Origin of the sequence: Rhodococcus sp. SJ-3 (assembly GCF_051918125.1) — a bacterium.
GTDB lineage: Bacteria > Actinomycetota > Actinomycetes > Mycobacteriales > Mycobacteriaceae > Rhodococcus.
In genome coordinates this window covers 3,206,321-3,263,847 of the sequence record NZ_CM123306.1, presented here as the reverse complement: position 1 = coordinate 3,263,847, position 57,527 = coordinate 3,206,321, and the positions used below count along the sequence as shown (strand labels likewise).

Genomic DNA, 57,527 nt, shown 5'->3' with positions numbered 1-57,527 from the left:
CGTCTCTGTGCACGAATATTTCACCGGCACAACATGAACCGGGACTCACGTGCAGAACCTGGACACGCCCTGTAGACACAACCCTCCCCTCGACCGGTATCAGTAATGGGAGCCTAACCTACCTAAGGTCGATCGGTACAGAGGTAGGTCCGGCGCGGCACGTCGAGCGGCCGGAGAACGGACGATGCCCTCCGGGTGCGCGCCTTGGAGGGCGTACATCCGGAGGGCATCGTGGGTGCCTAGTCGGTGTTCTACCGAAACGGTGTCACCTGCAGCTCGGTCGCAGGAACCTCCTCACGCGCGAAGGGCGCCGGAGGTATCGAGCACCCATGCGAACTCGAATGCGACCTCACGCCACTTCTCGTACCGGCCCGACACACCACCGTGGCCGGCGCTCATCTCGGTCTTGAGCAGCAACGGCGACTCGCCCGTCTTCGTCGCGCGCAGCTTCGCGACCCACTTGGCGGGTTCGACGTACAGCACGCGGGTGTCGTTGATGCTCGTGATCGCGAGGATCGCCGGGTAATCCTTCGCTTCGACGTTCTCATACGGGCTGTACGAGCGCATGTACTCGTACACCTCAGGATTCGCGAGAGGGTTGCCCCACTCGTCCCATTCGATCACCGTCAGCGGCAGTGACGGATCGAGGATCGAGGTCAGCGGATCGACGAAGGGCACATTCGCGAGGATGCCCTCGAAGAGCTCGGGTGCGATGTTTGCGACCGCACCCATCAGCAATCCGCCCGCACTGCCGCCGTCCGCGACGAGCCGATCGGGGCTCGTGACACCCGTGTCGACGAGATGTCGCGCGCACGCGACGAAATCGGTGAAGGTGTTCTTCTTGGTGAGCGACTTACCGTGCTCGTACCAGTGCCTGCCCATCTCGCCGCCGCCGCGCACATGCGCGACCGCGAAGACCATGCCGCGGTCGAGCAGCGACAGTCGCGCGACCGAGAACCCCGGGTCGATGCTGGCCTCGTACGAGCCGTACCCGTACAGCAGGGCCGGAGCGTTCGCGGGTGTGCCCTTCTTCGCGACGATCGAGATCGGGATCTTCGTTCCGTCGTCGGCCGTCGCCCACTCACGTCGCTGTTCGTAGCGCGACGGATCGAAGTCGCCGAGCACGGGCTGCGACTTGCGTAGCAACAACTCCCCTGTGCCCACGGCGTACTCGTAGACACGGGTCGGAGTGATGAACGAGGTGAATCCGAGTCGGAGCAACGGCTGCTTCCACTCGGGGTTTCCGCCCGGACCGACGGCGAACAGTTCTTCGTCGAATTCGAGTTCGTGGAGGTCGCCGTATCCGTCGGCGTTGAGCGGCCATACCGCGAGCCGGGTGAGCGCTTCGCGGCGGTAACTCAGCACGATGTGTCCTTCGAACGCCTCGACATCTTCGAGCCGCACGTCCTTGCGGTGCTCGATCAGCGTGCGCAGCGCCGAGGGGTCGTCGACGGGGGCTTCCGCGAGGACGAAGTTCTCCGCCTTCTCGCCGGTGCGGGGGTCGACGTCGTTGTGCAGCACCAGGAACCGATCCTGGCCTCCGACGACGGCATGCTCGGCGCCGTACTCGACACCTTCACGTCGCGGCAGCAGTACGCGGAACTGACCTGTGGGATTGTCGGATTCGAGAACCCAGCCCTCGGTGGTGATCTTCGATCCCACCCAGATCATGAGGTACTTCTCGCTGCGCGTGGCGCCGATCGACACCCAGTACCGCTCGTCGGGCTCGTGGAAGACTTTCACATCATCGTCGACGGCGGTTCCGAGCCGATGCCGCCACACGGTGTCGGGGCGCCAGGACTCGTCGACCGTCTGATAGAAGATGTGACTGTGGTCGAGTGCCCACGTGGCGCCGGGCGCGGTGCCGGGGATCTCGTCGGGGAGGAGTTCGCCGGTGGTGAGGTCCTTGAATTTGAGCGTGTACCGCTCGTCGCCCACCACATCGGTCGAGTACGCGAGCAGCGTGCCGTCATGGCTGAGCGAGAACGCGCCGACCGAGAAGAAGTCGTGCCCCTCGGACTCCACGTTGCCGTCGAGCAGCACCTGTTCGCCGGGCAGTTCGGTGCCCGCTGCGACCTCCGGCGGCGTCCAGTCGTCCGGGTCGGTGATGGGGCACCGGCACTGGATTCCGTACTGCTTGCCCTCGACCGTGCGGGCGTAGTACCACCACTCGCCCATGCGGGTGGGGACCGACATGTCGGTCTCCTGTGTCCGCGACTTGATCTCCTCGAAGATCGACTCCCGCACCGGTGCCAGATGCGCGGTCTGCGCCGAGGTGTACGCGTTCTCGGCTTCGAGGTACGCGATCACCTCGGGGTTGTCCTTGTCGCGCAGCCACTCGTAGTCGTCGACGAACGTGTGACCGTGATGGGTGCGCTCTTGCGGAACTTTCGCGGCAACGGGCGGGGTCGGGGAGGTCATCGTGGTCAGCCGATCCAATCGTCGAAGGACAGTCCGGAAATGCGTTCGTAGGCCTCGATGTAGCGCGCACGGGTCTTGTCGACGATGTGCTGCGGCAGTGCGGGGGGCGGCGTGTCCGATGCGCGATCCCATCCGGATTCGTCACTGGTGAGCCAGTTACGGACGATCTGCTTGTCGAAGCTCGGCTGAACTTTGCCCACCTCGTACTCGGCCAGATCCCAGTACCGGGACGAATCGGGGGTGAGCACCTCGTCGGCCAGCACGAGATTGCCTGCTTTGTCGAGACCGAACTCGAACTTGGTGTCGGCGAGCATGATGCCGCGCTCGTAGGCATAGATCGAGGCGCGGTCGTAGATGTCCAGGGTGTCCTGGCGCAGCTGCATCGCCAGGTTCAGTCCGATCTTCTCTGCGACCTGTTCGAAGCTGACGTTCTCGTCGTGATCGCCGAGGTCGGCCTTCGTCGCGGGCGTGAAGATCGGTTCGGGAAGCCTGGATGCCTCGACCAGCCCCTCAGGTAGTTCGACGCCGCATACCGATCCGGTGGCGTTGTAGTCGGCGAGACCGGACCCGGTGAGGTATCCGCGGGCCACGCACTCCACCGGCACCATCTCGAGACGCTTGACGATCAGCGCGCGTCCGAGAACCTCGGCGGGAATCCGCTCGTCGTCGGGCTCGCCTGCGAGGTGATTGTTCGCGTCGAGAAGGTCGAAGAAGAACACGCTCATCGCGGTGAGGACGCGACCCTTGTCGGGGATCGAGGTCTCCAGGATGTGGTCGTAGGCCGAGATCCGGTCGCTGGCTACGAGCAGCAGGTGCTCGTCGTCGACGATGTAGAGGTCGCGGACCTTGCCGCCTGCCAGGTGTGAGTAGGACTCGAGTGAAGGACGCACGATGACACCCTAGTGGTCGACACCGACTCGTACCGCACGCCGTGGCGTATGTCCCATCGACCACAATTGCGAGAAGAGGCCACGAAGATCGCTCCCCCGGACGACGACGCGGCAGAACAAAGGAAGGTGTGATGGCCGTGTCGGACCGTGTGGACGTCGGCTTCCGGTCGGAGCGAGGGCCGATCCTGATCGCTCTGATGCTCGCCACCGCGCTGGTGGCACTCGAAAGCACGATCCTGGCAACCGCGGTACCCACGATCGTCGACGACCTGGGCGGATTCACCCAGTTCCCGTGGCTGTTCTCGAGTTATCTGCTCGCTCAGGCCGTCCTCGTACCCGTGTACGGGAAGCTGTCCGATATCTTCGGGCGCACACCGGTCCTGTTGTTCGGTATCGGTGTGTTCGCTGCAGGTTCGGTGCTGTGCGCGGTGGCGTGGAGCATGCCTGCGCTGATCGCCTTCCGCGCCTTGCAGGGGATCGGGGCGGGCGCGGTGCTACCGATGGCGCAGACCATCGCGGGTGACATCTATACGGTGGCGGAGCGCGCAAAGGCCCAGGGTTACCTGGCCAGCGTGTGGGGAATGTCGTCGATCGTCGGCCCCACGGTCGGTGGAGTGTTCTCCGATTTTCTGTCGTGGCGGTGGATCTTCTGGGTGAACGTGCCGCTGTGTGCGGTCGCGGCGTGGGTGCTCGTGCGCAGTTTCCACGAGTCGAAACCCGATGGACCGCGACGCTCCGTGGACTGGGCAGGCGCCACCACGCTGGCCGTCGGAGCGGCGCTGGTGATCCTCGGGCTACTCGAGGGCGGGCAGTCGTGGGCATGGGCGTCGACGACGAGCATTGCGATCTTCACGGCCGGTGCGGTCCTGCTCGTGTCGTTCGTCGTGATCGAGACGCGGGTGCCCGAGCCGATCCTGCCGGTGTGGGTGCTGACCCGCCGGGTTCTGATCACCACCAGCGCGGTGTCGTGCCTGGTCGGCGCAGTGGTGTTGGGCCTGACGTCGTACGTGCCGTCGTTCGTACAGGGTTCGCTGGGCACCACCGCTCTGGTCGCCGGGTTCACACTTGCCGCGATGACGCTCGGCTGGCCGATAGCAGCCGCGCAGTCGGGACGCCTGTACCTGCGTCTCGGATTCCGCACCACAGGCCTCATCGGTGCGGTCCCGCTCCTTACCGGTACCACCCTCCTGACACAGACGGGTCCGGATTCGGCACCGTGGCAGGTCGCGGGCTGCTGTGTCGTCATCGGCCTGGGCATGGGTCTGATCGCGAGTCCATCACTCATCGCAGCCCAGTCCAGCGTGAAATGGAATGAGCGCGGCGTCGTCACCGGCGCGAACGCCTTCGCCCGTTCGATCGGCAGTGCTGTGGGCGTTGCCGTGTTCGGCGCTCTCGCGAACGCCGCGCTGGCTCGCTCCGGCGCGATCGAGGGCTCCGCACCCGGCGCAGAGCAGCTCGCCGCGTCCGTCTCTCCCGTGTTCACGGCCGTTCTGGTGTGCGCGCTCGCGCTCGCCGTCTGTGTAGCGTCGATTCCGAACCGTCCCGGCAGAGAAACCCAGCGCACCTGAATTCGGTCAGGTTCACCTGATGCGGCGGGGCATGACGAATCAGGATGAGCCGCTCCCTCTTCATCGAAATTCGGGTAGGTACCGGCCGAGACGAAAACCGAACTGGCCATGCGTAAGTGGTCGCGGCACGATGCAGAGTCCGACCACAGGTCCACTCCGGCGATCGGATATCGGCGGCGTGGCCTGCCCGAGACCGGGTACGGCAACACCACCGACCGTGATCGCGCTGACGACGAGTCCGATGTCGAATCGCACCATCACCAGGGACTTGCCCACACTCACCGACCGGGTGCGCGACCGTTCTGGAACCGCGTGTTCCGTTCTGCCTCGCAATCAGGCACCATCTCTGCGGTGAGGACCAGACGCGGCGACAACAGATCCATCGACGACATCACGTACATCCCGCTCGGCTCGTCCGGCCACGCGTCGAGCCAGCTCCGGCATGCGACGGCGATGCAGGAGACGACGGACTACGAATCATTGCGCGCAGCGATGGACGCGGAGTACTACTGGCGCGGGGTGACGGAGACGTTCATGATCGCGGACGACTCGTTCACCTCGGTATCACGGGAGACCCGCGATCGCCTCGACATCTCCGCCGCCGTCATGGCGCGTGCCTCCCACTGGGTCAGCACGATCGAGCTGGCAACCGAAGGAGCGCACCTGTACGGGGCCCTCGTGGCCTACACACAGGGCGTCGGCGACAGCTACTCTGCGATCGAGTCTTGGGCACGCACCACGAAGAACGCTCTGCGCCCCTGAGGCATGACCGGCTCGTTCAGGCACGCAAACGGCCCCCGGGGGCCGGGGGCCGTTCAGGCGTGCGTTGCCGCGGGGCCACACCCGCAACGAAGTACTACTGCTGCGACTGGTTGGCGGGCAGCTTCTCGAGTGCCGCATCGATGGAATCGAGTGCGAGGAGAGCGGTTTGGTAGGTCGCCGCGTTGGCGTGCTCGACGGCGACGAGGTTACCCGCCTTCACTGCGGGCAGTTCCTTCCACAGCGGTGAATCGAACAGTTCCTGCAAGGCCGGAGTGACTGATCCGTCCGCTTCGATGCCGTAGACGATCACGTCCGCGTCACCGAGGTTCTCCGGCAGCTGCTCGAACGAGAGGTACTCGCCGTGAGTGATTGCGGGGTCGGCCGGCGTGCCGGGGAAGTCGAAGCCGAGGTCGTCGAACAGGTTCGTGGTGTAGGACGACTTGTATTCGCGCATGTATTCGCCGGGGTTCGTGCCACATTCACTGCACACACCCGCGAACTTCAGGCTGCCGAGAGTACCGGCGTATTTCTCGGCGAGTTCCGCAGCGCGCGCGTCGTACTCGTCCTTGAACTCACCGTACGAATCGCTCACGTTGGCTGCATCGGCGAACTGTTCGCCGAGTTCACGCCATTCACCCGGAATACTGGGGCCGAGGAACACCACCGGCGCAAGCGTTTCCAGTGTGGCCATGTCGAGCTGCTCTTGGACCATCGCCGGAACACCCATGATGATGAGGTCGGGCTCGGCCATGGTGACGGCCTCGTAGTTCAGGTCGGCGACCGACATGTCGGGAGCGACCTTCGGCAGCTCCTCGTATGCGGCGAGGGTTTCCTCGTCCATGTTCTCGGTCTCACGTGCCCACTCGCACACAGCAGCAAGGTTGGCGTTCGACTGGATCAGAGGGAGCACCGCGTAGCCACAGGCGACGATGCGCTGCGGGTCGGCCGGGATCTCGATGGAACCGTTCTGCGCCTCGAATGTCCGCGTCTCCGAGGATGCCGAGGTGCCGGCACCCCCATCTGCAGTGTCGCTGTCACCGTCGCTCGAGCATCCGACCAGTCCGACAGCCAACAAGGCCGCCGCGCCGAGCACTACGGCGGCGCGCCCCCGGCTCCGTTCCAGAACCCGCATCGTGTGTCTCCCACATGTCACTACGCCGCGGCACGTCGCCCCGGTCACAATTGGTTAGGCTAACCGACATCGACGACGAGGCCAAGCGCCCGGTTCACCCTGTTTCGACCGAAATTTCGGCCACCTCGGATCCAGGCTGCCGCACGACACGACCCGTAGCGCTAGCAAAGGTAAGGCTATCCGTATATCTTCGTCACCGGTCGCGCGCAGCCGCCGCGGCCGACCAGCCGCAACCGAAAGGTGTGAGCATGCAGGCACCGGTCGCCGCCGCTACCGCAACCGACCGGGCAGCACGGACCGCACCACCCCCATTCGTGCTGTCCCGCCCTCACGGCACCGTGCTCGCCCACGGTGTTCACGACCGCTTCGATTCCGCCCTCGACGCCGCATCCGCACTGCGCGCCGGCCGGATCCGCGCGGTGGCCGGCGCCCTGCCCTTCGCCCCCGACCACCCCGCAGCGCTGACCGTCCCCGAGGCCCTCGACCACATCGCCACCTCCTACACGACGGAAACTCCTGCGCTACCGACTATTCGGCTCACCGGTGTCACCCCCGACGAGGATGAACACGTCGACCGCGTGACCACGGCGCTGGGACTGCTCCGCGCCGACGACCACGCGCTGGAGAAAGTCGTTCTCGCCCGCGCTCTCACGCTCGAGTCCGAGAGCCGCCTCGCTCCCGAAATGCTTCTTGCCGCTCTGATTTCCCGCGACACCGTCGGCAACGGATTCGCCGTCGATCTCAGCGCGGCCGGTACGCAGTGGTCCCGGTGTCACCTGGTAGGTGCAAGCCCCGAGGTACTCGTCCGGCGCCGGGGCGACCTCGTCACGGCCCACCCGCTCGCCGGCTCTGCGCCCCGCAGTTCGGACCCCGACGTCGACCGCGCCACCGGCGAGACGCTTCGGGCCTCCGCGAAGAATCTGCGCGAGCACGCCCACGTCATCGATTCACTGCGGGCCTCACTCGAGCCGCTGTGCTCGGAGCTCGACATTCCGGATAGCCCGTCCCTCACGAACACTCGGCAGTTGTGGCATCTCGGCACGCCCGTATCCGGTCGGCTGCGCGACCGTTCCCTCACCGCGCTCGACCTTGCGCTCGCCGTCCATCCGACGCCCGCGATCTGCGGCACCCCGACCGGCCTGGCACGCGAGGTGATCCAGGAACTCGAAGGCGACCGGGGATTCTACGCCGGCGCACTCGGCTGGTGCGACGAGAACGGCGACGGCGAGTGGATGGTCACCATCCGGTGCGCCGTCCTCCACCCCGACCGCACGACACTGACCGCTCACGCAGGCGGAGGCATCGTCGCCGACTCCGATCCGTCCGACGAATTAGCCGAGACCACAGTGAAATTCGGAACAGTGCTCGATGCCTTCGGAGTTCGCCGATGACCCGGCCGGTCACTCTCGTCGTCGGCGCGGCCCAGGGCATCGGGCGGGCGACCGCCCTGACGCTCGCGGCCTCGGGGCATCGCCTCGTCCTCGCCGATCGCGATCTCGACGGAGTGCGCGAGACAGCAGCGATGCTGGACGATCCTGCGCCCTCGTATCAACTCGATATCCGCGACCGCGACGCCGTGGACACTGTGATCGCCCACATCGAGGGCACCCACGGCCCGATCGAGGGCCTCGCCCACGTCGCAGGCGTGTTCTCCGTCGCCTCGGTCCTCGACTGCGACCCGGACGAATGGCAACGCATCCACGACATCAACGTCACCGGGCTCCTCTCCGTGCTGCGAGCCGTCGGGCGGGCGATGCGCGACCGCAAGTCCGGATCGATCGTCGTGGTCGGTTCGAATTCCGCGGGCGTGCCCCGCATGGGCATGGGGGCGTACGGGTCCTCGAAGGCAGCCGCGACGATGCTCGTGCGAATTCTCGGCCTCGAGCTCGCGCAGTACGGGATTCGCGCCAACGTCGTCGCGCCCGGTTCCACCGACACGGCGATGCAACGCACGCTGTGGGCCGACCCCGACGACGACACCGGAGCGCAGGGCGCCATCGCGGGTGATCTCGCGCAGTTCAAGGTCGGTATCCCACTGGGACGCATCGCAGAACCCGTGGATATCGCCGAGTCGATAGAGTTCCTGCTCTCACCGCGTGCCCGGCACATCACCATGCAGACCCTGTACGTCGACGGTGGTGCCACCCTCAGAGCGTGATCCGTTCCGACGTGCGGCTCACACTGCGACGGGTTGCTCGACGCGAGCCTCCAGCGCAGCATACCGACCGCCGAGCGCGACAAGCGCGTCGTGAGATCCCTGTTCGGCGATCCTGCCGTGGTCCAGGACGACGATCTCGTCCGCGTCGCGAACCGTCGAGAGCCGGTGCGCGATGGTGATGGTGGTGCGTCCGTGTCGCGCGGTGTCGATCGCCTGCTGCACCAGACGCTCGGTTTCGTTGTCGAGCGCGCTGGTCGCTTCGTCGAGCACGAGAATCCGCGGATCGCGGAGCAACGTGCGGGCAATGGCGAGGCGCTGCTTCTCGCCTCCCGAGAAACGGTGGCCGCGGGCCCCGACGACGGTGTCGTACCCGTCGGGCAGCGACACGATCAGATCGTGGATGCGCGCGGCGCGGGCAGCGTCCTCGATCTCCGCGTCGCTGGCGTCTTCCTTCGCGTAGCGCAGATTCTCACGCACGGTGGCGTGCAGCAGGTAGGTCTCCTGCGAGACCATCCCGACGAGATCTGCGACGTCGGCCAGCGCCATGTCGCGCAGGTCCACACCGTCGATGGTCACCCGCCCGGATTCCGGGTCGTAGAGCCGCGCGACGAGCGATCCGAGCGTGGTCTTACCCGAGCCGGTCTCGCCGACCAGCGCAACCTGCGAGCCCGCAGGTACGTCGAGGGAGATGCCGTCGAGGGCGAGGCGGTGCGCGCCGTCGTACCGGAAGTCGACGTTCTCGAACCGGACCGATCCCGTGGGCCGATCGAGACGGACCGGTTTCTCCGGGTCGTCGATCTCGACAGCCAGGTCCAGGTATTCGAAGATGCGGCTGAACAGAGCAAGCGAGCTGACGATGGAAATTCCGACGTCGAGCAGGCTCATCAGTGGCCGGAACAGAGCTGCCTGCAGGCCGGTGAACGCAACGAGGGTACCGATGGTCATGCCACCGGACGTCGCGGGCAATCCGGCCACGAGGTACAGCATCGCGGGGAGCGCCGAGAACACGATGTTCATGGTGGCCATGCGCCAACGACCGGAGAGCTGCGCGTGCAGTTCGAGGTCGGCGAGTTCATCGGAGGCCCGGGCGAACTTCTCGGACAGCGCAGGACCGGTGCCGAGCGTCTTGACCAGGAGCACACCGCTGACGGACAGGCCCTCTTCGATCTGGGTCTGCATGTCGGCCATGCGTCGCTGCTGACGAGTGGTGATCGCGCGTCGCATCATCGCGACGCGGCGGGTGAGCCAGATGGCCGGCGGCAGCACGATCAGCGACAGCAACGCCAGCCGCCAGCTGAGGATCGTCATGGCGACGGCGGTGCCGACCACGGTGGTGATGTTGGACGCGATGGATGTCGCGGTGGAGGTCACCACCGACTGCATTCCGCCGATGTCGTTGGTCAGCCGCGACTGGATCTCGCCGCCGCGGGTGCGGGTGAAGAAGCTCAGTGACTGCCGCTGCAGGTGGGAGAACACGTGGGTGCGCAGATCGTGCATGATCCGCTGTCCGACGGTCGTGGAGATCCAGGTCTGGGCGACGCCGAGCAGCGAGCCGACCACGGTGACGGCGAGCATGCCGCCCACCGCCCACAGCAGCAAGCTCACGTTCTGGTGCGGGATCGCGTCGTCGATGACGGCGCGGACAAGGAAGGGATTCGCGAGCGCGATGACCGACGACGCGACGATGAGCGCGACGACGACGGTGATCTGCCAGCTGTAGGGGGCGAACAGGGCGCCGATGCGCCGGAGACTGACGGGTGATTCCTTCAGCTGTTCGATATCTTTCGGGTCGACCTTGGCTCCACGGCCTCTGCCGCCGCCCTGGCCCGGTGGGGGCTGCATCATGCACACCACCCCGATTCATGATTCGTTCGTACTTAGTGAGGTTGCCTCATTAAGAGGCAGCCGTCAACTGAGGTATGGTGAACGTCATGTCGGACTCCCCCGCGACGCTCCGCGACCTCCTCATGGCGACCACTCGTACGCTGCGGAAACGCTGGCACGAGAGGATTCACCCCTGGGGTCTGACGCCGCACGAACACCGGGCGCTGCGGGTGATCGGGAGCGCCGACGAGCCGGTTCGGCTGGGAGTCGTCGCAAAGTCGCTGCGCATCGTGCCGCGGTCCGCCACCGAGGTCGTCGACCGTCTCGAATCGCGCGGGCTGACCGAGAGACTTCCCGATCCCGCCGACCGCCGGGCAGTGTGTGTACAGCTCACTTCTGACGGGCAACGCCTGCTCACCGAGCTGGACACAGCGCGCGACGCCGACGCCGCCGAGGTGTTCACCCGCCTCGATACTGCCGAACGCGCCGAGCTTGCACGGCTGCTCCGCAAGCTCACCGACGAGCACTTCGGCGAGGCGCACGTCGGAAAATCCGTTGCTCAGGCGAACGAGTGTCCGTAACCTCGGCGGGCGTCCCACTCTTCGCCGAAGGAGCCAGAAGCATGCTGCCCGTCACCGAACGAGACATCCGATCGTCGTTCATCAACTGCTCGAAGGGTGACGCCAAGCGCCTGTCCGTCCCCGCGGATCTCGACAACCTGCCCTGGGACGACCTCGATTTCCTCGGCTGGACCGATCCGTCGTATCCCGGCCGGTGCTACGTGGTGACCGAGCAGGGCGACCGCCTCGTCGGTGTCGCCCTGCGGCACGAATCCGGCGGCAGGCGGCCCGCACAGATGTGCTCGATCTGCCAGACCACCCACCCCAACGGCGGGGTGCATCTCATGGCCGCACGCAAGACAGGCGACGCGGGGCGCCGAGGCAATACGATCGGCACCTACATGTGCGCCGACCTCGACTGCTCGCTCTACGCTCGCCGCAAGAAGACGCCGAGCGGGGGCCGCCTCTACCGCGACGACTCCCCGCTCGACGACCGGATCGAGCGCGTCCGGTCGAATCTCGACGCCTTCATCGCCCGCGTCGGCCCCTACTGAACGCCGATCACATCGTCCGCGAACCGGCGGATCGCGTCGAGTCGGGCCTGCGAGTCGGACGGATCGGCGCCGTACATACGCCAGGGCGCCACGCGCACCCGGGTGACCCCGATGTCGGTCAATCGCCGGTACCCATCTATGTCGGAGACATCGGTGGGGGACACATCGATCTCGAACGGAACATCGGCGCGGCCGAATTCGGTACGCAGCTCGGTCAGCCGCTCGATCGCCGATGTCAGCTGTGCGACATCGGTATTGACCGAGATCCAGCCGTCGCCCAGTCGCGCCGCACGGCGCAGTGCTGCCTCACTGTGCCCGCCGCCGTAGATCGGAACAGGCCGACCGGGTGAGGGGCTGATCATGAGGCGGTCGAATTCGTAGTGCTCACCATGGAATTCGACCCACTGCGGCCCCTCCCCCGCACACACCGCCTTGATGATCGCGACGGCCTCGTCGGTGCGGACACCGCGAGTACGCATCTCGGTGCCGGTGAACACGAATTCTTCGGGTAGCCAGGACAACCCGACACCGACGGCGACACGGTTCTCCGACATCACCGCCATCGTCGCGATCTGCTTCGCGGTCAGCAGCGGATCGCGCAACGGCAACTTGAGCACGTTCGTGTAGAACCGCACGCGCTGCGTGACGGCAGCCATTGCGGTCATCGCGATGAACGGATCCGGCATCGGCGTCTCCGGAGCCCACATCCGCTTGCCGTCGGGTGAATACGGGTAGTCGGCAGACACCGTCTCGGGGTAGAACACTGAGTCGGGCAACGCAATCGCGTCGTAGCCGCATTCGTCGGCAACACGTGCCAATGCGGGCAGGTGCGCGGTGTCGATCATCGCCACCGGCAGTGCCCACTTCATCGCGGACACTGTCACAGTTTCACGACGCGCGACGTCGGGATCGGATGAGAATCCGCCTTGATCCAGCGCATCGCCCATGTGCCCTCGGCGTGCGAGTCGGTATCGATCCAGTTTCCGTAGCCGGGATCCTTCGCGGCGACGACGATGGTCAGCGTGCCGTCGTCATTCAGTTTCGCGGTGTGGTTGTTGATGTACACGTTCGTCCGGTCGTAGTCGAGCGACTCGACCCAGAAGTTCTGCAGCACAAAGTTGTAGTACTCGCAGTTCGGCACTTCGGTCTCGATGACCCAAGCTTCGTCCTCGGCAAGCTTCCAATACCCGTGCAGGTAGAAGATCGTCGGATCGCCACCGGCGTTCTGGAACTGTTCCTGACCCCGATCGAAGATCTCGTTGGGCTCCGGCTGGAACCTTCGGGACCACTCGAGGAAGGTTTCCGCCATACCCTTCACGATCCCGACCGCCCCGGTCAGTCGCTCACCCATCTTCTCCGGGCTCAACGGCTCGAAATCCCCGTCCGGATCGAGGCACTCGATCGACAGCTCACAGACGACCTCGTTGCGCCGGTCCTGGTGAGTCGCGCGAACCGAGATGAGGTTGCTGTCCGGCGCCAACGGCAGCCAGGCGCCCTCGGCGGGCTTGTCCACACTGGCGATGAACTCGAAACGGCCGTTCTCGTCGACCTCGAGATCATGAACGTGCAGGTCGCCGGTCTGCAGCATGGTGCCGTCGATATGGTAGCGATTGATGCGCGACCCGAAGGTGATGAGCGGGACAGTGCCCCGGCTGCCGATGATCCGGTAGCTGTACTTTCCGGAGATGTTGGCGCGCATGTAGACGTTGTCCGGGTTGTCGGCACCGATCTTCGTCATCATGTTGGGGTTGGGCGCCGACGTGAACTTCGGCCACCGCGGATCGGTGTACTCGACGCAGTTGATCGTGCCGTACCGCAGCAATCGGCTCAGGTAGCGCACGCCCTCGGCCTGCGTCAACGGATCCTGAGGAACGATGTCGTCCTCGAGGACCTTTCCGACCTCGAGCAGATCTGCGCAGAACTTTTCCCAAGTGGCGTTCATATGAGTACCCCTGTTCTGGTTGCTGTTTCGAGCGTTCACGCGGTGGCGGCGAACTTCTCGTCGATGTCGGAGACGGTGACACCGAAGTCCTCGAGCGAATACCGATGAGACGGACGGCGATGGTCGGCGAGGCTCCCCCGATGCGACGCATCCACCGCGCGGCGCGCGTCCTCGGTGAACGGCATCGAGAACCGGGTGTAGATCGACTCGACCGTGCCGATCGGATCGGCCACGAAGTCGCGGTAGTCGACGTCGATGAATTGGTCCGGGTTGTACCGAGCCCGCGCACGAGTGAAGTTCTCGTTGCCGCGCGCCCACAGGTCGAGCTGGGTCCGTCCGATGGCCGGGCGATCGAACGCATTCGACATGTCGTGCTTACCCTGCTCGGCCAAACTGAACGTCGACGCCATCGACGTGCGCGGATCGCGGAACGTGCGGACGAACAGAGCATCGGGGAAGACCTTCATGATCTCGTCGATCGCGAAGACGTGGCTGGGACTCTTGAGCACCCAACGCCGATTCTGATCGTTCATGCCGATCAACTGCAGGTTCTTCTTGTACCGCTGGTACGTCGCGGTCCAGTCCTGCTCCCCCAGCCACTTCGAGTAGGTCGGCACGTAGGACACGCACTCGAAAGAGATCGAGAGCATCGTCTGCTGCATCAGGCGCCAGCACTCCTCGGCCTCCTCTGCGCCCATGAAGTGCACCTTCATCAGGTCGGGCTCGTTCGCCTGACGCGCACGGTAGAAGGCTTCCGCACGCAGAAAATCCTCGTTCTCGGGCCACTTCTCACGAGCAGGGCGGGGCTGCGGCGTCTCCGCCAGCCACATCTCCAAGCCCTGGTGCGCAGGGTCCGCACCCAGCAGCCGCTGCAGTGCAGTGCTGCCGGTTCGGGTTATTCCGCTGACGAATATCGGGCGCTCGATCGATACGTGGTCGTGCTCTGGATGGCGCGCGAACGCAGCCTCGCTGATCAGCCGGCCCGTGAGCGCGGACAGGATCATCTTGCGTGCGATCACCTTGCCGTGGGGAGTGAGGTCGGCCTCTCGTTCGAACGACCCGAGCAGGACCTGCAGCCCTTCGAGGTAGTCGTCGCTGCCGAAGTCGTCGTATCCGGTCGCTTCGCGCGCCGCCTGATGCAAGTCCTCGACGGAACCGATGCCGTCGTAATCCTGTGTCATTCCTATGTCCTTGTGAGAGTGGATCAGTGGTGGGTGTGTCCGCAGTTGACGTCCAGGCACTGCCCGGTGATCGCCCGGGCCAGATCGGAGGCGAGGAACACCACGGCGTCCGCGATGTCGTCGGGCTCGGGCAGCCGACGCAGGTCGGTGTCTGCCGCGATCTCGTCATAGACGTCGGACAGGTCGACCCCTCGCTGCTCGGCCTGCTTCTCGACCATCCTCTTGACCCGGTCGGCCCAGATGTAACCGGGAGCAACGGAGTTCACCCTCACCCCCATCGGCCCCAGCTCCACCGACAGACTGCGGGCAAGGGCGAGCAGGCCGGACTTCATCACCCGATAGGCCCCGAAGTTCGGCAGCTGGTTGCGCAGCACCATCGAGTTGATCATCACTACCGAGCCCTCGGACTTCTCGAGGGCCGGCGCCAGCTTCCGGGTCAGGTTGAGTGCCGCGAGCAGGTTGATGTCCATGCCCCGCCGGATCGACTCGAACTCGGTGTCGAGCAGCCGCTCGTGGGGCGGTTGCACGAACGCGTTGTGCACCACCGCGTCGACGACACCGAATTCCGCGAGTGCCGACTCTGCGAGATGGGTCACCGACGCGTCGTCGGTGAGGTCTGTCGGCACAGACAGCGCGGTACCGCCGAGTTCCCGAATTTCGTCGGTGACCTCCGCCAGCCGGGACTCTGTGCGCGCAGCCAGGACGACCCGGGCACCGGCCATGGCGCTGCGCACAGCCACCGAGCGCCCCAGCCCAGCACCGACACCGGAGACGACCACGACCTTACCGTCGAGCAGCGGCGGCATCGCCCTCCGCAACCCCACCGTCACACTCGGGCCTGCGGGTCGATCACGACGCTGAGCGAAATTATCCGGCAGTCGTCGTCGAATTCGAAGAGGTCGCTGGCGAGGAACGCCGGCATCCCCTCGCGCTCCACCCGTACCTGCATCGCGGCATACCGGCCGGTGACGATAATCGGCGAGTGGCGGCTCACGGTGAAGTCCACCTTCGCATTCTCGGTGTCGAACCCGCGGATCTCGTCGCGGCCGCGGTAGGTCCGCACGCCGAGTGGCTCGTGTTGCACCGCGTCATCCGCGAAGAGCGCCACCAGTTGGTCCACGTCGTGGTTTCCCAGGTGCTTCACATACGACTCGAGTGCCGAGCAGATTTCGTCTCTCGTGGGCAAGAAGATTCCTTCCGTGACGGGTGATATTCGGGAACTGATTCAGGCAATCGTGCCGCGGCTGCGCAGAAGCTCGATGATCTGCTCGCTCGCGTCCGCGGGCGAGGTCGCGGTCGTGTCGACCCTGAGGTCGGGATGTTCCGGCGGCTCGTACGGGGAATCGACCCCGGTGAAGTTGATCAGATCACCGCGTCGCGCCTTCTTGTAGAGGCCCTTGGGATCCCGCTGCTCGGCAACGTCGATCGGGGTGTCGACGAACACCTCGCAGAACTGGTCCGCGCCGATCACATCGCGTGCCGCGTCGCGGTCGGCACGGAACGGAGAGATGAACGACGCAAGGACGATCAGGCCGGCATCCGCCATCAGCCTGGCCACCTCCGTGACACGTCTGATGTTCTCCACCCGGTCTGCCTCGGTGAACCCAAGGTCGCGGCCGAGTCCGTGCCGGATGTTGTCGCCGTCGAGGAGATAGGTATGACAGCCCAACGCATACAACTTGCGCTCGAGTTCGTTGGCGATGGTCGACTTGCCCGATCCGGACAGGCCGGTGAACCACAGCACCTGTGATCCGTGGCCGTTGAGCGCCCTGCGGGCATCACCGTCGACGTCCACGGCCTGCCAGTGGATATTGTCGGACCGTCGCAGCGAGTGCGCGATCATGCCGGCACCGACCGTGGTGTTGGTGAGCCGGTCGATCAGGATGAACCCGCCGGTGTCACGGTTCGCAGCGTAGGCGTCGAACGGCACCGGCCGGTCGAAGCTGATGTTGCACACACCGATCTCATTGAGCGCAAGCGTGTTCGTCGCGGTCTTCTCGAGAGTGTTGACGTTGACCTTGTACTTGGGTTTGGTGATGCGGGCCTGCACGGTCATTGTCCCGATCTGACACACATAGGGACGCTCGGGCAGCATTTCGTGTTCGCCCATCCACACCACATGCGCCTCGAACTGGTCGGCCACACCGGGCAGCACCTCCGCGCCGGCAAGCACATCTCCACGGCTGACATCGATCTCGTCGGAGAGGGTGATGGTGACCGACTGCCCGGCGACGGCCGCGTCGAGGTCGCCGTCCATGGTGACGATTCGCGCGACGGTGGACTCCTTGCCGCTGGGGAGAACTCGCAGCCGGTCGCCCGGACGCACCGTTCCGCCGACGATCTGGCCGGAGAAGCCGCGGAAGTCGAGGTTGGGGCGGTTGACCCACTGCACCGGCATGCGGAACGGTCCGGTGCGCAGGTCGTCGTCGATCTCGACGTCCTCGAGGTGATCGATCAGCGTCGGCCCCTGATACCACGGCGTGTTGGAGCTGCGTTCGGTGAGATTGTCCCCGACATACGCCGACATGGGGATCGCGACGACGCCACCGAGTCCGATCTCGTTCGCGAAACTCGTGTATTCGCCCACGATGTCGTCGAAGACGTCCTGCGAATAATCGACCAGGTCAAGTTTGTTGACAGCGATCACCACGTGGCGGATACCGAGGAGCGAGACGAGGTACGAGTGCCGACGGGTCTGGGTCAGTACACCCTTGCGGGCGTCGATGAGAATTACCGCGAGGTCGGCGGTGGAAGCCCCGGTCACCATGTTGCGGGTGTACTGCTCGTGGCCCGGGGTGTCCGCAACAACGAACTTGCGCTGCTCGGTCGAGAAGTAGCGGTATGCGACGTCGATCGTGATGCCCTGTTCGCGTTCGGCGGCCAAGCCGTCGACGAGTAAGGCGAAATCGAGGCCCTCGCCCTGGGTGCCGACCTTGCGTGAGTCCGCTTCGAGCGCGGAAAGCTGATCCTCGAAGACCAGTTTCGACTCGTAGAGCAGGCGGCCGATCAGGGTGGACTTGCCGTCGTCGACGCTACCGCACGTGATGAAGCGAAGCATGGACTTGCTCGCGTGCCGCGCGAGGTACTGCTCGATGTCGTCGGCAATCAGCTCCGAAGGCTGAGTCATCAGAAGTACCCTTCCTGCTTCTTCTTCTCCATCGAGGCACTGGAGTCGTGGTCGATCACGCGACCCTGGCGCTCAGAGGTGGTGGTCAGCAACATTTCCTGGATGATGTCGGTCAACGTCTCGGCCGTGGATTCGACAGCGCCGGTGAGCGGGTAGCAACCGAGGGTGCGGAAGCGCACGCTCTTGAGCTCGGGAACCTCGCCGGGCAGCAGCGGCATCCGGTCGTCGTCGACCATGATCAGTGTGCCGTCGCGCTCGACGACGGGTCGCTTCGCCGCGAAATAGAGCGGAACGATCGGGATGTTCTCCTGCCTGATGTATTCCCACACATCGAGTTCGGTCCAGTTCGACAGGGGGAAGACCCGCAGGGATTCACCGGGCGATTTGCGGACGTTGTACATTCGCCACAGCTCGGGCCGCTGCTGTTTCGGATCCCAGCGGTGCTCGGCGGAGCGGATCGAGAAGACGCGCTCCTTGGCGCGGGACTTCTCCTCGTCGCGGCGGGCTCCACCGAACGCGGCGTCGAACTTGTATAGGTCGAGCGCCTGCTTGAGGCCTTCGGTCTTCCACATGTCGGTGTGGGTCGCCGAACCGTGCGTGAACGGGTTGATGCCCCTCTCGACACATTCCGGGTTCTGGTAGACGACCAGGTCGAGATCTCCTGCGGCAGCGGTCTCGTCACGCAGCTTGTACATCTCGCGAAACTTCCATGTGGTGTCGACGTGGAGCAGCGGGAAGGGCAGACGTGACGGGTAGAACGCTTTGCGGGCCAGGTGCAGCATCACGGCGCTGTCCTTGCCGACCGAGTACAGCATCACTGGGTTCTCGCTCTCGGCGACTGCTTCCCGCATGATGTGGATGCTCTCGGCCTCGAGACGCTCCAGGTGTGTCAGGTTCTTACCGAGGGTGGGACTGCTCATCGCCGCAGCACCTCCAATGCTGCGTCGGCCAACTCGGGGCGGCAGATCAACATGTCGGGCATCCAGGGGTCCTTCTGGTTGTAGCGGGGTTCGGAGCCGTCGATCCGTGAAACGTGCAGACCCGCGGCACGAGCAACCGCTACGGGTGCCGCCGAATCCCACTCGAACTGGCCTCCGGTGTGGGCATAGATGTCGACCTCGCCGCGCACGACGGCCATGGCTTTCGCGCCGGCCGATCCCATCTCCACGAGTTCCCCACCCAGCGCACGCGCGAGGGCGAGGACGGGCTCCGGTTTGCGGGTGCGGGACACGGCCACGCGGGGAGTTCGCGGTAACGGCGAGAGGGTCGCTGGAGTATCGCCCGTCGAGTAGGTCACCCCGAGAGCGGGCATCGCGACCGCTCCGACCGTCAGCAGTCCGTTCTCGACAAGGGCGACATGCACGGCCCAGTCGGTGCGGCCGTGCTCGCCGAACTCGCGGGTGCCGTCGAGCGGGTCGACGATCCAGACGCGATCCGCTCCGAGCCGCGCACGATCGTCGGCGCCCTCTTCCGAGAGCACCGAGTCGTCGGGAAACCTCTCCGCCAGTGCGAGGGTGAGGTAGTTGTGACTCCGCAGGTCCCCCAACCGTCGGAGCTGATCCGGATCCGCGTCCGCAACCTCGAGATCGCGCCGGAGGTCGAGGAGCAACTCCCCTGCCGCAGTGGCTAATTCAGAAGCAGCGGGCGCGTCGCCGGCATTCCGGGAGGGATGAATCGATTGTGTCGCCGAGCCGGCGCCGTGGTCCATGAATGAGACTCTAGCCACAGAACGAACATTGTTCAATCCCATTTCGAACAATGTTCGATCTCATTCGGCAACACCACGCCGATGCGGGCATCGGCAATCACCGCACCCCGGCTACGGTGTGACGATGGGCGAATCGAGCAGCAAATCGATCTACGGAGATGCGGCGGCCCGACGTCGCCGCACCCTCGATGCGGCCGCAGCCCTGCTCGACGAGGGCGGGTACTCGGCGCTGACCATCCGCTCGATCGCGAAGCGCTCCGGAACCAGCGTCGGGTTGATCTACCAGTACTTCACCGACAAGCAGGACATCTTCACCTCACTGCTCAACGAGAGCCAGATCGAATCCCGGTCGTTCGTCGCAACTCTTCCTCGCGACCGAGGAGTCGCCGCCCTGCTCGCCGCGGTGATCCCCGAGTCCACCAAGCAGTGGGGCCGCGTCGGACGCTTCACCGCAACCTGGCGCGACATCGAAGGCGACGACCGCACCGAACGCGAATCGGTCCGTCAGGTGCGACGGACCGCACGGGAGTACAACACCGAACTTCACCGCGCACTCACGCAGGCAGCGGCATCCGAAGGTCGCGTCCTGCGGGACGAACCCTCCATGCTCCCCTTCGTCCTGTCCGCCCTCCAAGGCGTGTCCGACACAATCGTGCACAACTGGGCAACCGACCTCGATCACGCAGAACTCACCCGATTCGTCGCAGATTCACTGACCAGGGCGATCACCAGGGACGACGAGCCGGGAACACAGACCTGACCCCTGCCCGCAAGAGTGTCCCACTCACCGGTATCCGGTCGATGTGACCACGCGCACAGCCATACCGTTCTCCTCGAAGTCCCCAGGATTCAGGAGCTCGAATGAGTACATCGGTGATACCCGGCCGCCCCGCATCAACCCGCTCAGAGAAACGATTCGAACGGACCCGGCCGGTCTGGGTGATCGTCTCCGTTCTTATCGCAGTTGAGATCATCAGCGCATTCGAGACGTCGATGATGTACGCCGCACTTCCGACCTTCACTCAGGTGTTCGCAGCAGACTCATCTGCTGTGGGATGGACCGTTACCTCATTCCTGCTGGTTGCAGCCGCATCCGCGGCAGTATGCGGACGCCTCGGCGACATGTACGGCCGAGAGCGCGTTCTCATCGTCGTCCTGATCTGCGCAGCAGTCGGATCGATCATCAGCATGGCATTCGGGTCGCTGTGGGCCGTCGTCATCGGTCGCGCAATCCAGGGTGTCGCCGGTGCGATCCTGCCGCTGTGCATCGGACTCGCCCGTGAACACCTCCCGGCGAAGAAGGTACCGATGGCCATCGCGCTGATCTCCGGATCCGCAGTCGCCGCCGGTGCCGCCTCGCTCCTGGTCGCAGGCCTGATCATCGATCTCGGCGACTGGCGGTACATGTTCGTCGTCACCGCAATCTATGCCATCGGCTGCGTCGTCCTTGTCGAGGCCGTGCTGCCGTGGCGTCATCGCGACGCCGAACGTCAGCAGGTCGATTTCGTCGGCGCGATCGGCCTCGCCATCTCGGTGACCGCCATCCTCCTGGCCCTCACCCAAGGCAAGTCCTGGGGGTGGGGAGATACCCGCGTGCTCGGCCTACTCGTGGTCGGTATCGCGATCTTCGCCTGGTGGGTGCGCTGGGAACTCGCCCGCAAATCCCCGATCATCAACCTCCGGTTGCTCGCCGAGCGCAACGTCGCGTTCACCATGCTCGCCACGATCGCGCTTGGAGTCGGCCCGATCGGCGTGACGACGATGCTCATCCCGATCATCATGCAGACCCCGGACACCGCGCCGTTCGGACTCGGCCTGTCGGCCACCCACGCCGGGATGCTCTCGTTCATCGGCGCAATGATCGGAATGCTCTTCACTCCGCTCGCAGGCAAGATTGCTGCAGCAGTCGGCGCTCGATCGTCGTTGCTGCTCGGCACCACCCTGTTCATGATCGCCTCTGGCGCATTCTTCGTCTTCCGCGGTTCCGTGGTCGGTATGACCGCGCTGGTCATCACCGTGTCCATCGCGACGGCCTTCGCATACACGGCACTGCCGAACCTGCTGGTCGAGTTCGTCCCCGAGCACAACACCAGCGAGATCACCGGAAGCCAGTCGGTCGTGCGCACCGCCGCGATGGCGGTGGGCACGTCGATTACGACAGTGCTGCTCGCTTCCCTCGTAGTCCCCGGATCATCGACACCGACGGTGGCAGCACTGGGAGCCGTGTGCGCCATGCTCGTAGTCATGTGCGTCCTCGCCATCGTGCTCACGCTCGGCATCAGATACGTCAAGAACTGACGAGATGACAGTATCGGCCGGCGGTTCTCCCACCGCCGGCCGATACTGGATCCCGGCGTGCAGCTACGGAACGAACACAACCCTGCCCACGGTCGTTCCCTCACCCAGCCGCGCGATTCCGTCCGCAACCTCCGACAACGACAACCGCTCACTGACGAGAGGTGCTATCGCCCCGGAGGTGGTGAGCGCCGTGAGTTCGCTGTGGCACTGTTCGATGACCGCACGGTCGTACTCCTTGTACAGGCCCCAGTGCAGTCCGATGATCGAATAATTCTTGATCAGTGCGTGATTGAGGCCCGGAGTAGGGATGGTTCCGCCTGCGAACCCGATGATGACGATCCGTCCCTCGAACGCGATGCACTTCGTCGAGCCCGCGTAGGCGTCGCCGCCGACGGGATCGAACACGACGTCAGCGCCCCTACCTCCGGTGAACTCCTTGACCTTTGCCACGAAATCATCTGTGTGCCGGTCGATCACGAGATCAGCGCCGAGGCGTTTGCAGTACTCGGCCTTCTCCGGTCCGCCCACCACACCGATGACGCGCGCACCGGCCGCCTTCCCGAGTTGTATCGCAGCACTGCCGACGCCGCCCGCAGCCGCGTGCACGAGAAGCGTTTCGCCCTCGCGCAGCTGCGTTCGGCGGTGTAGCGCGAACCACGCGGTCTGGTATCCGATGAACAGCGCGGATGCCTCGGCATCGTCGAGCGACACCGGCGCAGCGAAGGCGTTCACCTCGTCCATCACGGTGTACTCGGCGAACGAGCCGAGTGGCAGATTCGGGTTCCCGATCACCCTGTCGCCTACGGAGTAACGGGCGGCACCCTCACCTGCGGAGATCACCTCACCGCACAGTTCGACGCCCGGAGTGAATGGCAGCGCAGGCCTGAGCTGGTATTTTCCCCGACACAACAGCACGTCGGGAAAGTTGGCGGGTGCTGCCAACGTTCGTACGAGCAACTGGCCGGGCCCGGCCACCGGTTCGTCGATGTCCTCGTACCTGAGAACGTCTCGCGGCTCACCGAGTTCGTGTACACGCCACGCTTTCACGAAATCACAGCCTCTACTTCGTTGGTGTTCGGTCGGTCAGATACCGGCATCCGCGGCCACCGCCATGGCGGCGCCGACGAGTGCGTCGATGCGCTCCACGGTCGGGGTGCTCGCGGCTGCCTTGTTGCGTGGGTCGTCGAGTGCGCGTCTCATCACGCCTTCGGCGATGATGGCCACCTTCCACAACCCGAGCGCATGCCAGAACTTCAGTGCGGCGGGGTCGCGACCGGTCTCGGCAAGATACATCTCCACGAGTTCGGTCCGGCTCGGGAAGCCGTCCAGTTGTGTGGCCGGAAAGTCGCCCGCGGTGCGCTCACCCGGTTCACTCCAATACGCGAGCATGCTTCCCATGTCCGCCAAGGGTTCTCCGAGTGTGGACAACTCCCAGTCGAGGACAGCTCGCACGTCACCGTTCTGCGGTGCGGTGATGAGGTTCCGCAGGTGGAAGTCGCCGTGCACGAGGGTCACTTCCCGCTGCTCCGGGATGTTGGCCAGCAACCGTCGGGTGAGGTCGTCGAGGTCGGGTATCTCTCGCGTCTTCGAGCGTTCCCATTGGCCCGACCACCGGTTGAGCTGGCGCAGGGCGTAAGGCTTGTGGCTCGCGAGATCCGCCAATCCCACCTCGGCAAGGTCGACGGCGTGGATCGCCGCGAGTGTCCGCGGCAGGCGGATCCCGATCGCCCGTCGCTGCCCGGGTGTGAGTTCCTCGGCCACGGCCATCCGGTCGACGACGAGCCCGTCGACGAATTCCATCAGGACGAGCGGCGCATCGGAGACCGCCGGGTTGTCGGTCACCGCAAGCACGCGCGGTACCGGAACGGCCGAGTGCTCGAGGGCCGAAAGGATCCGGGCTTCCCGCGCAACATCGTGTGCGGAAGCGAGCAGCGTACCCAGGGGCGGCCGTCGCAGCACCCACCGCCGCCCGGATGCGTCGCTGATCAGGTAGGTCAGGTTGGATTGTCCCAGCCCGATCCGCTCGAATGTCAGCGGCCCCGCGAACTCCGGCACGATGCCTGCGACCCACGTCGTGACCGCTTCGGTCTCGATCCCGACCACCACGGTGTCAGACATCGCGTGCACTTCCCTGCCGGAACGACTGCGCGTTGCCGAGCAACCGGCCACCGTCGATCACCATCACCTCACCGGTGATCCACTGCGCCGCATCGGAGACGAGATAATGCACAGCCGAGGCGACGTCGACAGGTTCACCGATGCGCCCGAGCGGCGTGGAGGCCGCGACCCGGGGCTCGTGGTCCTTCCACAGTGCTTCGGCCAGCTTGGTTCTCACGACACCGGGTGCGACGGCATTGACGCGGACCATCGGCGACAGCTCGAGCGCGAGCTGCTTTGTGAGGTGGATCAGTGCGGCCTTCGACGCGTTGTACACCCCGATGTTCGCTTCGAACTTCATTCCGCCGATCGACGCGGTGTTGACGATGCTGCCGCCGTGATCACCCATCCACGCTTTCACCACCAACGACGACCACAACACCGGGCCCCACACGTTCACGTCGAAGGTCTTCGCGAACCGCGCGTGGTCCTGGTCGGCCAGCGGGCCGTACGACGGGTTGGTGCCGGCGTTGTTGACGAGAATGTCTATGCGGCCGAACTTCTCGAGGGTGATGTCGATGCATCGCCGCGCAGCATTGTCGTCGACGGCATGCGCTCCCACACCGAGCGCAGCCGGGCCGATGTCGGCCGCGGCGGCATCCGCCGATTCCTGGCTGCGTGAGGTCACGACGACGTTCGCTCCCGCCTGTGCGAGACCACGGGCAGTCTCCAGTCCGATACCGCGGGAGCCGCCGGTGACGATCGCGGTCTTGCCCGTCAGATCGAACCCCGTCATGACGTGGGCCGCAGGTCTCGGTACTTGCGCAGTTCCTGCTTGGCGATCGCGCGCTTGTGCACCTCGTCGGGACCGTCGGCCAAACGCAGTGTGCGCAGATGCGCGTACGCCATGGCGAGTGGGAAGTCGTCGGTGACTCCGCCACCACCGTGGACCTGGATCGCCCGGTCGACGATCTTCAGTGCAATATTCGGTCCGGCGACCTTGATCGCCGCGATCTCGGTGCGCGCTTCCTTGTTGCCGACGGTATCCATCAGGTACGCGGTCTTGAGGGTCAGAAGGCGGATCATCTCGATCTCGATGCGGGCCTCGGCGATCCAGTCCTGGATGTTGGCGTTGTCGGCGACGGGCTTGCCGAATGTGACGCGCGATTGTGCACGTCGGCACAGCAGTTCGAGGGCGCGTTCGGACACGCCGATCGCGCGCATGCAGTGGTGGATGCGCCCGGGCCCGAGACGCGCCTGGCTGATCGCGAAGCCTTCGCCTTCGCCCGCGAGAACATCTTTCGACGGCACGCGCACATCCTCGAACAGGATCTCGGCGTGGCCTTCGCGGTCGTGGTAGCCGAAGACCGGCAGGTTGCGCACCACGGTGACACCGGGGGCGTCGATGGGGACGACCATCATCGACTGCTGCCTGTGAGGGGCCGCGGTGGGGTCGGTCTTGCCCATCACGATGAGCACCTTGCAGTTCTTGTGCATCGCGTTGGATGCGAACCATTTACGCCCGTTGAGGACGTAGTCGTCGCCGTCACGAACCATCGACATCTCGATGTTGGTGGCATCCGAACTCGCGACGTCGGGCTCGGTCATCGCGAAGGCCGAGCGAATAGTGCCGTCGAGCAACGGCTTCAGGTACTTCTCTTTGTGTTCCTCTGTTCCGAATAGTGTGAACACCTCCATGTTGCCGGTGTCCGGTGCGGCGCAGTTGCAGGCCTCCGACGCCAATGGGCTCCGGCCCATGATCTCCGCGAGGGGCGCATACTCGAGATTGGTGAGCCCTGGGCCCCACTCGGGATGCGGATGGAAGAGGTTCCACAGCCCGCGCGAGCGCGCTTCCGTCTTGAGTTCCTCCATGATGGGCGGGTGGAAGTGCGGATCGCCGGCTTCTTCCATCTGACGGTGATAGACGGCCTCGGCCGGGTAGACGTGGGACTCCATGAATTCCAGCAGATCCGCCCGATATTTCTCGGCGCGCGGTGACAGGTCGAACAAAGACACGGCAAACTCCTCGAGAGTCGATCAGGATTCGGACATCAGGGACCGTTGGTAGCGCCGCATTCCGCGCAGCCACCGGTCGTAATCGGCACCCTTGTTCCGGTACATCTGGAGTACCTCCGGGTGAGGAAGGATCAGGAACCGCTCGTCGCGGATGCCGTCGAGCACGATCTCGGCGACATCCGCGGGTTCGAGCACCGCTGCGGAGGACGTCACGGCGCGAGTTCCGAGGTCGCCGAGTGACTCACCGGAATTGCTGCCGGAGTAGAGCAGCGGCGTGTTGACACCCATCGGACAGATACAGCTGACGCGGACGCCCTGGTCGCCGTAGGTCACCGACAGCCATTCTGCGAATCCGACGGCAGCGTGCTTGGTGACGGAATATCCTGCCGCACCGATCTGGGTGAGCAGGCCTGCCGCGGACGCGGTGCTCACGAAGTAGCCTTCGCCACGCTCGGCCCATCCCGGGACGAGTAGTTTCGCCGCACGGATGTGCGCCCGGAGGTTGACGTCGAAGACGTTCTCCCACTGGTCTTCGTCGAGGTCGAGTCCGTGCATGCCGGTGATGCCGGCGTTCGCGAAGTACAGATCGACCGGCCCGAAGCGGCTCTCTGCGATCCCGATGACCCGCGCGATCGCGTCGGCATCGGAGGCGTCGGCACCGACCGCGACGGCACCGCCGGGATGTTCGGCGTCGATGCGCGCAACCGTGCGCTCCGCGGCGGAGACATCGAGGTCGACCACGACAACGCGGGCACCTGTGTACACGAGCCGGGCAGCCAGGGCGTCACCGATCCCGCTGCCTCCGCCGGTCACGATGGCGACCTTCCCAGCAACGTCCACTTCGTCCTCCCCGCAGCCGTACACCTCGTCCACCGCACTATAAGTTGAATACGGCGTCAACTTCAACCGTTCGCGGCGCCCCGCCCCGCGAACGAGGCAACGGGACCACAGTTGCTATTCGACGCGACCGTACGCGCGCAATACGTCTGCCATCAGAAGATTTAGCGCTTCGCCTGCGGGAATCTCACTTCGAGCTCGCTTGTAGTTCAGGGAGAGAGTGAGGTCGTCGAATCGCGCAATGTATCGGCCCATCTCCGGCGTGAGAGTCCAGATCTCGACCTCGGTACCCGCAACGGTCGTGCGCTCCCACACATCGTCGGGCTCAGATCTGCCGGAGACCCACAGCGTCGCGTCAGGAGTGATGTAGGAGTTCACCCCGGACCACTCACACCCGGGTTCGGCGAGCAACTCACGCGGCATCGCATCGCCCGCGCCCACCGCATCGAGCGTCTCGGGAGAAATTGCGGCGCACGGGTCGACATCTTGCGCCGATACCGGGACAGCGACCGCAGGCACCGCGGTGCCGTTACGGGTCACGGATACTTCTTGCTGGCTACATGCACCACAGGCCGCAGCAGCGAGGACCGCAAGTGCGGCGATGCGTGTCGTCGTCATGCCCGCATGCTACGACGGACCACGCCGAATCCGGAACGATCAGTCGCCTTGAGGGATCCGCAGCGCGTTGACCCACAGTCGAGTCGCGGTATACACGAGCTCGTCCATGTTCGCGGACTCGTCCTCGTTGATGACGAAGTGGGAGAAGGCAAGTCGGCTGATCATGCCGGAGAGGGCCCTCGATGCCAGGAGCGCGTCGACCTCGCGATCAGCGAGGCCGCGGTCCTGCAGATGCGCGATGCTGCGTGCATTGCGCCGGATGAAGGCGTCGCCGCGTTTCTGACGCAGCTCACGAAAAACCGGGTCGATGTGCGAGACCTGCTCGAGCAGACCCATCAGCTTCGCGTTGCGTCGATACGCTTCGAGATAAGCCCGGTTGCTCGCCTCCACGACCGCCGCCGGATCATCCTCGTCGGCCACGCGTGGCATGCCCGGATGCAGCATGTCCTCCTGCGCCAGTTCGAGCACCGCCGCGAAGATCTCTTCCTTGCTCGAGAAGTAGGTGTAGAACGTGCCCGCGGAACACTTCGCGTGCTTGGTGATGTCGACGAGCCTGGTGTCGAGGTAACCCGCACTCTCGAATACCGTCCGGGCAGCGGCGATCAACGACGACCGCGTCCGCAGCCCCCGCTCGGTGACCGGAAGGTCGCGCAACAACGACGACGGTGCCATCGACGGAGGAGAGTCGTCGAAGGTGTCGTCGATGTCGGAGCTCGGCATTCTGTATTTATACGTGATCGGCGGATAACAGCCGACCGCCCCGGACGACAAAAGCATCGAGGAGCCGCGACAGTGAACGAACCGCTGCCCATCCCCCGTGCACGTCGCGAGGTCGCCCCCGGGGCAGTGCACGTGCCCGAGTGGCTGAACCGCGACGCGCAGCGCCGGCTGGTCGAGGCATGCCGCAACTGGGCGCGGGGTCCGGCACCGATGCGACACACCGCCCTCCCCGGAGGCGGAGTGATGTCGGTGCAGACGGTCTGCCTGGGGTGGCATTGGTCTCCGTACCGCTACACCCGCAGGGCGGTGGATGTCGATGACGCGCCCGTCGCACCTCTCCCCCGATGGCTCGCCGACCTCGGTCGCCGAGCGGTCGCCGACGCGTACTCCCGCCCTGCCGACGACTACGAGCCGGACACAGCCCTGATCAACTTCTACGACGCCGACGCGCGAATGGGGATGCATCAGGACAAGGACGAACGCGTCGCCGAACCGATCGTGTCCTTGAGCCTCGGCGATTCATGCGTCTTCCGATTCGGAAATTGTGAGACGCGAGGCCGGCCCTACACCGACATCCGGCTCGAGTCCGGGGATCTGTTCGTGTTCGGCGGACCGTCGAGGTTTGCGTATCACGGTGTGCCGTCGGTATTTCCGAACTCCTGCGGGCCAGGTCTCGGAATAGCACGGGGCCGGCTGAACCTCACCCTGCGGATGACAGGGCTACCGTCTGACGCGGTGTGATCACCTTCACTGCAAAAGCGACAAAGTAGACAGGACCGCGGACCCGGAGTTCGCTAGTATCGACTTCGATCATCGCCTGTCGGGGGCCGACCAGGAGAACCGCGCATGCCCCGGACCACTCGTACCCACACTCGTCTTCTCTGCATGCTCGCCGCCGGACTGATCACCACCGCAGGCGCCGTGCTGGTCACCGCCCCCACCGCTGCTGCCGACGATACGAGTCCGTGCCCCGACCGCTACGTCCTCGCGGTCGACGGCACCAAGGGCTTCAGCACTCCGGACTCGATCGACCCGGATTCGCCACTCGCAGAGATCTCCGACCGTCATCGTGGCCCGGGCACCGTTGTCGAACACATCCGTTACCCCGCGGTGGTCGTACCAATGCCCAGTACCGGTTCGCACGACGACGGCGACGGCTTGGACGACGACGGCGCCATCGCCTACGACAGATCCAAGCAGATCGGGCATGAGCGACTCCGCGAGACCATCGCCGCCCGGCACAGCACCTGCCCCGACGCTGATCTGTTGATTCTCGGCTACTCGCAGGGCGCCTCCATTGCCGGCGACGTCCTCGCCGAGATCGCGGAGGACGGATCAGTCCCGCCGTCCCGGATCAGCGGCATCCTGTACTCGGATCCCCGAGACACCCGGGGCGTCGAGACGTTGTTCCCCGGCCCCATCGTCCCCGGCGTGACGCTCGGTGGCGCGCGCAGCGAATTCGGTGAGATCCCCGTCCAACGAGTCTGCATCGAAGGCGATGCGGTCTGCGACGGCCGAACCCCCGGCGACGGCGACGACTGGCTCGAGGCGAACGTCGCCGGCTATCTCGAACTGCACACGAAATACCCTGACTACCAGCCCTGACGGGGCGTCACACGAACGCGGCCCCGAGCATCGATTGCGACGACCGGTCACTCGCTTCAGCGCACCACTGCGCGTCCGGACTCGAGTCGAAGCACGCGATCTGCGGCGGCGATGGATTCGTCATCGTGGGTCACGCAAGCCACTGCCGCTCCGCAACGGGTCGCATACTCGGCGAGGATCTCGCGTGTGCGTCGGCGACTGGCCGAATCCAGCCCTGCGGCGGGTTCGTCGAGGAGCAGGATCGGTGCCTCTTGCACGATTCCTTGCGCAAGGAGGGCCCGCTGCCGTTGCCCGCCGGAGAGTGCCGCGAGTGGTTGTTTCTCGAATCCCGTGAGGTCCACTTTCTCGATGGCCTCGACGACCGCGCTGCGGGTACTCCGGCGGTCCAGCCGTCGTGCCCAGGTTCCCATGGTGACGACATCGAAGACGGTCACCGGCAGGGTGTCGGGGACGGATGGCCGTTGGACGACGAGCGCCACCGCGCCGCATCGTGAGATCTTTCCGAAGCGGGGAGTTCGAACTCCCGCCAGCAACTCGATGAGAGTCGACTTACCCGAGCCGTTGGGGCCCGCGATTGCTGTCACGGTTCCACGACGGAGCGTCACGGAGACACCGTGCAGAACATCGCGTCCGTCGTAGGCATAGCTCAGGGATCGCGCCGTCAATACGGAGGTCGAAGTCTTCATTCATGCGACTATAGCAATTGGTAATCGTTGTCATTACCAGTTACGCTCCTGACCCGTGTCCTGGCTCAGCGATCCCTTCACCACCGACTTCATGGTCCGCGCCCTTCTGGGAGGTGCCCTCGTCGCAGCGATCTGCGGTGTCGTAGGCACCTGGGTAGTCATCCGCGGCATGGCTTTTCTCGGTGAAGCGATCGGCCACGGAATGCTGCCCGGGGTTGCCTTGGCCACAGTCCTGGGTCTGCCCGTGCTGGCGGGCGGAGCGATCAGCGCCGGAGCCATGAGCGCCGCGATCGGTGCCCTGCAACGGCGAGGCCGCCTGTCCTATGACACGACCATCGGCCTGTTGTTCGTCGCGATGCTCTCGAGTGGCATCATCATCGTCTCTCATTCACGTAGCTTCGCCACCGATGCGACGACCATTCTGTTCGGTGACATCCTCGCGATCCGGACTGCGGAGATCGTCACCCTCGCAAGCGCACTCATGATCACACTCGGTATCGCAACCAAGTTCCACCGTCCCTTCGTGGCATCCGCGTTCGATCCGCGCATCGCCCACACCCTCGGTCTCCGCCCTCAGCTCGCACAGGTGATGCTGGTCGCACTCGTCACCCTCGCCGTGGTCGCGTCGTACCAGGCGGTCGGAACGCTCCTCGTAGTGGCCCTGTTGCTCGGCCCGGTCGTCGCGGCCCACCAGTGGACCGGACGCATTCCCTCGACGATGCTCCTCGCCACGGTGTTCGGATTCGCGGCCGTCACCTCCGGTCTGCTCACCTCATGGCACTTCGGAACTGCCGCCGGCGCATCGATCGCGTTCTGCGCCATCTGCCTGGCCCTGACATCCGCGATCACTCGCAGTACCCGCAATCGTTTCCGTCATCGCCACGACCGTGACGTGCACCCGACCGAGGAGTTCGGAGATACCGGAGATGAACCGCCGGTCTCGATCTGCGCCGAAAACCGTTGACCTGAACAATTGTCGATCAGAAAGCACACAATGTTACGACGCGGGATTCTGACCGCACTTGCCGCGACCGCAACTATCGCGCTGTCGTCCTGCGCAACCCAGTCCGCCGATTCGACCCCGCCGATACCGGAGGCCGATCGATCCACCGGTGACGGCCACGGCGCGATTGCAGGAGCGGAGGAGGTTGCCGAACCGCCGCTGCACCTGGTGAGCATCGACGCCGCGGGTGCAGTCGGCATGCTCGATCTTCTCGACGACACCACCACGGAGCTGGGCACCATCTCCGCACCGTCTGCTGTCGCATCCGACGGGCGATACTTGTTTGCGACGACGCAACAAGGAGTCGACATCGTCGACAGTGGTGTGTGGACCTGGGATCACGTAGACCACTTCCACTACTACCGGGCGGCCCCGAAGTTGCTCGGGAACGTCACCGGTGAAGGCATACCGTCGGTTTCGACATCGAACACGTCGACCATCGGTGGTACCGGTCTCTTCTTCCCTCTCACCGGTGAGGCGGTGTTGTTGGACAACGCGGCTCTCTCGCAAGGGGAGATACGCGAATTGTTCCGGATCGGCACCGGGCCACATCCGGGACTTGCCGTCCCCCTCGGGGGCGGGGCCCTGATCACCCACGCAGGAGATCGAGGACAGGCCACGGAAGTGCGTTTCCATCGTGCCGATGGGACACCCGTCGACGGGAAGAGCGTCGAATGTCCCGACGCACAGGGCACCATCACCACCCGGGTCGGAGTCGTGATCGGGTGCGCCACCGGCGCTCTGCTCGCGACAGCGGAAGACGGGGACGTGACATTCGAGCACCTCCCCTACCCGGAAGGGACTCACACGCCCGCAGTGGAGTTCGACAATCGTAAAGGGCGCCCGAGTGTCGCCGCACGGGCCGGCGACGAGGGCATCTGGCTACTCGACACCCGTGCCCGCACCTGGCAGCTGATCCCGACCACCGAGCCGCTCCTCCGGGTGTCGGCCGCCGATGATGCGGACGAGCATATCGTCGCCCTCGATCGAAGTGGCCGCGTTCGGGTGTACGACGGCAGTTCGGGTGATGAAGTCGCGGCCACAGAGCCACTGTTGCCTCGGAGCATCGCAGACCCCGCACTGCTCGAGAGCGTCGAACTGACAGTCGACCGGCAGCGTGCATACATCAATGCTCCGGCGGAAGGCGTCGTCTACGAGATCGCCTATGCCGACAACGCGCGGCTTGCCCGGACTCTCGAAACACCTACCACTCCCGTCTTTTTCGCGGAGACGGGGCGATGATGCGACGAACCCGTCTGGTCGGTGCGGCGTTGGCAGGGATGCTCACTCTCGTAGGCTGCGGAAGCACAAGCGAGAACGAGGACCGGCCGACGGTCGTCGTGACCACCAACATTCTCGGGGACGTCGTGGAGAATGTGGTGGGTGATGCCGCCGAGGTCACCACGCTCATGAAACCCAATGCAGATCCGCACTCCTTCGAGATCTCAGCACAGGAAGCAAGCCTTCTGAGTCGAGCCGATCTGGTGGTATCGAACGGGATCGGCCTCGAAGAAGGGCTGCAGCAGCACCTCGATCGGGCAGCAGATGCGGGCGTGGACACGTTCGTCGCAGGTAACACCATCGACGTTCTCGCGTACTCCGAGGAGAACGAAGGTACACCCGACCCTCACTTCTGGACCGATCCCGCGCGCATGCGCGACGTTGTGGACGCACTGGAAAACGCGCTGGTATCGATCGACGGCATCGACAAGGCGGCGATCGACGAGAACGCCGAACGCTACCGCGAGGAACTCGCTGAACTCGAGAAAGAGATGACCGCGGCGTTCGATTCCGTCCCCGAGGACCGGCGCAACCTGGTGACCAATCATCACGTTTTCGGTTATCTTGCTGAACGATTCGACTTCCGCATCGTGGGCGCGATCATCCCCGGAGGTACGACGCTCGCGTCGCCCAGCGCGAGCGACCTGCGCGAACTTTCTTCCGCCATCGTCGAATCCGGTGTACCGGCGATCTTCGCCGAATCGTCACAACCCGACCGCCTGGTCCAGGTCCTCGCCGACGAAGCCGGCGTCGACGTGGACGTGATCGAACTGTTCACGGAGTCGCTCACAGAACCCGGACAAGGCGCCGAAACCTACCTGGAGATGATGCGCGCCAACACCGAGCGCATCACCGCCGGGCTCTCTCCCTGATAACCGTATACCGAGAGGAAGATCGATGAGACTACGACATGTGCCCGGAAAAGGAGCAATTGCGGCTGCAGTCGGCGCCGCATTGCTGGCCACCGCATGTAGCGGATCGGATGAGCAGACGGTAACCGACCCGACCACCGTTTCGCCCTCCGCTGACGCCTCGACCGATGGAGGCATTGCGGTCGCGATCGAGAACGGGCTGGTAGTACTCGATGGGGACACCCTCGAGATTCTCGGCGAGTTCGACTCCGAAGAGTTCACCCGGCTCAACGCAGTCGGCGACGGCCGCCATCTTCTCGTGACGACCACCGGCGGTTTCCAGGTACTCGACACCGCCACACCGGAACTGACCGATCTCGTCTTCGAGGCCGAGACTCCGGCGCACGTCGTCCGCCACCATGGCAAAACCGTCCTCTACGACGACGGCACCAGCAACACCGTCGTGTTCGACACCGACGCGCTGCTGACGAACAACAACGAGTTGCCTTCGACCCGGATGGTTCCCGGCGATGAAGCCCACCACGGGGTGTCGATCGTCCTCGAGGACGGCACGCTACTCACGACCATCGGCAACGCCGACGGCCGTACCGGTGTGCGGGCACTCGACACGGATTCGAACGAGGTGGCGCGAAGCGAAGAGTGCCCCGGCGTCCACGGGGAAGGAACAGCAACCGATGAGGCTGTGGTCTTCGGTTGCGAGGACGGAGCTCTGCTCTACCACGACGGCGCGTTCGAGAAGCTCACCGCTCCTGACGAATACGGACGGATGGGCAACGCCTACGTATCGGAAACGAGCCCGCTCATCGTCGGCGACTACAAGGACGACCCCGACGCCGAGGGCTACCTGTTGAACATGGTGACCTTGATCGACACCGAAGCGCACACGTACGAAGCGATCGAGTTGCCCGACGGTATCGAGTACACCTGGCGCGGCATCGCTCGCGGACCGAACGACCAGGCCTACGTTCTCGCAACCGACGGATCCATCTATGTCATGGACCCTGCCAACGGTGAGATGAGGGGCCAGTACCCCGTGATCGCACCGTGGGAAGGGCCGGACGAGTGGCAGAACCCGCACCCGGCCCTCGTGGTCGACGGCGATATCGGATATGTCACCGAACCTGCGAGCAATACCATTCACGCCGTCGATCTCACCACCGGTGTGATCGTGAAATCCACCGAGCTCCCGGACCAGCCGAACGAGCTCGCTGTCGCATAGTTCGATCGACCCGGCTGTGGTGTGTGCGCGATCGCGCATCACAGCCGGTGCGTCATTGTTGCCGGGACCGGATGTCAGTGCGTTGCCGCGCAATGGATGTACATGAACTTCACCCTTGCGTCCTGCAGGCGTGCGCCCTAAAGTGAACGCCATTCATAAATAGTTTTGGCAAACCTAACCTAATTGCCCCTGGCTACCGATGACAGCCGGTTTGCCCGACGCCCAGGAGTGCCATGACGACCACCGCACCTGCTACCGATCCCCCCTCAGAGGACCAGCGACGGAAATCCGACTCCGCCCACGAACAGAAGGATCAACAGAAGGCAGGTGCCCGCGCGCTGAAAGAGCTGATGAGTCCGGTGTCGGCGCGCCTGACCGTCGGCCGGATCCTCGCGGCAGTGTCAGGAATCTTCGCGGTGGTCCCCTATATCGCCTTGGTGCGCATCGGTGACCTGCTGCTCAGTGCACACAACTCGAACGCTCCCGTCGACGGCGACGAGGTCGGGATGTGGATTCGGGTTCTCCTCGTCACCTTCGGGCTCCGACTGGTCATCTACTTCACCGCCTTGCTCGTCACCCACTTCGCCGACATCAAGCTCGGCCACCTCATCCAACTCCGTCTGGTAAGACGGTTCTCCCGTACTCCCCTCGCGTGGTTCACGTCCACCAACTCCGGACGCGTACGCAAAGCGCTGCAGGACGATATCGGAACCATTCATCACCTCATCGCCCATCAGCCTGTCGACGGAACCAACGCGATGGTGATGCCTCTGGCGTTGATGGTCTATGCCTTCATCATCGACTGGCGCCTGGGACTGCTGGCAATCGCGACGATCCCGCTCTATGCCGCGGCGATGGCCGGATCGATGCGCGGCATGGGCGAGAAGACCGCGGAGATGGATCAGCGACTGTCCACCGTGTCGGCGCGGATGGTCGAATTCGTCACCGGCATATCGGTTGTCAAGGCATTCGGACGCGTGGGACGTGCCCACCGCAGTTATCAGGAGGCCGCCGATGACTTCTACGACTTCTACCTGGCCTGGGTCACACCACTGATTCGAGTCTCCGCCCTCGGGACGTCAGTTCTTGCCGTGCCGTTGGTGTTGCTCATCAACATCGGCGTCGGTGCTGTACTCGTCCATCACGACGTTGTCGGAACCGCCGACGTACTCGCCACCTCGCTCATCGCGCTCCTGATCCCGTACGCACTCGAGAGCCTGATGAATTCGATGTGGGCCCAGCAGATGGCAGGGGGCGCCGCGCTGCGGCTCGTCGATCTGGTGAACGCCCCGATCCTGTCGCACTCCGACGATGCAGATGGTCACGAACTCCGCTCCCACGAAGTCGTATTCGACCGCGTCAGCTACACCTACGGTTCCGGTCCCGATGCGGCACTCGCCGTCGATGACGTCACGTTCACCCTTCGGCAAGGGACTGTCACCGCACTCATCGGCCCCTCCGGGTCGGGCAAATCGACGATAGCCACGTTGCTCGCCCGCTTCGACGATCCTCGGTCGGGGACCATCCGAATCGGTGGCGTACCGCTCGACCGGATCACCGATCTGTATTCCCATGTCGGCTTCGTCCTGCAGGATCCCCAATTGCTCGGCATCAGCATCCGCGACAACATCGTGTTGGGCCGGCAGGATGCCACCGACACGCAGGTTCGGGAAGCGGCGGCAGCCGCCCGGATTCTCGACGACATCGAGGCCCTCCCGGACGGCTTCGACACCATCTACGGCACGGATTCGGGGCTGTCCGGCGGGCAGGCGCAACGCATCGCGATCGCCCGAGCGCTGCTCGTCGACGCCCCGATCCTGATCCTCGACGAAGCTACCGCCCTCACGGATCCCGAGTCCGAGCACCACATCCAACAAGCCCTGTCCACCCTTGTCCGGGGCAGGACCGTTCTGGTGATCGCCCATCGTCCCGAGGTCATCAAAGGGGTCGATCGGATCGTCGTGATCGATTCCGGTCGTGTGTCGGCCATCGGGACCCATGAGGAGTTGCTCAGCCACCCCGAATATGCGCGCTTGTGGCGAGTGACCGGGGCCGAGACGCGTCTCCCCGAAGCCGGCCCCGCCGGCGGCAACGACCGCGAAGGAACCCACCGATGAAACTTCCGCTGATCGATATCGTCCCCCGGATGCAGCGCATGATCTCACACCCGGAGCACATGCGGCCTGCCATCGCCGCCAGCGTGATCGTGGGCCTGGTCGAAGGTTTCGCGCTCGCGGCTCTCCTCCCCACCATCAGCGCACTGGCAGAGGACGATGCCGTCTGGGGGCTGGGACTTGCCGGCTGGCTGTGGGTGCTCGGCGGCCTGTCGGTGGCCAGCTTCCTGCTCAACTACTGGGCCAGCAAGGCCAATTACGACGTCGCGCTCGACTTCCTACGAAGCTTCCATCGTCTGGTCGGTGATCAGGTCGCCAAGCAGCCCCTCGGGTGGTTCGCACGGCCGCTGGCGGGGGCACTGTCCCGAATGGTGTCGTCCGAGCTGATGTCGGCGGGCGAGATCTTTGCCCACATGTTCGGGCCGCTCGTCTCGCGCAGTACGGCAGCAATCGTGATCATCGTCGCCGCGTGGTTCTGGGACCCCGCGCTCGGTCTGATCCTCACCGCTGCGGTGCCGGTGTTCGTCCTCATCACCTTGGTGTCGACGGCACTGATGCGCAAGGGCAGGTCGATACACGAGCCGAAGGAAGCCACGTTGGCAAACCGGGTTGTGGAGTACGCACAGTGCCAGGGCGCCATCCGCTCTTGTGCCCGCACCGACGACTACGCGCCGCTGGGGTACGCGCTCGAGGGTGCGTATTCGGCCAAGAAGCGCGGGCTGTGGCTCGAGACGATCGGGATGCTTCTCAGCGGAATGGTCACCCAGGGCGTGGTCGTGGTGCTGATCACCGTAACCGGATCGCTCGCCACCGACGGTGCACTGCAACCGATCCCGGCACTGGCATTCATCGGTCTCGCACTGCGCTTCACCTCGACGCTGTCGGCGATCACCGAGAGCGCGATGGGTCTGGAGTCGCGACGACCGCTGCTCGACGCGCTCGACGACGTACTCACGGCGCAGGCCCTGCCCGAGCCCGGCAACCCCGGGACACTGCCCTCACCGGGCAGATTGGAACTCGACGACGTCACCTTCTCCTACTCACCCGATTCCTCACCGGCGGTGCGCAATGTCTCGATGACGGTGTCCCCCGGTTCGATGGTGGCTCTCGTCGGTCCGTCGGGCAGCGGCAAGACGACCATCGCGCGGCTTCTCTGCCGCTTCTACGACGCCGACGAGGGCCGGGTACTGGTGGGCGGTCTCCCCGTGGCCGAACAGACTTCCGAGCAACTGATGGGCCAGCTGTCGATGGTGTTCCAGGATGTCTATCTGTTCGACGACACACTCGAGGCCAACGTCGCGGTGGGTCGGAAAGAGGCGACGGAGGCGGAGATCCGGGAGGCTGCTGACCTCGCCGGCGTCACGGAGATAGCCGAGCGGCTACCCGACGGCTGGCACACACGGGTCGGAGAAGGTGGCCGGGGCATCTCCGGCGGAGAGCGCCAACGAGTGGCCATCGCGCGGGCCCTGCTCAAGAAGGCACCGATCGTCCTGCTCGACGAGGCGACATCGGCTCTCGATGTCGAGAACGAAGCGAACATCGTCGCGGCAATCGAGAGACTGCGCGAAGAGTCGACCGTCGTCGTCATCGCCCATCGGCTCGCCACGATCATGGGAGCCGACAAGATTGTCGCGCTCGATGCCCAAGGTCGGATCGAGAGCCAGGGGACGCACGAGGAACTGCTGGCTGCCGGAGGCACATACTCTCAGTTCTGGCGTCGGCTCGAGGAGGCGCAGGGCTGGCAGCTGGCCCACTAGCCTTATGGCATGGACCATGTCGATGGCACGAACGCGGGCTCACCGGTCCTGCTGAGCAAGAAGGCCGGGCGGAAGCCGGCTTTCACCGAGCAGGACGTCATCGATGCGGCCCTCGGTGAGGGCCTCGACCGCTTCACGCTGTCTGCCGTGGGTCGTCGCCTCGGCGTGGCGACCACGGCGCTGTATCGTCTGTTCGCGTCGCGCGAGGAGATCGTCGTGGCCTGCCTCGACCACATTGCTGCCGGAATCCGGGTGCCCGACGATGACGCAGCGGACTGGCACACGATGCTTCAACTCTGGGCGGACGAATGCTGGCGGGTGTGTGACGACTTTCCCGGACTCAGCCGGGTGGTCTACAGCTATGCCTCCGCCTTCACCCGCATCGAGGGGGTCATCGCTGCGTATGCCCGAGCCCTGGCGGCGCACGACAAGACCGACAAGCAGGCCCTGTTCGCACTCGACTTCATCGGAGACACCGTCTTTGCCTGTCATCTCGGTGTGGAGTCGATGCGGACTGTCGACGACAGCGGCACCACCGGCTTCGATCGCGTGAAGGAAGCCGTGGGCAGCGAATCGCTCATCGAACCACGCGAATCCTGGCGTGAGCGGGGTGTGGTGGACACCAAGATCGAGTTCATCCTCATGGGATTGGAACATCACTGGCCGGAGATCTGAACCTCCATGCGACCTCGCGTCGTGACTCAGCTCGTCACGGGGTTTCCGCCCGGCGAGATCACCTCACCATCATCGTGCACATGTCGATCCCGTTCGGCTGCGAGTACGGACGCGAGCAGCCGCCACCGGCGATGTCGATGCCGAAAGATCACCCGGGCGAACAACGCCGTCCCCCACCCACGAAGCCCCTCCTCGACCTCGACCTCGTCGGTGTAACGGCACGTCGTCTCGTCCAGCGGGAGGAAAGACAACCGATGGTTCCACCTCCGTACCGGGCCGCCACGCTCATGCGTGTAGATCTCGAGATCGTCGAGACGGACAACGCGGATCTCGTGAGTCCAGGTCGGGATGACGCCCAACCACTTCACCCGGCCACGCGCGCAAAAGCCGGGGGTCACAGAGACATCCGGCGGCGGGGCCTCGTCCATCGCGAAGGTCAACACCGGCGCGAGGACGAACTGCATCACCTCGGGAATCGCGGCCAGCTGCCGGGCGCGCTCGGCAGAGAGCGGAAGATCTGTGGTGGTCGATATCGTTGTCATGCACCCTCCCTGGATCTGTAGGTGTGGGGTGGTGTCCTGGTTGCCCGGAGCTGTGGCATGCAGCTGATGATTCTGCCGCTGCAGTGAGAGCCTATAGCGGGTAGTCGCTGCGTAGGGATCTGTCGACTGGGCTGCCCACGGGTCGAATGGCCACATCAGGAGCATGTGGTTGAAGACGGTCTGATCGACCGGCAGCGAATTCCGGTCCGCGCCCTGCAATCGGGCATACGCGGCCGTCAGGCCACGAACGTCACGAGAGCTGCGGCGATCGAGGCGACGTCGCGAGCGCCGGTGGCAGTGTCGTTCATCAGCGCCTCGGCAGAATCGACGTCGAAGCCGCCGCGTAGAGGGATACCGTTGTAACCGAGGAACAGCCATGTTGCCGCCCAGGCCGTCCGCTTATTGCCATCGACGAGAGCGGGGTTTCGAGCGATGGAGTGAAGCAGCGCGCCTGCCTTCTCGAACAGGGGTACCTGCGGGAAGATAGCGCCGCGCGGGCCAGTCTGCCGTGGTGCGTCAGGTCCACTCTCCGGCCCGACGTCCATGCACCGGATCGGAAACGAACCAAATCGCCCACGATCCATTGGCGCACGACTGGTTCGGTACGGTGATCTCATGAGCGTCGACATCCCCGCTTCGCAGATCTCGTCCGGCGACGACCCCCTCGCCCTCGAGCGTCAGGTGTGTTTTGCCCTGTCGGTGGCGAACCGTGCGGTGCTCGCCGTGTATCGGCCGATCCTCGAGCCGCTCGGACTGACGCACCCGCAGTACCTCGTCATGCTGGCGTTGTGGGAGCGGGCACCACTCGCCGTCAAGGACATCGGCGCGCTCCTGCAGCTCGACTCCCCCACACTGTCGCCGCTACTCAAGCGACTCGAGACGCTCGGTCTGATCACCCGCACCCGTAGCTCGGTCGACGAGCGGCGACTGGTCGTCGATCTGACCGATGCCGGCCGCGATCTGCGGATCGCCGCCGAATCCGTCCCGAATCAGGTCGTCGACGCGCTCGGCGTGGAGATATCCGAACTCGAGGAACTGCACCGAGTCCTCGCCCGCGTCAACACCGCCGCCCAGAAGCAGCAACAGGGTCAGCGCTAGGCGAGGTCAGGGCTGCGAGGTCAGGGCTGCGAGGTCAGGGCTGCGAGAGCAGCGCGACCGAGGCCTCGCCCGTGTACACGAGGAACGTCAGGGTCTCCTGGAAGTACAACTGCACGCTGTCGGCATCATGCGACAGATACCCGATCGACAGATCCTGCCCGACCTGCAAGTCGTAGTCGCCGCCACGGGTCGTCACCACGAATGCCCCGTCGATCGCCGGCGCCCAGATGAGGTCGCCGTCGATCAGGCGACGGATCTGTTCGCGGATCGGGTAGCCGTGGTCGGACGTCTCGCTGACCTTCGTGAACGCATCCGCACTCAGCAACACCGAGTACGGGCCACCGACACCGGCCAGGCGCAGCTCCGACAACGCGAGACTGATGGTCTCCGGAATGTCGCGCGGATCGTCGGGCAGATGCAATGGAGCATTCGTCGACGCGGCACGAATGCCTTCGATTCCCGCGGCAGCATAGCCCTCGAAGATCGCGCGGTCTTCCGCGAACGCGATCTTCTTGGCAGCCTCCTTCACCGCGTCGAGGTCGACATCGTGAGCGCCGCGCTCGACATTGTCGAGCTCTTCCCGCGAGAGCGTGAACGGCACCCGCAGTTCGACGACGGGCGCCACCCGGTGCTGTCGTGCACGCACGCCGTCGGCAGGAGCGTCGATCTCGCGGGTGCGGCCGAGACCGACCGCCGCGAAATCGGTGCCGTGCGGGCCGGAGAAGTCGACGACAGTACGACCCGCCACATGCCGCTTGAACGTGCGGGACGCTTCCTCCTCGATCTCGGCCCACGCGGCGTCCGTGATGGGGGCAAGTTCTCGATAGAGATTGTTCACAGCGTTGAACTCCTTCTGAGAGGGCCGATTCCGAGGGATCCGTCTCCGGCGGTCGGTGCGTTCGGTTCGGGTACGACCGGCCGTTCCGGCGGCGCCGGAGGTAGGTCGTCGAGGAACTCCATGGCCGGGCAGAAGAAGAGCGTGCCTGTGACGGCCGTGGAGAAATCCAGTATCCGGTCGTGGTTTCCGGGCGGATCGCCGAGGAACATGTTGCGCAGCATTCGTTCGGTCACATCGGGAGTGCCGGAGTATCCGATGAAGTACGTGCCGAATTCGTCGGCTCCGAAATTCCCGAAAGGCATGTTGGCCCGGAGGATCTGGCGTTCGTCGCCGTTGTCGTCGACGATCGTATTGAGCGCGACATGTGAGTTCGCTGGTTTGACGTCGTCGTCGAGTTCCATGTCGTCGAGCTTGGTACGTCCGATCACGCGTTCTTGCTCTTCGACCGGCAACGCATTCCAGGCCGCGAGATCGTGCAGATACTTCTGCACGATGACATAGCTGCCGCCGGCGAAACCGGGGTCGTCCGTGACCAGTGTTGCACCGATCGCCTCGTCATCCTCGGGGTTTTCGGTTCCGTCGACGAACCCGAGGAGGTCGCGGCGGTCGAAGTAACGAAATCCGTGGGTTTCGTCGACCACGGTGGCAACGCCGCGGAGCCGATCGTTGATCTTCCCGGCGAGCTCGAAACACAGGTCCATCGTCGATGCCCGGAGGTGGAACAGGAGGTCTCCCGGCGTCGCCGGTGCGTGGTGTGTCTCGCCGTTCAACGGGACGAACTCGTGCAGTTCGGTGGGGCGGGAACCGGAGAACAATCGGTCCCACAACTTCGACCCGATGCCGGCAACTACCGAGAGCCCGCCTTCCGGGATCCGGAAACCGACGGATCGACGCAGTCCCGCAAGGTCGCCGAGCAGATCCCGGACGACCGGCTCACCTCCCTCGTCCACCGTGACGACAAGGAAGATCGCCGCCTCGGTCAGGGGCGTGATGATCGGCTGCGGTACTGGCACAAGATCACCGTAGTGGAACTCCGGGCCGAACGGTGCAACGAATCTAGGTCACCATCGCGGACAACACCGAGGTGGTCTGCAACCAGACCACCACCGAATACACGGCGAGCGCAGCGAGGCTCACGGGAAGCAGTCGGCGCAGCAGCACCCCGTCCCTGCCTGCCAAGCCCTCCACCGACGAGACCAGCGCAAGGTTCTGCAACGCGATCGGGGTTCCGGCCGTTCCACCGGTCATGTTTCCCGCCACGAGAACGGTAGGGTCCAGTCCGGCCTGCTGCGCCGCCGACACCTGCAGGCTTCCGAACATCGCATTGGACGCCGTGTTGGAACCCGTCACGACGACACCGAGCCACCCGAGAACCGGTGACAGCAGTGCGAATGCAGCCCCCGCACCGGCGAGGAACTGACCGATCGTCGCTGTCTGTCCCGACAGGTTCATCACATATGCCAACGCGACGACGGACGTCACTGTCGCGAACGACCACCGCAACTGCAACACAGCGGCAACGAAACAGCGCAGGGCGTCCCCGGCCTCGACACGGAGCAACGCGATCGACAACAACGCCGCGACGAACACGATCGTGCCCGGTGCGGTCAGCAGGTTCAGCGTGAACATCTCGGCGGCGGGCACTCCGCCCGCCGCAGTCTGCACGTCGAGCCCCGGCCACGTGAACGAGAATGTCGCGCGCGACAACACCGATGCGACCGGTTCGATGCGGCTGATCAGGAACACGACGACGATCAGGGCGTACGGCGCGAACGCTTCGATCACGCGGCGGGTGCTGTCGGGTTCGTGCTGCGGCGCGGCAGACGCCTGCCCGGTGGGCGACCAGAATCGCAACACGACAAGCAACGCCACCAGACCTGCGGCAGCCCCCGCAATGTTGCTCAGTCCGACCACCAAGTAGGTTGCGCACACGAACTGTGCGGACGCGAATGCGATACCGACAGCAATCGCCGCCGGCCACGTCTGCCGAACCCCTGCGGCGCCCCCGACGACCGCGACGAGCACCAAGGGAACGATCGCTGCCATCAAGCAGACCTGCGTCGCCACGACGGGTCCGATCTCCTCGATCGGGATTTCGGACACCTTCGACATGGTGAGGATCGGGGTGCCCATGACGCCGAGAGGTGTCCCCACAGCATTCGCTATCAATGCTGCGGCCGCCGCCCTGACCGGTTTGAGCCCCGCGCCGATGAGAACGACGGTGGCGACGACGATCGGTGTTCCGAAACCGGCGACGGCTTCGAGGAGCGCGCCGAACAGGAATGCGATCACGATCGTCAGGATGCGTTGGTCCGGGGAGATTCGCGCGAATGCCCGGGTCAGCACGTCGAAATGACCGGTCTCGACAGTCAGCCGGTAGACGAACACGGCGCTGACGACAGTCCACATGATCGGGAACACGCCGAACGCGGCGCCCTCCAGGCCGGAGCTGACCGCCGAGACCAGCGGCATCCTGTAGACGATCGCAGCGACCGCGACGGCTACGACGACCGCGACCGCCGCAGCGAGATAGGACTTGACGCGGAACACCGCCAGCATCACGAGCATCGTCAGGAGCGGGAGGACCGCGACAAGAGCTGACCACGCGATCGACTCGCCGATCGGCGCGATCGGTTGCACATACGTCACGGCGTTACTCCTCGGGCACGGTCAGGGCGGACCTGATCGCATCTGCGGTGCCGTCGAGCACTGTCCGGTTGGGTGACTGCGACCGGGCGCGGACCCCGAAACCGTCGCCTCCGGTGCGCGGCACGACGTGCAAGTGCACGTGGAACACCTCCTGGCCCGCGGCCACGCCGTCGGCCAGGAGAAGGTTCACGCCGTCGATCGGGAGAGAACTCGCCCGCAGCGCTGTGGCGATCCGCTGCCCCGCCGCGAACACCGCCGCTCCGTCGTCCGGATCGAGCTGCTTCAGACCGGATGCGTGACGCTTCGGCACCACCAGCAGGTGACCCGGTGTGAAGGGCCGGATATCCATGAACGCGAGTACGTCGGGTTCGTCGAGGACCACGCTCGCGGGTGCGGTTCCGGCCACGATCGCGCAGAAGATGCAGTCGTTCACGTAGGTAAGGATCTCACTAGGAGGCTACGAACCCACGGCCGGCCGTCGGGCAGCGCTGAGCACCCTCAGCAATTCGGCTTCCACGACAGCGCGGTCGCGCTGCGGCTCGTCACTGTGCGCGAGGTAGAGCATTGCTTCCTCGACGGCAGCGACGATCAGGTGAGCAAGCACCGATTCGCGAATCGACTTCTCCGGGCCCTCCGGATGGAGCGATTCCAGCATCAGTTCGATGCTGCGCAACGACGAACTGCGGTGGGTCTCACGTACCTCGGCCCACCCGAGAACTGCCGGCGCCTCGATCAGCAGCAGACGGCGGGTCGCCTGGTCGTAGACCGCGTCGAGGGACGCGAGCACGGCAGCGGTGAACGCCTCCCACTGATCGTCGTACGGCTCGTTCGGCACGAGGGTTTCCTCGGCCTCCTTCTGAAGGCGCTCGATCACGCCCCGGAACAGCTCACGCTTGTTCGCGAAGTGGTGATAGAGCGCGCCTCTGGTCACGCCCGCGACAGCCACGATCTCTTCGGTCGCCGCTTCGGCATAACCGTCCCTGAGGAACACCTCGAGCGCGGCATCGAGGAGCGCCGTGCGTGTGCGCACTGCGTCCCTGACCCGACCGTTGGTTCCCACCTTCTCCGACACTGTCGTCTCCCCTGTTGTGTGCAGCTACCCCCATCGAACTCTCCCCTGGTAGCCGTCTCCTGTATCTACAGGATCGGAGCCGGCAAATACGTCGCCGCCTCCGGGTATTGCGTTACCAAAACCTCCACGGCACCGACCACACGCGCGGTCTGCTCCTCGGCTGCGCCGACGAACACCGATCGGTCGGCGAGGGCGGCATCGAGTCCCGCACGGTCGAGCGGAAGCCGCTCGTCGGCTGCGAGTCGATCGAGCAGATCGGGTTCGCGGCCCTGCTCACGCATCGCCAGGGCCACGGCAACAGCGTGCTCCTTGATGGCCTCGTGCGCGGTCTCTCGCCCCACACCTGCACGCACCGCAGCCATGAGCACCTTGGTGGTCGCAAGGAAGGGCAGGTACCGGACGAGTTCCTTCTCGATGACCGCCGGGTATGCACCGAACTCGGCGAGCACCGTCAGGAAGGTCTCCATCTGCCCGTCGATCGCGAAGAACGCATCCGGCAGCGCGACTCGGCGCACGACCGAGCAGAACACGTCACCTTCGTTCCACTGGGCACCGGCCAACTCTGCCGCCATCGAGGCATAACCACGCAGGACGACCTGCAGCCCGTTGACTCGTTCGCACGAACGGGTGTTCATCTTGTGCGGCATGGCCGACGATCCGACCTGTCCGGGCTGGAATCCCTCGGTGACCAGTTCGTGTCCGGCCATGAGACGGACGGTGTGTGCAAAGGACGACGGACCCGCACCGACCTGCACGAGCGCAGAGAGCACATCGTGGTCGAGCGAACGCGGATACACCTGGCCGACGCTCGTCAGCACATGTGAGAAGCCGAGGTGCTCCGCGACCTTCGCTTCGAGCTGTTCGAGCTTGCCTGCGTCGCCACCGAGCAGATCGAGCATGTCCTGGGCCGTTCCCATCGGGCCCTTGATACCGCGCAGCGGGTACCGATCGATCAGTTCGCGTACGCGCTGCAGAGCGATGAGGAGTTCATCGGCCGCCGACGCGAACCGCTTGCCCAGAGTGGTGGCCTGCGCCGCGACGTTGTGCGAACGTCCGGCCATAACGAGCGTCGAGTACTCGGCGGCGCGCTCTGCAAGACGGGCGGCGACCGCGACACCGTGTGCGTGCACGTGCTCGAGCGACCGCAGGATCTGCAGCTGCTCGACGTTCTCCGTCAGGTCTCGGCTGGTCATGCCCTTGTGCACGTGCTCGTGTCCGGCGAGGGCGTTGAACTCCTCGATACGGGCCTTCACGTCGTGGCGGGTGACCCGTTCGCGCGCAGCGATGGAGTCGAGGTCCACCTGATCGAGAACACGCTCGTAATCGGCGACCGCCTCCGCAGGAACATCGATCCCGAGCTCGGCCTGCGCACGCAGCACTGCGAGCCACAGCTGGCGCTCGAGCACGATCTTCTGCTCGGGCGACCACAACTGCCGCAATTCGGGGCTGGCGTACCGGGTGGCGAGGACGTTCGGGATGTTGCTCACGGAGCAACAGTTTACGGACCCGTGCCCGTGATCACCCATCGGCCGGCGGGGCGACGGTGTCCACGACGTCGATCAAGATCCCCCGCGCCAGCGCTCTCGGATCGGGATCGAGTTCTCCGAGACCACCGAGCACCGCGCCGTCCACCACCGCGACGAGCCGGCGCAGCTGATCCGTGTGCACGTCGCGGCCGCAGCGGTGAAGCAGTTCGGTGAGCAGTTCGTCGAGCTGCTCGCGCATCTCCAGCTGCACGTCGCGCAACTCGGGATGGCGTGCGGTCGCGACATAGCGTTCGTACCTCGAGATGAGACGTTCCCGGTCTGCCTGACCGATCGCGCGCGGGCCGATGAGCAGGTCGACGATCAGATCAGCGGTCGAGCCGACGGTGCGCGACGACTGCGGAACCTCACGCACCCACTCGCCCATCTCGTCGAGTTCACGCACGCTGTTGAAGTGCACGGCGCACCATATGAGGTCGTCGAGCGAATCGAAGTAGTAGGTCGTGGACGCCAGCGGCAGGCCGGCGCGGGTCGCGACGGACCGATGCCGGACCGCGTCGATACCGCCTTCGAGTACGAGATCGGCTGCAGCCTCGACCAGCGCCTGGCGGCGCCGCTCGCCCTTCGGAGTCGCAGCAATCGACACCTAGTCATCGTGACAGCCCAACCACCTCTACCAGGGGCGAACGGGCCAGAGACCGCCCGGTACCATCAGCCCCGCCGGCATGGGGGCTCGGCTGTCGCGCCCCCGGTCGTATCGACACGATCGGAGCGAAGTCGGAAATGAAACGTCGTCGGTTCCTACAGGCATCAGCATTCGGCGCAGCCGTGGCGTCCGTGGGTGTCGGGGGCTCCGGGCTCCCGGTCGCCTCGGCACTGCCCCTCGGTATCGACGAATACCGTCGCCTCGTCCCCGAACTGTTCACCCCTCCCCCCACCCCACCGGCGCATTCGGACGTGATCGTGGTGGGTTCCGGATTCGGGGCGAGTGTCGCCGCGCTGCGGCTCGCGGAATCCGGATCGCAGGTGACCGTGCTCGAACGCGGCATGCGCTGGCCCCGCGACCCGCAGCGGGAGATCTTCACGACAGATCTGCTCGCCGATGGGCGCGGCTACTACCACCGCACCTCATTCACCGGCCCCACCGGAATTCCCGTCGTGTGCGACGACTTCGCGGGTGTGCTCGACGTGACCGACTACCCGAACATGTCGGTGTGGCGCGGCGCCGCGGTCGGTGGCGGCTCGATCGTGTTCACCGGCGTGATGATCGCCCCCGAACAACGCTTCTTCGAGCATGTCTTCGGCAGCCGGCTGAGCTACGACGAGATGACCTCGACGTGGTACCCGAAGGTACGGGCGATGCTGCGGCTCGATCCGATGCCCGACGACATCTACCACGCCCGCGAATTCACGCACTCGCGACGCTGGGACGACGACGCCGTCAAAGCCGGTTACACACCGCACCGTATCGACGGCATCTGGGACTGGGACATCGTCCGCGCCGAACTCGCGGGGTCGGTGCGCCGGTCGGCGGTGGCAGGCGAGACGAACCTCGGCAACTCCAACGGCGCGAAGTTCGACCTGACCCAGAACTACATTCCGGCGGCGGAAGCAACCGGTCGCGCGCAGGTGTGCCACGCCCACCGGGTGCTGTCGGTCGGCCAGGAACCCGATGGCCGCTATGTGGTGGATGTGCAGGCTGTCGATCCCACCGGTGCCGTCCTGAGTACCTCGACACTGACATGCGACAAGCTCGTGCTGGGTGCGGGCTCGGTCGGCACCACGGAACTGCTCGTCAAGGCACGTCACACGGGATCGCTCGCCAACCTCAACGAGCACGTCGGCCGCGGCTGGGGCACCAACGGCGACGCGGTGCTCGTGCGCTCGATCGCCCTGACCGACGCATTCGGCGGCGATCAGGGCTCGCCTGCGGCCTCTCGCGTGGTCGACGAATCGGGTCTGCCGTTGAGCCTCGAGAACTGGTTCGTCGCGGGCACAGCGAAGGACGTGGGCATGCTCGCCTCCCTCGGCATGACGCTCGACCCGACACGCGCCGAGGTCGTCTACGACCCGAACGCCGATCGGGGTGTGGTGAAGTGGCCTTCGGGCGGCGAACGCGCGAGCATCGACGCACTGCGGGCCGTGCACGACAGGATGGCTGCAGCCGGCGGCACCGTACCCGGCGCCGAGCCGATGGCGGCGGACGTCAACGCGTCGTTCACGGCGCATCCGCTCGGCGGTGTCGTGATGGGCGACGCGACGGACGACTACGGCCGGGTGCACGGTCACCCCGGCCTGTACGTCGTCGACGGTGCCCTGATCCCCGGCAGCACCGGCACAGTCAATCCGTCACTGACCATCGCCGCACTCGCCGAACGCAACATCGCGCAGATCATCGCGTCGGGCAGGTAGCAGCGCCGTTCAGGACACCGGCAGCCATCCGGCGAGCCGGTCCAGCGCCGCCGATACGTCCGCGGTCGATCCGGCGAAGGACAGTCGTACCGTCTCGTCGCCTCGGACGGTGTCGAAATCGATGCCGGGCGCGAGCGCCAGACCCGTGTCGTGCAGCAGCCGGGAACACCACGCGGTCGACGTCTCGTCGGCCAGCAGATGAGCAATGTCGGCGTATACGTAGAACGCGCCGTCGGCAGGCGCCAGCTTCGTGATCCCGAGATCCGGTAGGCCGGTCAACAGCAGTTCCCGGTTGGCGGCGTACCGGGCAACGTGCCCGTCGAGTTCGACACGCGCTTCGGCGCCGAACGCCTCGATCGCCGCGAATTGCGAGATGGACGGCGGGCAGACCGTCATGTTCGACGCCAGGCGCTGCAAGGCAGGCCGCAGCGAATCCGGCACGAGCATCCACCCGAGTCGCCAGCCCGTCATCGAAAAGTACTTCGACACCGACCCGACGACGACCGACTCCCTCGACGTCGCCCAGGACGTCGAAGTCCCAGGCGAGGCCGCCGCTGAACTCAGGGAGCCGAATTCGATGCCGTGGTAGATCTCGTCGGAGATCAGCAACGCGCCGTGATCGTCGCACCAACGGGCCAGTGCGGCGAGTTCGTCGGGTTCGATCATGGTGCCGGTCGGGTTGGCCGGACTCGCGACCACCAGCCCCGCAGGCGGGGTGTCGAGCGCTTCGAGCATGGCAACGGTGGGCTGGTAGCGGGTATCGGGACCGCAATCGAGTTCGACAACGTTGCAGCCGAGCGCGGCGAGGGTGTTGCGGTAGGCCGGATATCCGGGCCGCGCGACGACCACGGTGTCGCCGGGGTCGAACGCGGCGAGGAACAGCAGAGTGAATGCACCCGATGACCCGGTGGTGACCACGACGTCGTCGGCATCGACATCGAGTCCGTACCGCTCGCGGTGGTACCCGGCGATCACTTCGCGCAGCGGGAGGATCCCGAAGGTCTCGGTGTAGCCGAGCAGTTCGGTGTCGACGGCGTGGCGGGTGGCCCGCAACACCGGTACGGGCGCCGGTGTCGACGGCTGCCCTGCAGCCAGGCTCAGCACGTCACCGTGGGTGCGCTGCCGTTCGGCGGCGGCCTTCCACACGTCCATGACGTGGAACGTCTCGATAAGGGAGCGTCGGGATTCAGTGCGCACGACGTCGACGGTAGTCGTCCTCCCCTCGCGCTCAGAGCCGGACGTACTGGCGACCGAACAGGGCACCCCACGCGATGGGGAGGTCGTGGAGCGAAGCGGACGCGGCCGGGACACCGGTGGCGTCGTCCGTGGAAACCTCGGCGGCCACCACGGGCAGCAACAGATGCGAATCGAATCGGCCACCCGCGTGCACGATGTGGAATCCCTGGTTGATCGTGTCGTTGTGCCGGATGTCGGGAAGTGTGTCGAAGTCGTGGCCCGTGATAACCAGCGCGAGCGAGGATCCCGCTTCGAAGAACGTGCTGTGCGGCATGATCTCGATGTCGACGGGCACGATCTGTCCTGCCGACAGCGGCCAGTACGCGGCTGGGTCGGTCACCGGTCGGTATGCGGTCGACGCCTCCGGATCGAGCGCGCGCCGCGACACCCGGATCCATCCGTGCGCGACGACCGCCTCTTCGAAACCGTCGTGCCCTTCGAAACGGACCTCGTCGCCCGCCGGATCGATCTTCTTCAGCGCGACGAACAGGTCCATGTCCTTGGCGTCCTTGGCCTCCACCCACAACCGCAGAGCAGCGTGACCGGTGACCTCGGTGTCCTCGTCGAAGGTCGTGGTGAAGACCAGTTCGTCGCCTGCGACGGGGAACATCCGGACACTGGCCTCCTCTGCGGGCATCTCCGAATGCAGGCCACCGCTGGCGTGATCGAGATGAAGTGGAACGTAGCGAGTGTCCGGAATCGGCCACTGGGATTCATGTCGTTCGGAGTAAGTGCGCAGATCGTGGCGGGTTTCGAGACGAACGCGGGGGGTCTCGTCGAATCCGTTGTCCTCGCCTTTGAGGAAACGGTCGAAGAACCGGCGTTGAATGTCCAGCGCCTCGACCCCGTAGAACATCTGCCAGCTCTTGCGGCCGTGCGTGTACAACCACTTGTCGGGCGATCCCAGTTGTGAGAAACCGGTGATGGAGCCGCGCGTGCGAGGCCCCTGATCGGACCACGACGCTCCCACCAGAGCGGGCACAGTGATGTCTGCGAAGGGCGGCGGGCCTACGACGTGCCTGCAGCGGTCCGGGAATCGTCGCCACAGCCACGGAGAGATCCTCCGGATCGACGTCGACGGCGAGCGGCTGCCGCGCTGCGTCGCGCGCCACCAGAAACTGCTGAAATGCGTTTCCGGGATTCCACCGTGGCTGAGCGTGTCGCGGAAGGGATCGGTGATCCCATCCCACGGGGAGAAAGCGGCGAGATGCGGCGGATGTTGCGCCGCAGTGTACCACTGCAAGGTCGCCAAATGCGACGCCCCGGCCATTCCCACCTTCCCGGTGCTCCACGGTTGTTCGGCGGCCCATTCGACGACATCGGCGGCGTCTGCCGCGATCCGGCCGAGCAGCAGCCGCGGGCGCCCCTCGCTGGCGAAACAGCCGCGCAGGTCGGCGACGACAACGGCGTATCCGCGCGGCACCCAGTAGCCGGGATCGGGGGCTTCGAACGCCGTGTGATCACTCAGTTCGAGTTCGCCGACGAAGTTGCCGGACTGAGCGAGCTCGCCGAAACTCACCGGATAGTCGTCGACACCGGCGTCCTTGCCGTACGGCGTTGCACAGACGAGGACCGGGTAGCGTTCGGCGCCTTCCGGCCGGAAGACGTTCGCCCGCAATGTGGTGCCGTCGGCCATACGGATCGGGACATCACGCTCGACAATGATGTCGCTCGGCAGCGAGTAGAGCCTGACGCAATGATGCGCGAGCGGAGTCGGATCCTGCGTCGATACACGCTTCCATGAACCCATTTGTCACCTCTGGCCTCTTCAGAAGATGCACCGAGTGTGAAACATTCATGCAGTATGCGCAAGTTTTTCCCGCACGGGAACAAGTCAGAGCGCGATGCGCCCCTCGACCGCGGCAAGACCGATATCCGTGCGGAAATGGCCGCCCGGGAGCTTGATGTCATCCAAGATCGCGTACGCGTCCGCACGCGCAGCCTCTAGATCGTCGCCGACCCCCACGACGCTCAGCACCCGACCGCCCGCCGACAGGAGCGCTCCGTCGTCGCCGCGCTTGGTGCCTGCGTGAAGGACCTTGTCGCTGTCTGCGCCACCGATCACGTCGCCGGTGCGCGGGCTCGCCGGGTAGTGCTCCGCAGCCAGCACGACCGTCACCGCAGCACCGTCGCGCCACTGCAGCGGGGGCAACTGCGCGAGCGTGCGGTTCGCCACCGCGCCGAGCACCTCGCCGAGCGGGGACTCGAGCAGCGCAAGCACCGCCTGCGTCTCGGGATCGCCGAAACGGCAGTTGAACTCGACGACCGCGGGACCCTCCTGGCCCATGGCCAGACCCGCATAGAGCAGGCCGGAGAAGCCACAACCCCGACGCACGAGTTCGGCAGCAACCGGTTTCACGACTTCGTCGACGATCCGAGTGACAGCGCCTTCGGGCAGCCACGGAAGCGGCGTGTACGCACCCATGCCGCCGGTGTTGGGGCCGACGTCACCGTCGCCGACCCGCTTGTGATCCTGCGCGGGCAGCAACGGCACCACGGTCTCGCCGTCGACCAGGCAGAACAGGGACACCTCCGGTCCGTCGAGGAACGACTCGAGCAGCACGGGGTGTCCGTTCTCGATGATCTCCGCCGCGTGATCACGGGCGGCGTCCCGGTCGGTGGTGACCACCACACCCTTGCCCGCGGCGAGTCCATCGTCCTTGACCACCCAGGTAGGGCCGAACCGGTCGAGCGCCTCGTCGATGATCGCTGGCGAATCGACGACCTCACTGCGTGCGGTACGCACACCTGCTGCGGCCATGACGTCCTTCGCGAAAGCCTTCGACCCCTCGATACGAGCGGCGTCGGCAGACGGGCCGAAGCAGGGGATGCCTGCCTCGCGCACGGCCTCGGCGACACCCAGAACGAGCGGGACCTCGGGTCCGATCACGACGAGGTCGACCTGCTTGTCCTTTGCGAGCGCGACAACCTGATCGGCGGACGAGGCATCGACCGCATACTGCTCGGCCACCTCGGCGATGCCGGCATTGCCCGGAGCAGCCAGGACGGCCGTCACACCCGGGTCGCGGGACAGAGCCAGGGCGAGAGCATGTTCACGGGCACCGGAGCCGATAACGAGTACGCGCACGCACGACAGACTACGGGACGGGGCTCCACACGAGATCGGCACGGCCACGGGTGCGAGCGACGGCGGTGGCGTTGGGCAGATCGACGTCGCGAACCCAGTCGCGGGCCTGTGATCGTGCACGACCACCTACGCGATGCCGACGAACGAGGCGCGGAGTCAGTGTCTCCGCCGGCACGTCCAGGTAGATCACGAGATCCAGAAGTGGACGGATTTCCTGCCAGCCACCGGCGTCGAACAACAGGTAGTTCCCTTCGGTGACCACGACTCGGGCAGACCGTTCGATGGCATGCACCGCCGCGACCGGGTCGTCGAGTCTGCGCGAGAAGTCGGGGGCGTAGACGGTCTCGTCCCGACGCACTCGCACGCGCTGGAGCAGTTCGCGGAATCCCGCCACGTCGAACGTGTCGGGTGCCCCCTTACGTTCACGGGCGCCGCGGGCATCGAGCTGGGCGTTCGACAGATGGAAGCCGTCCATCGGCGCCGACCCCGTCTCGATTCCGGCGCGGGTGAGCGCACCGACGAGCAGTCCCGCCGCGCGGCTCTTGCCGGAGCCGGGCGGCCCGCACAGTCCGACGACCGTCCGGCGGTCCGCGGGCAGCGGAGCCAGGACCTCGGTGACAAGCTCGGCGATCAGCGCATGTTGCGTACCGACACGTGCAGATCCGGGCTCGTCCATGAGGGTGACGATACGACCGACCCGGTCGGCGGGCTGGACACATGTCTGCGCCACGCCTATCGTAAATTCGTAATTCCGAACTTCCGAACTTACGGAGTACCGATGTCGACGAAGGTCCTCGCTGCACTTGCCGTCACGACCGCCCTGACACTCACGGGGTGCACCGATTCACCACCCGACGACGCCACCGCAACCGGCACCGCAACCTCAGCGGCCGCCGATTGCGGCCCGCCACCCGCCGCAGACGTGACGAGCCCCGAAGGCTGGATCGGCTACCTCGCCGAACACCCCGACTCGGTCGGCCTCGTCATCGACGACGGACGCGGGAACGTCGTCGCACACCGCGCCGACGACCCCGCGCCACTCGCGTCGGCAGTCAAGGTCGTCCACCTTGCCGCGTACGCGCGAGCCGTTGCGGACGGCAATCTCGACCCCGCAGAACAAATCCCTGTCGCCGAATGGGAACGCTGGTATCTCCCGGACACGGATGGCGGCGCACACCCCGCCGCCATGCAACGCCTCGGTGTCACCCCGGAAGGCACCGTCGCCCTCGACGACCTGGTGAGCGCGATGATCCAGGAGAGCGACAACGCGGCACCCGAGTACCTGCGGGACCGGCTCGGCGACGACGCGCTGAGGACGGCTGCGGAGCAGGGCGGATGGGACGACTTCGAACCGCCGACTCTGCTCGGCAATACACTCGGGTTCGTTGCACCGGACGACACCGGCACCGACCTGTGGGACACCGCTCAGCGCTACGCGAACGACCCGGGCTTCCGCGCCGAGGTCCACGAACTTCTGCAACAACCCGACGTGTTGCCCGACGATCCGTACGGCGAAATGGACCGGATTCAACGCGACGACAATGCAGGTACTCCAGAGCAACTCGCGAGCATCCATCGGGCGATCGCCGACGGGTCGTTCGGGAGCGGAACAGACATCGCCCGCGGTCACCTGGAATGGCAGCCGGCGCCTCCCGGCACCGAGGGTCTCGGATTCAAGGGCGGCAGCCTTCCCGGCATCCTCACCGAGGCCATGAGTACGAGGCTGCCCGACGGCACCGTCTCCACCGCGGTGATCCTGACGTCGAACATGTCGGAGGCCGATTATTCGGCTGCGCAGACGAGCTTCGCGCACCAGGGACTCATGTTCGCCGCGATGTCGGAGCCCGCGCTGCTCGATCGGATACGGTGCGCTGTGTGAACGACCGCCCGACCGGCAACTACGAGGACAGGATCGCCGACCTCGAACGTCGCGTCCGGCTTCTCGAAGGCAGCACAGGATCCGACGAGAGCCCCAGCGCCGACGAGGGTGCCAGTGCCGATGAGGGTGCCCGTGCCGACGAGAGTGCCCGCACCGCATCCCCCGGGACGGCGGGCAGCATCGGCTACCAGGGCACGGTGTCGTTGTACGGCAACGTGTCGTGGACCGTCGAATACGACGCTGCCGCCACCCTCGGGTTGAATGGCTCTGCAATTGCGGGAGTCCTCGATGCGCTCGGCAATCCTGCCCGCCTCGCGATCGTGCGGACCCTGCTGCGAGGCCCCGCCACTGCAAGCGAATTGCAGGAGGCGACGGCTCTGTCGTCACCCGGCCGTCTCTACCACCATCTGCGAACACTGTCGGCCGCACACATCGTCGAACAGCAGTCCCGTAACCGCTATCACATCCCACCTGCGAAGGTCGTCCCCCTGCTTGTCCTCTCACTCGCTGCGGCCGATGTCGCCGAGCAGCTGTGATCGGCCTATTGTGCCGGTATGGCTTCCGTGTTCAGCATGATCATTTCCGGTGACCTACCCGGCCGTTTCGTGTGGGAGGACGACGATGTCGTCTCGTTCCTCACCATCAATCCGCTGACCGAGGGGCACGTCCTCGTCGTTCCGCGACAGGAAGTGGATCACTGGCAGGAGATCGACGACGACCTCTCGGACAAGGTCAACCGTGTCGCCCGGATCGTCGGACGCGCAGTGTGCGCAGCGTACGAAGCGCCGCGCGTCGGTCTGGTGATCGCCGGTCTCGAGGTCCCCCACCTGCACCTGCACGTCTTCCCCGCGCACACGCTCGGCGACTTCGATTTCTCGCAGGCCGAGAAGGATCCGTCGGCCGAGTCGCTCGACCGGGCCCGCGACAGGATCCGGGCAGCACTGCGTGAACAGGGGCACGGAGAACACGTCCCCGACTGAGGGTGTGCCTCAGTGCGCCCGGGGTTGCGACGCTGTCGACACCGACTCACCGGTGGCCACGGGCGCCGCTCCCGCGCCGTCCGGATCGCCGCCGAGAGGGTTGTCCAGAAACGCGGCCAGTTCCACCCACGACGTGGCGGGGGCCGTCGTTCCCGCGAGAATCCCGAGGTGGGTACCCGGAACACGAACGCACCGTACTCTCGGCGATCCGGTGAGAACAGACGTGACCGGCTCGACCGACGGGATCGGAGCGAGAACGTCGTCGGTGCCACCGAACGCCAGCACCGGCACGTCGACATCGGCGAGTTCGACGACGCGACCGCCGAGCTCGAGTCGTCCCGTCGTCAGTTCGTTGCCCACGGTCACCTTCACCGCGAGCTGACGGAATGCCCGACCCGCGTAGCCCTCGATCTCGTTCTGGAACCGGTCGACGCGTTCCATACGCGCGAGCTTGTCGCGGTCGGCGATGTTGGCCGCGACGAACCACGGCCTCCTCACCTCGCGCTCGAGCGCGGTGACGCGGTAGGCAATCCGCACCAGCGGTGCAGGAATCCCGCCGAACAGATGGTCGGCGACATCGAGCGCCGGTTCGGCGAGATACCTACCCGCCAGCCGGGGAAGGAC

56 protein-coding genes (1 of these 56 cut by a window edge) are annotated in these 57,527 nt (G+C 65.4%); 22 read left to right on the top strand and 34 right to left on the bottom strand.

Annotation, left to right across the window (positions count from 1 at the left end):
* Positions 1-294: 294 nt before the first annotated feature.
* Both ACTDXD_RS15135 and ACTDXD_RS15130 read right to left on the bottom strand, forming a co-directional pair.
* Positions 295-2,421, bottom strand: coding sequence for a S9 family peptidase (locus tag ACTDXD_RS15135; protein WP_440123149.1), 2,127 nt, complete (start codon positions 2,419-2,421; stop codon positions 295-297).
* 5 nt (positions 2,422-2,426) lie between these two features.
* Complete coding sequence (locus ACTDXD_RS15130; protein WP_169688262.1) at positions 2,427-3,311, bottom strand: phosphoribosylaminoimidazolesuccinocarboxamide synthase; 885 nt, start codon at positions 3,309-3,311, stop codon at positions 2,427-2,429.
* A gap of 131 nt (positions 3,312-3,442) precedes the next feature.
* Here ACTDXD_RS15130 and ACTDXD_RS15125 point away from each other — a divergent pair, with 131 nt between their 5' ends.
* Both ACTDXD_RS15125 and ACTDXD_RS15120 read left to right on the top strand, forming a co-directional pair.
* The gene (locus ACTDXD_RS15125) at positions 3,443-4,879 is read left to right on the top strand and encodes an MDR family MFS transporter (RefSeq protein ID WP_440123148.1); all 1,437 of its coding nucleotides are present in this window, start codon (positions 3,443-3,445) and stop codon (positions 4,877-4,879) included.
* Positions 4,880-4,987: 108 nt separating this feature from the next.
* Positions 4,988-5,641: a hypothetical protein gene (locus ACTDXD_RS15120; protein WP_440123147.1), complete on the top strand. Its 654-nt coding sequence runs from the start codon at positions 4,988-4,990 to the stop codon at positions 5,639-5,641.
* Between the two features lie 94 nt (positions 5,642-5,735).
* Here the strand turns inward: ACTDXD_RS15120 and ACTDXD_RS15115 are convergent, their stop codons facing one another.
* Positions 5,736-6,773 carry an ABC transporter substrate-binding protein gene (locus ACTDXD_RS15115; protein ID WP_440123146.1) on the bottom strand — a complete coding sequence of 346 codons (1,038 nt, stop codon included), beginning with the start codon at positions 6,771-6,773 and terminating at the stop codon, positions 5,736-5,738.
* 248 nt (positions 6,774-7,021) lie between these two features.
* Here ACTDXD_RS15115 and ACTDXD_RS15110 point away from each other — a divergent pair, with 248 nt between their 5' ends.
* A complete protein-coding gene (locus ACTDXD_RS15110; RefSeq protein WP_440123145.1) occupies positions 7,022-8,164 on the top strand; it encodes an isochorismate synthase in 1,143 nt (380 codons plus the stop codon).
* Positions 8,161-8,931: an SDR family oxidoreductase gene (locus ACTDXD_RS15105; protein ID WP_440123144.1), complete on the top strand. Its 771-nt coding sequence runs from the start codon at positions 8,161-8,163 to the stop codon at positions 8,929-8,931. Before ACTDXD_RS15110 ends, ACTDXD_RS15105 begins: the two co-directional genes overlap by 4 nt.
* An 18-nt stretch (positions 8,932-8,949) precedes the next feature.
* Here the strand turns inward: ACTDXD_RS15105 and ACTDXD_RS15100 are convergent, their stop codons facing one another.
* Positions 8,950-10,776 (bottom strand): ABC transporter ATP-binding protein, encoded by a 1,827-nt coding sequence (locus tag ACTDXD_RS15100; RefSeq protein WP_440123143.1) that lies wholly within the window; start codon positions 10,774-10,776, stop codon positions 8,950-8,952.
* Between the two features lie 86 nt (positions 10,777-10,862).
* Here ACTDXD_RS15100 and ACTDXD_RS15095 point away from each other — a divergent pair, with 86 nt between their 5' ends.
* Positions 10,863-11,336: a MarR family winged helix-turn-helix transcriptional regulator gene (locus tag ACTDXD_RS15095; protein ID WP_440123142.1), complete on the top strand. Its 474-nt coding sequence runs from the start codon at positions 10,863-10,865 to the stop codon at positions 11,334-11,336.
* Between the two features lie 41 nt (positions 11,337-11,377).
* On the top strand, positions 11,378-11,869 hold the full coding sequence (locus ACTDXD_RS15090; protein ID WP_440123141.1) for an FBP domain-containing protein: 492 nt from the start codon (positions 11,378-11,380) through the stop codon (positions 11,867-11,869).
* On the opposite strand, the gene ACTDXD_RS15085 is transcribed toward ACTDXD_RS15090, so the two are convergent.
* Genes ACTDXD_RS15085 through ACTDXD_RS15050 form a run of 8 tightly spaced genes read right to left on the bottom strand, consistent with a single transcriptional unit; the run spans position 11,863 to position 19,827 of the window.
* Positions 11,863-12,738, bottom strand: a complete 876-nt coding sequence (locus ACTDXD_RS15085) for a TIGR03619 family F420-dependent LLM class oxidoreductase (RefSeq protein WP_440123140.1) — start codon at positions 12,736-12,738, stop codon at positions 11,863-11,865. The two genes, ACTDXD_RS15090 and ACTDXD_RS15085, sit on opposite strands and share 7 nt — an antisense overlap.
* A gap of 11 nt (positions 12,739-12,749) precedes the next feature.
* Positions 12,750-13,811 carry a DUF1214 domain-containing protein gene (locus ACTDXD_RS15080; protein ID WP_440123139.1) on the bottom strand — a complete coding sequence of 354 codons (1,062 nt, stop codon included), beginning with the start codon at positions 13,809-13,811 and terminating at the stop codon, positions 12,750-12,752.
* Positions 13,812-13,846: 35 nt separating this feature from the next.
* Complete coding sequence (locus ACTDXD_RS15075) at positions 13,847-14,992, bottom strand: sulfotransferase family protein (RefSeq protein ID WP_440123138.1); 1,146 nt, start codon at positions 14,990-14,992, stop codon at positions 13,847-13,849.
* Between the two features lie 23 nt (positions 14,993-15,015).
* Complete coding sequence (locus ACTDXD_RS15070) at positions 15,016-15,798, bottom strand: SDR family oxidoreductase (protein WP_440123137.1); 783 nt, start codon at positions 15,796-15,798, stop codon at positions 15,016-15,018.
* Between the two features lie 20 nt (positions 15,799-15,818).
* Positions 15,819-16,178, bottom strand: a complete 360-nt coding sequence (locus tag ACTDXD_RS15065) for a nuclear transport factor 2 family protein (protein WP_440123136.1) — start codon at positions 16,176-16,178, stop codon at positions 15,819-15,821.
* A gap of 39 nt (positions 16,179-16,217) precedes the next feature.
* Entirely contained in the window at positions 16,218-18,119 is a 1,902-nt protein-coding gene (gene cysN / locus ACTDXD_RS15060; protein WP_440123135.1) for a sulfate adenylyltransferase subunit CysN, read from the bottom strand.
* Entirely contained in the window at positions 18,119-19,039 is a 921-nt protein-coding gene (cysD, locus tag ACTDXD_RS15055) for a sulfate adenylyltransferase subunit CysD (RefSeq protein WP_440123134.1), read from the bottom strand. Before cysD ends, cysN begins: the two co-directional genes overlap by 1 nt.
* Positions 19,036-19,827, bottom strand: a complete 792-nt coding sequence (locus ACTDXD_RS15050; protein ID WP_440123133.1) for a 3'(2'),5'-bisphosphate nucleotidase CysQ — start codon at positions 19,825-19,827, stop codon at positions 19,036-19,038. Before ACTDXD_RS15050 ends, cysD begins: the two co-directional genes overlap by 4 nt.
* 124 nt (positions 19,828-19,951) lie before the next feature.
* Here ACTDXD_RS15050 and ACTDXD_RS15045 point away from each other — a divergent pair, with 124 nt between their 5' ends.
* Together ACTDXD_RS15045 and ACTDXD_RS15040 are read left to right on the top strand one after the other, a co-directional pair.
* The gene (locus ACTDXD_RS15045) at positions 19,952-20,587 is read left to right on the top strand and encodes a TetR/AcrR family transcriptional regulator (protein WP_440123132.1); all 636 of its coding nucleotides are present in this window, start codon (positions 19,952-19,954) and stop codon (positions 20,585-20,587) included.
* A gap of 101 nt (positions 20,588-20,688) precedes the next feature.
* On the top strand, positions 20,689-22,125 hold the full coding sequence (locus ACTDXD_RS15040; RefSeq protein WP_440123131.1) for an MFS transporter: 1,437 nt from the start codon (positions 20,689-20,691) through the stop codon (positions 22,123-22,125).
* A gap of 63 nt (positions 22,126-22,188) precedes the next feature.
* Here ACTDXD_RS15040 and ACTDXD_RS15035 read toward each other — a convergent pair whose 3' ends face one another.
* The 7 genes from ACTDXD_RS15035 to ACTDXD_RS15005 form a co-directional block, all read right to left on the bottom strand.
* Entirely contained in the window at positions 22,189-23,172 is a 984-nt protein-coding gene (locus tag ACTDXD_RS15035; RefSeq protein WP_440123130.1) for an NADPH:quinone oxidoreductase family protein, read from the bottom strand.
* Positions 23,173-23,208: 36 nt separating this feature from the next.
* The gene (locus ACTDXD_RS15030; protein ID WP_440123129.1) at positions 23,209-24,243 is read right to left on the bottom strand and encodes a phosphotransferase family protein; all 1,035 of its coding nucleotides are present in this window, start codon (positions 24,241-24,243) and stop codon (positions 23,209-23,211) included.
* Positions 24,236-25,018, bottom strand: coding sequence for an SDR family oxidoreductase (locus ACTDXD_RS15025; RefSeq protein WP_440123128.1), 783 nt, complete (start codon positions 25,016-25,018; stop codon positions 24,236-24,238). The genes ACTDXD_RS15030 and ACTDXD_RS15025 overlap by 8 nt, the downstream gene beginning before the upstream one ends.
* Positions 25,015-26,238, bottom strand: a complete 1,224-nt coding sequence (locus ACTDXD_RS15020) for an acyl-CoA dehydrogenase family protein (RefSeq protein ID WP_440123127.1) — start codon at positions 26,236-26,238, stop codon at positions 25,015-25,017. Before ACTDXD_RS15020 ends, ACTDXD_RS15025 begins: the two co-directional genes overlap by 4 nt.
* Positions 26,239-26,259: 21 nt before the next feature.
* Positions 26,260-27,078, bottom strand: coding sequence for an SDR family oxidoreductase (locus tag ACTDXD_RS15015; RefSeq protein ID WP_440127656.1), 819 nt, complete (start codon positions 27,076-27,078; stop codon positions 26,260-26,262).
* Between the two features lie 114 nt (positions 27,079-27,192).
* Positions 27,193-27,693, bottom strand: coding sequence for a hypothetical protein (locus tag ACTDXD_RS15010; RefSeq protein ID WP_440123126.1), 501 nt, complete (start codon positions 27,691-27,693; stop codon positions 27,193-27,195).
* 39 nt (positions 27,694-27,732) lie between these two features.
* On the bottom strand, positions 27,733-28,413 hold the full coding sequence (locus ACTDXD_RS15005) for a TetR/AcrR family transcriptional regulator (protein ID WP_440123125.1): 681 nt from the start codon (positions 28,411-28,413) through the stop codon (positions 27,733-27,735).
* A 72-nt stretch (positions 28,414-28,485) separates the two neighbouring features.
* On the opposite strand from ACTDXD_RS15005, the gene ACTDXD_RS15000 reads away from it, so the two are divergent.
* On the top strand, positions 28,486-29,154 hold the full coding sequence (locus ACTDXD_RS15000) for an alpha-ketoglutarate-dependent dioxygenase AlkB family protein (RefSeq protein WP_440123124.1): 669 nt from the start codon (positions 28,486-28,488) through the stop codon (positions 29,152-29,154).
* 105 nt (positions 29,155-29,259) lie between these two features.
* The gene (locus tag ACTDXD_RS14995) at positions 29,260-30,018 is read left to right on the top strand and encodes a cutinase family protein (RefSeq protein ID WP_440123123.1); all 759 of its coding nucleotides are present in this window, start codon (positions 29,260-29,262) and stop codon (positions 30,016-30,018) included.
* 56 nt (positions 30,019-30,074) lie between these two features.
* Here the strand turns inward: ACTDXD_RS14995 and aztA are convergent, their stop codons facing one another.
* The gene (gene aztA, locus ACTDXD_RS14990) at positions 30,075-30,704 is read right to left on the bottom strand and encodes a zinc ABC transporter ATP-binding protein AztA (protein ID WP_440123122.1); all 630 of its coding nucleotides are present in this window, start codon (positions 30,702-30,704) and stop codon (positions 30,075-30,077) included.
* A 55-nt stretch (positions 30,705-30,759) separates the two neighbouring features.
* On the opposite strand from aztA, the gene aztB reads away from it, so the two are divergent.
* The 7 genes from aztB to ACTDXD_RS14955 all read left to right on the top strand — a co-directional run bounded on the left by aztB (position 30,760) and on the right by ACTDXD_RS14955 (position 39,625).
* Positions 30,760-31,668, top strand: coding sequence for a zinc ABC transporter permease AztB (gene aztB, locus ACTDXD_RS14985; protein WP_440123121.1), 909 nt, complete (start codon positions 30,760-30,762; stop codon positions 31,666-31,668).
* A 30-nt stretch (positions 31,669-31,698) separates the two neighbouring features.
* Entirely contained in the window at positions 31,699-32,949 is a 1,251-nt protein-coding gene (locus tag ACTDXD_RS14980; RefSeq protein WP_440123120.1) for an ABC transporter, read from the top strand.
* Positions 32,946-33,860, top strand: a complete 915-nt coding sequence (aztC, locus tag ACTDXD_RS14975) for a zinc ABC transporter substrate-binding protein AztC (protein WP_440123119.1) — start codon at positions 32,946-32,948, stop codon at positions 33,858-33,860. The genes ACTDXD_RS14980 and aztC overlap by 4 nt, the downstream gene beginning before the upstream one ends.
* A 25-nt stretch (positions 33,861-33,885) precedes the next feature.
* Positions 33,886-35,079 (top strand): zinc metallochaperone AztD, encoded by a 1,194-nt coding sequence (aztD, locus tag ACTDXD_RS14970; protein WP_440123118.1) that lies wholly within the window; start codon positions 33,886-33,888, stop codon positions 35,077-35,079.
* Positions 35,080-35,312: 233 nt separating this feature from the next.
* Positions 35,313-37,196 carry an ABC transporter ATP-binding protein gene (locus ACTDXD_RS14965; RefSeq protein ID WP_440123117.1) on the top strand — a complete coding sequence of 628 codons (1,884 nt, stop codon included), beginning with the start codon at positions 35,313-35,315 and terminating at the stop codon, positions 37,194-37,196.
* Entirely contained in the window at positions 37,193-38,950 is a 1,758-nt protein-coding gene (locus tag ACTDXD_RS14960) for an ABC transporter ATP-binding protein (protein WP_440123116.1), read from the top strand. Before ACTDXD_RS14965 ends, ACTDXD_RS14960 begins: the two co-directional genes overlap by 4 nt.
* Before the next feature lie 9 nt (positions 38,951-38,959).
* A complete protein-coding gene (locus ACTDXD_RS14955; RefSeq protein WP_440123115.1) occupies positions 38,960-39,625 on the top strand; it encodes a TetR/AcrR family transcriptional regulator in 666 nt (221 codons plus the stop codon).
* Positions 39,626-39,651: 26 nt separating this feature from the next.
* On the opposite strand, the gene ACTDXD_RS14950 is transcribed toward ACTDXD_RS14955, so the two are convergent.
* Together ACTDXD_RS14950 and ACTDXD_RS14945 are read right to left on the bottom strand one after the other, a co-directional pair.
* Positions 39,652-40,167 carry a hypothetical protein gene (locus tag ACTDXD_RS14950; protein WP_440123114.1) on the bottom strand — a complete coding sequence of 172 codons (516 nt, stop codon included), beginning with the start codon at positions 40,165-40,167 and terminating at the stop codon, positions 39,652-39,654.
* A 236-nt stretch (positions 40,168-40,403) separates the two neighbouring features.
* Positions 40,404-40,712, bottom strand: coding sequence for a type II toxin-antitoxin system death-on-curing family toxin (locus tag ACTDXD_RS14945; protein ID WP_440123113.1), 309 nt, complete (start codon positions 40,710-40,712; stop codon positions 40,404-40,406).
* 70 nt (positions 40,713-40,782) lie between these two features.
* Here ACTDXD_RS14945 and ACTDXD_RS14940 point away from each other — a divergent pair, with 70 nt between their 5' ends.
* On the top strand, positions 40,783-41,265 hold the full coding sequence (locus ACTDXD_RS14940) for a MarR family winged helix-turn-helix transcriptional regulator (RefSeq protein ID WP_440123112.1): 483 nt from the start codon (positions 40,783-40,785) through the stop codon (positions 41,263-41,265).
* A gap of 34 nt (positions 41,266-41,299) precedes the next feature.
* On the opposite strand, the gene ACTDXD_RS14935 is transcribed toward ACTDXD_RS14940, so the two are convergent.
* The 7 genes from ACTDXD_RS14935 to ACTDXD_RS14905 all read right to left on the bottom strand — a co-directional run bounded on the left by ACTDXD_RS14935 (position 41,300) and on the right by ACTDXD_RS14905 (position 47,954).
* Positions 41,300-42,103, bottom strand: coding sequence for a family 1 encapsulin nanocompartment shell protein (locus ACTDXD_RS14935; RefSeq protein ID WP_440123111.1), 804 nt, complete (start codon positions 42,101-42,103; stop codon positions 41,300-41,302).
* Positions 42,100-43,116, bottom strand: a complete 1,017-nt coding sequence (locus tag ACTDXD_RS14930; RefSeq protein WP_440123110.1) for a Dyp-type peroxidase — start codon at positions 43,114-43,116, stop codon at positions 42,100-42,102. Before ACTDXD_RS14930 ends, ACTDXD_RS14935 begins: the two co-directional genes overlap by 4 nt.
* A gap of 43 nt (positions 43,117-43,159) precedes the next feature.
* Complete coding sequence (locus ACTDXD_RS14925) at positions 43,160-44,752, bottom strand: L-lactate permease (RefSeq protein WP_440123109.1); 1,593 nt, start codon at positions 44,750-44,752, stop codon at positions 43,160-43,162.
* A 4-nt stretch (positions 44,753-44,756) separates the two neighbouring features.
* Complete coding sequence (locus tag ACTDXD_RS14920; RefSeq protein WP_440123108.1) at positions 44,757-45,185, bottom strand: HIT family protein; 429 nt, start codon at positions 45,183-45,185, stop codon at positions 44,757-44,759.
* A 24-nt stretch (positions 45,186-45,209) separates the two neighbouring features.
* Positions 45,210-45,824 carry a TetR/AcrR family transcriptional regulator gene (locus ACTDXD_RS14915; protein ID WP_440123107.1) on the bottom strand — a complete coding sequence of 205 codons (615 nt, stop codon included), beginning with the start codon at positions 45,822-45,824 and terminating at the stop codon, positions 45,210-45,212.
* 65 nt (positions 45,825-45,889) lie between these two features.
* A complete protein-coding gene (purB, locus tag ACTDXD_RS14910; protein WP_440123106.1) occupies positions 45,890-47,311 on the bottom strand; it encodes an adenylosuccinate lyase in 1,422 nt (473 codons plus the stop codon).
* Between the two features lie 31 nt (positions 47,312-47,342).
* Entirely contained in the window at positions 47,343-47,954 is a 612-nt protein-coding gene (locus tag ACTDXD_RS14905) for a TetR/AcrR family transcriptional regulator (protein ID WP_440123105.1), read from the bottom strand.
* 137 nt (positions 47,955-48,091) lie between these two features.
* On the opposite strand from ACTDXD_RS14905, the gene ACTDXD_RS14900 reads away from it, so the two are divergent.
* Positions 48,092-49,720: a GMC oxidoreductase gene (locus tag ACTDXD_RS14900; RefSeq protein ID WP_440123104.1), complete on the top strand. Its 1,629-nt coding sequence runs from the start codon at positions 48,092-48,094 to the stop codon at positions 49,718-49,720.
* A 9-nt stretch (positions 49,721-49,729) separates the two neighbouring features.
* On the opposite strand, the gene ACTDXD_RS14895 is transcribed toward ACTDXD_RS14900, so the two are convergent.
* The 4 genes from ACTDXD_RS14895 to ACTDXD_RS14880 all read right to left on the bottom strand — a co-directional run bounded on the left by ACTDXD_RS14895 (position 49,730) and on the right by ACTDXD_RS14880 (position 54,774).
* Entirely contained in the window at positions 49,730-50,917 is a 1,188-nt protein-coding gene (locus tag ACTDXD_RS14895) for a pyridoxal phosphate-dependent aminotransferase (protein WP_440123103.1), read from the bottom strand.
* A 31-nt stretch (positions 50,918-50,948) separates the two neighbouring features.
* Entirely contained in the window at positions 50,949-52,706 is a 1,758-nt protein-coding gene (locus ACTDXD_RS14890) for a CocE/NonD family hydrolase (protein WP_440123102.1), read from the bottom strand.
* A gap of 84 nt (positions 52,707-52,790) precedes the next feature.
* Positions 52,791-54,044: a phosphoribosylamine--glycine ligase gene (purD, locus tag ACTDXD_RS14885; protein ID WP_440123101.1), complete on the bottom strand. Its 1,254-nt coding sequence runs from the start codon at positions 54,042-54,044 to the stop codon at positions 52,791-52,793.
* 10 nt (positions 54,045-54,054) lie between these two features.
* On the bottom strand, positions 54,055-54,774 hold the full coding sequence (locus ACTDXD_RS14880) for a nucleoside/nucleotide kinase family protein (RefSeq protein WP_440123100.1): 720 nt from the start codon (positions 54,772-54,774) through the stop codon (positions 54,055-54,057).
* 48 nt (positions 54,775-54,822) lie between these two features.
* Between ACTDXD_RS14880 and ACTDXD_RS14875 the strand changes: the two genes are divergently transcribed.
* Genes ACTDXD_RS14875 through ACTDXD_RS14865 form a run of 3 tightly spaced genes read left to right on the top strand, consistent with a single transcriptional unit; the run spans position 54,823 to position 56,903 of the window.
* Entirely contained in the window at positions 54,823-55,923 is a 1,101-nt protein-coding gene (locus tag ACTDXD_RS14875; RefSeq protein ID WP_440123099.1) for a serine hydrolase, read from the top strand.
* Positions 55,920-56,459, top strand: a complete 540-nt coding sequence (locus ACTDXD_RS14870; RefSeq protein ID WP_440123098.1) for an ArsR/SmtB family transcription factor — start codon at positions 55,920-55,922, stop codon at positions 56,457-56,459. Before ACTDXD_RS14875 ends, ACTDXD_RS14870 begins: the two co-directional genes overlap by 4 nt.
* Before the next feature lie 18 nt (positions 56,460-56,477).
* A complete protein-coding gene (locus ACTDXD_RS14865; protein WP_440123097.1) occupies positions 56,478-56,903 on the top strand; it encodes an HIT family protein in 426 nt (141 codons plus the stop codon).
* A gap of 9 nt (positions 56,904-56,912) precedes the next feature.
* On the opposite strand, the gene ACTDXD_RS14860 is transcribed toward ACTDXD_RS14865, so the two are convergent.
* On the bottom strand, positions 56,913-57,527 hold the 3' portion of the coding sequence (locus tag ACTDXD_RS14860) for an alpha/beta fold hydrolase (RefSeq protein ID WP_440123096.1). Its footprint extends 507 nt past the window's final position; only the last 615 of its 1,122 coding nucleotides appear in the window; its start codon lies off the right edge, out of view; the stop codon is at positions 56,913-56,915.

Coding starts and splice junctions, on each gene's coding strand:
- ACTDXD_RS15135 (WP_440123149.1), bottom strand. CDS start 2,421: ATGACCTCCCCGACCCCGCCCGTTGCCGCGAAAGTTCCGCAAGAGCGC.
- ACTDXD_RS15125 (WP_440123148.1), top strand. CDS start 3,443: ATGGCCGTGTCGGACCGTGTGGACGTCGGCTTCCGGTCGGAGCGAGGG.
- ACTDXD_RS15120 (WP_440123147.1), top strand. CDS start 4,988: ATGCGTAAGTGGTCGCGGCACGATGCAGAGTCCGACCACAGGTCCACT.
- ACTDXD_RS15115 (WP_440123146.1), bottom strand. CDS start 6,773: ATGCGGGTTCTGGAACGGAGCCGGGGGCGCGCCGCCGTAGTGCTCGGC.
- ACTDXD_RS15110 (WP_440123145.1), top strand. CDS start 7,022: ATGCAGGCACCGGTCGCCGCCGCTACCGCAACCGACCGGGCAGCACGG.
- ACTDXD_RS15105 (WP_440123144.1), top strand. CDS start 8,161: ATGACCCGGCCGGTCACTCTCGTCGTCGGCGCGGCCCAGGGCATCGGG.
- ACTDXD_RS15100 (WP_440123143.1), bottom strand. CDS start 10,776: ATGATGCAGCCCCCACCGGGCCAGGGCGGCGGCAGAGGCCGTGGAGCC.
- ACTDXD_RS15095 (WP_440123142.1), top strand. CDS start 10,863: ATGTCGGACTCCCCCGCGACGCTCCGCGACCTCCTCATGGCGACCACT.
- ACTDXD_RS15090 (WP_440123141.1), top strand. CDS start 11,378: ATGCTGCCCGTCACCGAACGAGACATCCGATCGTCGTTCATCAACTGC.
- ACTDXD_RS15085 (WP_440123140.1), bottom strand. CDS start 12,738: ATGAAGTGGGCACTGCCGGTGGCGATGATCGACACCGCGCACCTGCCC.
- ACTDXD_RS15080 (WP_440123139.1), bottom strand. CDS start 13,811: ATGAACGCCACTTGGGAAAAGTTCTGCGCAGATCTGCTCGAGGTCGGA.
- ACTDXD_RS15075 (WP_440123138.1), bottom strand. CDS start 14,992: ATGACACAGGATTACGACGGCATCGGTTCCGTCGAGGACTTGCATCAG.
- ACTDXD_RS15070 (WP_440123137.1), bottom strand. CDS start 15,798: ATGCCGCCGCTGCTCGACGGTAAGGTCGTGGTCGTCTCCGGTGTCGGT.
- cysN (WP_440123135.1), bottom strand. CDS start 18,119: ATGACTCAGCCTTCGGAGCTGATTGCCGACGACATCGAGCAGTACCTC.
- cysD (WP_440123134.1), bottom strand. CDS start 19,039: ATGAGCAGTCCCACCCTCGGTAAGAACCTGACACACCTGGAGCGTCTC.
- ACTDXD_RS15050 (WP_440123133.1), bottom strand. CDS start 19,827: ATGGACCACGGCGCCGGCTCGGCGACACAATCGATTCATCCCTCCCGG.
- ACTDXD_RS15045 (WP_440123132.1), top strand. CDS start 19,952: ATGGGCGAATCGAGCAGCAAATCGATCTACGGAGATGCGGCGGCCCGA.
- ACTDXD_RS15040 (WP_440123131.1), top strand. CDS start 20,689: ATGAGTACATCGGTGATACCCGGCCGCCCCGCATCAACCCGCTCAGAG.
- ACTDXD_RS15030 (WP_440123129.1), bottom strand. CDS start 24,243: ATGTCTGACACCGTGGTGGTCGGGATCGAGACCGAAGCGGTCACGACG.
- ACTDXD_RS15025 (WP_440123128.1), bottom strand. CDS start 25,018: ATGACGGGGTTCGATCTGACGGGCAAGACCGCGATCGTCACCGGCGGC.
- ACTDXD_RS15010 (WP_440123126.1), bottom strand. CDS start 27,693: ATGACGACGACACGCATCGCCGCACTTGCGGTCCTCGCTGCTGCGGCC.
- ACTDXD_RS15005 (WP_440123125.1), bottom strand. CDS start 28,413: ATGCCGAGCTCCGACATCGACGACACCTTCGACGACTCTCCTCCGTCG.
- ACTDXD_RS14995 (WP_440123123.1), top strand. CDS start 29,260: ATGCCCCGGACCACTCGTACCCACACTCGTCTTCTCTGCATGCTCGCC.
- aztA (WP_440123122.1), bottom strand. CDS start 30,704: ATGAAGACTTCGACCTCCGTATTGACGGCGCGATCCCTGAGCTATGCC.
- ACTDXD_RS14980 (WP_440123120.1), top strand. CDS start 31,699: ATGTTACGACGCGGGATTCTGACCGCACTTGCCGCGACCGCAACTATC.
- aztC (WP_440123119.1), top strand. CDS start 32,946: ATGATGCGACGAACCCGTCTGGTCGGTGCGGCGTTGGCAGGGATGCTC.
- aztD (WP_440123118.1), top strand. CDS start 33,886: ATGAGACTACGACATGTGCCCGGAAAAGGAGCAATTGCGGCTGCAGTC.
- ACTDXD_RS14965 (WP_440123117.1), top strand. CDS start 35,313: ATGACGACCACCGCACCTGCTACCGATCCCCCCTCAGAGGACCAGCGA.
- ACTDXD_RS14960 (WP_440123116.1), top strand. CDS start 37,193: ATGAAACTTCCGCTGATCGATATCGTCCCCCGGATGCAGCGCATGATC.
- ACTDXD_RS14955 (WP_440123115.1), top strand. CDS start 38,960: ATGGACCATGTCGATGGCACGAACGCGGGCTCACCGGTCCTGCTGAGC.
- ACTDXD_RS14950 (WP_440123114.1), bottom strand. CDS start 40,167: ATGACAACGATATCGACCACCACAGATCTTCCGCTCTCTGCCGAGCGC.
- ACTDXD_RS14945 (WP_440123113.1), bottom strand. CDS start 40,712: ATGGACGTCGGGCCGGAGAGTGGACCTGACGCACCACGGCAGACTGGC.
- ACTDXD_RS14940 (WP_440123112.1), top strand. CDS start 40,783: ATGAGCGTCGACATCCCCGCTTCGCAGATCTCGTCCGGCGACGACCCC.
- ACTDXD_RS14900 (WP_440123104.1), top strand. CDS start 48,092: ATGAAACGTCGTCGGTTCCTACAGGCATCAGCATTCGGCGCAGCCGTG.
- ACTDXD_RS14890 (WP_440123102.1), bottom strand. CDS start 52,706: ATGGGTTCATGGAAGCGTGTATCGACGCAGGATCCGACTCCGCTCGCG.
- ACTDXD_RS14875 (WP_440123099.1), top strand. CDS start 54,823: ATGTCGACGAAGGTCCTCGCTGCACTTGCCGTCACGACCGCCCTGACA.
- ACTDXD_RS14865 (WP_440123097.1), top strand. CDS start 56,478: ATGGCTTCCGTGTTCAGCATGATCATTTCCGGTGACCTACCCGGCCGT.